This window comes from Ornithinibacillus californiensis (assembly GCF_001038485.1).
GTDB lineage: Bacteria > Bacillota > Bacilli > Bacillales > Amphibacillaceae > Ornithinibacillus > Ornithinibacillus californiensis.
Window position 1 is genome coordinate 57,672 of record NZ_LDUE01000046.1, and the last position, 50,088, is coordinate 107,759.

Genomic DNA, 50,088 nt, shown 5'->3' on the forward strand with positions numbered 1-50,088 from the left:
CCGCTTCAGATGAAAAGTACACCGTTGGTTGCCTTGTATTAAGTAATTTTGGCGACAGTCAAGATGCATTGTTTGCTGATTTTCCTAAAAAGAAAAACCCTAACTCAACCGATGGATCCATCATGATGATTGTCGCAACAGATGCCCCGCTCTATGACAGGCAACTAAAGCGATTAGCAAAACGGACTGCAGCTGGATTAGGACGAGTCGGTAGTCACATGGATAATGGTAGCGGCGATATTGCTATTGCATTTTCAACAGCTAATCCTTCACCACATACTAAAAGTGGTCATTTAGAAACGATAACCTATCTCCGTGATGATGATAAAGCGATGAACCAATTGTTCCAAGCTGTTGCTGAGGCAACAGAGGAAGCAATTATTAACTCGTTACGACATGCCGAAACTACAGAGGGCCAGCATAGTAGAGTAATTGAAAAGGCGCCACTTTAGAAGTGACGCCTTTTCATTTTGATTGGTGGAATCGGTTGATAGTTGCTTAATTTCGGTTGATATTCTGATGGAATGGTTGATATTACATTAATTTGGTTGATGTCATTGAGATTACGGTTGATGTTTCTTCCATTCCGGTTGATAGTAACCTAATTTTGGTTGATGTTCGTATCAGAACGGTCGATACACCTACCATTTCCACAACAAAACTACCTGGACTTAACCAAAAACTGCTTCGGCACATCTGATTGAAACAGCATTAACTGATCAGTCACCGGATGTTTAAACTTCAGTACTTTCGCATGAAGTCCTAATCGACCCAGTTCATTTGTTTTTGCCCCATACTTCTTATCGCCCACTACCGGATGTCCAATATCACTCATATGAACACGGATTTGGTTTTTTCGACCAGTTTCTAGATTCACTTCCACTAACGAGTAATTTTTATTGGAATTAGTTTTACGGAAATGGGTAATCGCTAACTGTCCACCTCTATCTTGAACGGAATACATTTGGTGTGTTTTACTTTCTTTGAGCCAAGACTTTATCGTACCCTCAGGTTGCTTTAGCTCCCCTTCCACCAAGGCTACATACGTCCGCTCCTGTACTAGCTCTTTCCAATTATCTTGAAGTATTCGTTTAACTTTTTCACTTTTAGCGAACATCATTACCCCAGACGTTTCCTTGTCTAGTCGATGAACAACGAAGACGCGATTTCTTGGGTCCTTCCGTCTCACATAATCCATTAGTTGATGTAGCGCTGTATTCTTTTTCTCTGTTTCCGTAGCTATAGAAAGGAGGCCCGCATCCTTTTGAATGACAATAATCGAATTATCTTCGAATAATATCTCCATTCCTATTAGTGTACTTTCCTTAACAGCTATTTTGTTTTTTAAGACACTGACAACTTGACCTGATCGTAGTGGATAATTATGTTTCGTTTCAATATGATCATCCACCTTTACTTGGCCACGAGTTAGGATTGATTTTACCGAGTTTCTACTTCTGCTTTCCATTTGTTGTAGCAAGAAGGGCAGTAATTCAGTTGATTCTTTTACCTTGTAATTTAACGTTCCCTCTCTTGGGGGATTTGAATTTCTATTTTTATAAGACATGTCTGTTCTCCTAATCTTCATCTTTTACATCAATATCCTCAGGAATTGGTGTATTTAAGTATTCTTGAATCATTAATTTATATTTTTCTACTTGTTCAAAGTGCGTTGTGAATTGTGTTTTGTTTATTAAATATTGCTCCCCATCATGGATAGCTCGAATTTTCCCTTGAAGTATTAATGACTCCACTTTAGCTTCATTCATTGCTAAGTATTCCGCTATTTCCGGTATAGTCACATACATCCAAAACACCATCCTTTCATGTAAGTAAGAGCTAACCAATCCTAACTTTACTAAATTATTCAATAGTAAAATTGTCCTATATATACTATAATTACCCCATAAATGATTTATAGAACTTTATAGGAGAATTATACACCTATGCTATTAAAATTAAAGAAAATTGATATTCATTACAAGTTATATAATTCCCCAAAAGATAATACAGATTATTTAATTCTCATTCATGGCTTAGGATTAGACTTGACGATGTGGGAACGACTTATTCCTTGTCTTCAAGAACATTTTAACATTCTTTCATTTGATATAAGAGGTCACGGTAGGACGAAAGCTGATACTTCTAATATTACTTGGGATACGCTTGTTGAAGATTTTCATTCCCTGATTTCAGCCTTAAATATTCCTAAGTTTCATATCGCCGGCTTAGGGTTTGGAGGCAACTTAGGAATAAAGTTTCTAGAGAAACACCCAGAAAAAGTAGATAAAATCATCTTAACCTCTGTTTATATGTATTTTCCAAAACAAATAACAGAAATGGAAATACAAAAGCGAAAACAGCTAATTACTGATGGAAAAATGTCAGAGTTGGCTAAGAACATGATCCATCAAATAAGTTATAACCTTACACCTGAAAAGGAATTACTCCTAACAAAAGCTTATGAAAAAGTGGATCAAACTACCTACTTTAATTTCTTTGAAATGCTCGCGAGAACAGTGTCATTGGAAGATTTAAGGACTATTAATAACGAGGTACTATTAATTCAAGGTGACAAAGATCCGCTATTCCCAATACAACAGACAAATCTTTACCAGACTAACCTAGAAAAATCTACCAGCTATGTGGTTCCAAGCTCATCCAATCTTGTTCCTTTAGACAGCCCTCATACGTTTTGTACTTTAGTTGGAAACTTCATTAAAGAAGGAATTTCATATAATTTTAATTCTGTTATCGAGCAGGAATTCGTAAATAAGATTGATGAACTACTTTCAAAGTCGTTTAACACATTAGAGATAAGCATCATCAACGGTTTTTCCGTAAAATATAAGGGGAAAAATATTTCAGATAAATGGAACCAACGAAAAGCTAAGAATTTATTAGCCTATCTAGCTTATCACAATACAACTACAAGAGATGCACTAATTAATGAGTTTTGGGGAGAAAGTGATCTAGTTAGTGCAAAAAATAATTTAAGGGTGGCTTTAAACCATCTTAAAAGCATCCTACAACATCATGAACTAGAGTGTTATCTGAAGATTGATCGGGAGAATATATGCCTCGTAGGTGATATTTTCTTTGATCTTACTAACTATATGCAGTTACTGTATGTATACCGTACCGAAACAGATCCAGCAACAAAGAAAGTTCTGTTCAACGAGTTAATACATGATTATCGAGACGGAATGTTTGTGGGCTTTTATGACGACTGGTTATTTACTATTCAAGAGGAAATCGATAGGCAATTTCTAACGATAACTAATAAGGAGTAAAGAAAGGAAGGCTTTCCCCAAAGCCTTCCTTCTACTTGTTCTATTCAGTTATTCAACGTATCTTGACGATGAATATATTCAAAGAATTCATTTTTAGGAACATCTAATACATTGCACAAAATTTCAACTGGATACTGCCCTTCCAGCGCTTGAATTGCTTTAAATTTATCCTCTTCCCCTTGTAGCAATATCTCTAAATAGGTTTTCAAAGCTTCTACTTCCACTTTTAGCTCTTCTAATTGCTGTTCAACCTGTGATTTTTCTATAGGTTTAATGGAGTTTTTTAAGCTACTATCAAAAGCAGCTGGACCGAGTTTTTTATATTTTTTTATCCACTCATACACATTATCTCGGTGTCTAATTCCTAATTCTGAGATCACTTGTTGAACAGGTTGTTCTTCCTCTATCACTCGTCTAATAGCTTCAAGCTTTATCTCTTTACTGTATCGGCTATATTGCTGTCTATTCTTTTTCAAACCCATCCCCCTTTGTTACAGAACACCTAATATCCCTCTGTTTTACTAATAATTACTAGCAACTTTTATGTTACAATATACAGCATTACACAATCATTACATGTTTATAAGGGAATTACTCTCCTTACTTTGCTGCGCCAAATGCCGCTCCAAGTGCTACCCCAATTGCAATTCCAATAGCAAGATTATCCATTGCTATACCAAATACTACACCTAGAGCAATACCAACTCCCATGCCACCAACTACGAAACCCTTCTTTCTCTTATCGGTCATTCCTATCGCCACCTGTCAACTTTTATACCTATTCATACGTTCAGCAACTGCGATTCGTTTCATTATTCGTAACCTAATTTCCGCCAATCAAATAAGCTTCCGGGGTCCATCTTTCTACCAGGTGCATAATCCTCATGACCAATCACATGTAGTCTATTATTAGGAATCGTAGGATATCGGCGATGTAGGTCTTCTAGTAAGTTTGTCAGTGCATCATATTGTTTTTCAGTAAACCCAATTAAGCTAGAATCAAGTGAATCATAGACTATAGCCGAAATAATAGGGACCATTTCTCCCTTCGCACCTATTCCCATTAACTCAATCCCTATAGAGAAGTCATTCATATTGTGGGGGAAAAAAGGCACGTATGGAAACCCGCTTTTACCTGCATGAAAAGCAATCCGTTGTTCCGGAACCAATTGAAATATATCACCATCCCGATCAATAACGTAATGGGTAGAAACACCATATTGCATTAATAATAAGTAGAGATCAATTATTCGATAAGGATGCTCTGGATTAATTGCCACGTTACTAAAGGAATGGATGACGATATGGGTGATTTCCTTGTTTCTTGGTGCTGAGAGTGAATATGGCAGGTGTAACCTTTTCACTTCCACCTCACTTTTCATTAGTATTTCTTGGGCCGATAAGAGGTGAATAGGGAATAACAATAGTATTAATAAACAAATGCTAACTCGCTTTAGTTTCATTGCACATCTCCTAAATTTAATCATTCCTTTTGTGATTCTTATTGAAAAAGCATACAATGGTTCCAAGAAAGGGGATTTCAACATGAACTACGCATTACCGGAAGAAATAGCTACTTTATTAACGGAAAACAGAAGCCGTTCAAATAAGTTTCCAAATCTTATAAGACAAGGTGGATATTTGCCACCGAATAACGATTTATTAATTGATGCCATTACTGCTTTAAGTATGGGTAAAAATATATTATTAAAAGGTCCTACTGGAGCTGGAAAAACAAAATTTGCTGAAACGCTATCTAATCTTTTTCATCAGCCTATGTTTAGTGTGAACTGCTCCGTCGATTTAGATGCAGAGAGCTTACTTGGATTTAAAACTCTATCCTATCAAGGGGAAAAACAAGTTATTGAGTTTATTCCAGGTCCAGTCGTAAATGCGATGACAAATGGAACATTTCTCTATATAGATGAAGTAAATATGGCAAAGCCTGAAACATTACCTCTTATTAATGGTGTGCTCGATTATCGCAGAACAATTACAAACCCGTTTACAAATGATGTTATTACAGCTGAGGAAGGGTTTGGAGTTATCGCGGCGATTAATGAAGGGTATATTGGAACAGTGCCATTAAACGAAGCCTTAAAGAATCGGTTCATCGTCTTAGAGATCCCTTATATAGAGGGAGCTCAACTAAAAAAACTGATTCAATCGAACACAAAGCTTAAGGAAGAAACTAACATTGATTTATTTGTTAAGTTATCCTTCGATTTAATTCAAGCTGTCACACAAGGAAAGCTTTCAGAAGATGCAGCATCTATCCGGGCATTACTTGATGCTTGTGATATGAGTGTTGTCATACCACCAAAACGGGCGATCCTTCGTTCAATCGTGGATAAATTAGATGAGGATAGAGAAAAAGAATTTGTGAAAAACCTAGCCGAAACATATTTTTAGATAGGAGAATGCTAGATGCACGTCTTTAATGATGCAAGAGTTGATACGAATCTTTTCTTACAGCTCCAGGATCTTGCTAGCGTCCTATCTGGTAATGCTGATTTGAAATTTGAATATAATTATGGCTCATTCATAGACCTTGTAGAGTTTAAACTTACTGCTAGCCGTTTTTGGGATAATACAAGTGTTGATATAAAATCGGCAGGACTTAAAACAGATGTTTATTTGCGTGCAATTGGGACGTTGAGGTATTCCACCATTCCGGAGATGAAGGGTTTCTTAGAGATAATTGCAGAATCCACTTTACCAAAATTCGCCTACCAATTATTTGCTTTACTAGAGGACCTTCGACTAGAGGAATTGATAAAGCTCGAGCGACCAGGAACAAAAGGCGCTTTTTCTATACGGCGAAAAGCTTATCAGCACTACTTTGGGACGCAATTAAATGTGAACGCTACTAGGGGATTTCCATTAGATGAACTATTTTGTTTACTGTATTTGCAGCTCGTATCCGATAGACCAAACCCATCTTTTCCAAAAGCAACAGCTCAACAACTTGATATGTTGGAAGAATTAAAACCGTTACTATTTCAAGTCTTTGAAGCAAGTAGCACAGTGGATACGGCGCGAATTACTGAACAGATTGTTTTTCGATTAAACGGATATAAGGATACGATAAACGAATACTTTGTTTTACCTGTTAACCATATCCATCAATATGAGAAAAATACGCTCTTTGATGAACTAACCAGAACAGACCCGTTAGCGAATGATGACTTTGAAGAGGTGGACCAAGAGGAAAGTGAATACTTTGATCAGGAGTTCTCTACATGGCACAGAGAAAACAAAAATGAGAACCGCAAACAAAATTTCCTTCAGTTTGAATTAGAACAAGGAACGAAAACTAGTATTTTGGGTGGCGGTGCTCGAGAAACTGAAGAAGGTGACCAAGCTCTTGTCTCCATCCAAGGGGCATCTAGTCAAAGCAAGCAAAATGATTATTCCGATACGGAAGCATTAGAGAAAGAAGAAACCGCTACACAAGGTGGAAAATCTGATGAATTTGGTGAGGAAAACAGAGATGCCGTTCAACTCGATAAAGAAGCCCACCCACCAACAGCAGAAGATATGGAGACATACCAAGTTTTCCTAAGGGAAATTGAGCCTTACAAACGTAAGCTAGCCAAAACAATAGAGAAAACAATTGAACACAAAAAGAACGAACCACGAAGTGATCTTGTTTTTGGCCGCTTATCGAAGAAGCTTTTACCGATAATCATTGATGAAAATCCTAGAGTCTTCTATAAGAAAAATGAAGATACCAATGAGTTTGATGCGGTATTTAGCCTGCTCGTTGATTGCTCCGCTTCCATGCATAACAAAATGGATGAAACAAAACGAGGAATTGTCTTATTCCATGAAGTGTTAAAGCACCTGAAGATAGCCCATTCGATTACAGGGTTTTGGGAAGATGCAAATGGGGTTAAAGACGATTACCAGCCAAACTATTTCCACCGCATTCATAAATTCACGGATTCCTTTTACGAACATAATGGACCAAAGATCATGCAGCTAGAGCCGGAAGAGGATAATCGAGATGGATTCAGTATACGAGTAATTACAAAAGAGCTTGAGGCGCGTCGTGAGAAAAATAAGTTTATACTTATGTTCTCAGATGGAGAGCCTGCAGCAGCAAACTATGATCAAAACGGAATAGTGGACACTAATCTTGCTGTTACAGAAGCTCGCAAAAAAGGAATTGAAGTAATCGGGATGTTTTTAGCTAATGGAGAAATTGGTGAACGGGAAGATGATACGATGCAAAACATTTATGGAAGAGAACGTGTTATGATTCCAAGTGTTTCCGAGCTATCAGAGCATTTCGCTCCTTTGTTAAAAAAATTGTTATTGAAGATGATTTAATGAGGCTGGAACAATTATGTCCAGAGCACCATACCCGCTCCGGAAATATACTCCGCTTTCCGCGGGCGGCTGGTGAGCCAGGCTACTACTTGAACTGACTTCTTTGCAGCCTTGCACCGAGGAAGCATGCTACGTAGCGTTACTTGCAGACGCAGGTGCATTCTCGGGGTCTCACCGATGCCTATTCTCCCACAGGAGTCTCCGTATATTTCCGGAGCTAATGTATAAATCATTCACATTTTCAACTTCAACTTCGCGTTGCTTCCCAAACTCTTTCAATCAACAACTTTAAAGTCCACTGTTGCTTGAATCTCGTATCGTTCGGTTTCGTAGGCAAAGTTAGTTGTTCCTGAGACAACATAATACCCTGGAGGGAATCCATCTATGCTTAGGAAATCTTCCATAAACTCAATATAGTCTGGTGGATCAACATCCATTGCAAATCCACCACTTTTAGCATATTCTTCGCGATAAGGCTCCCCTTTCTTAAGGGTTGTTGATAATCCAATTTCCTCTATCATGCTATGAATTTTATAGTTCCTAACTTGTTCCTTCATTGGAAAAAGAATTGCCTGAGAGGCATGATGAATCGTTACTTCATCTAGTTCACCTATATATTCGATTTCTCCATAAAGCTTTACTTCTTCACCTACATGATATTCCTTTTTCTCGCTTACTAGTCGAAATAAGAAATCACCTTGCACCACTTCTTCATCTATCGTTTTTACCGTGTATTTATCTAGTTCACTACTATCAAATGAATTATTAGGATCTGAAGAGTTTGTAGAATTGCAACCAGCTATTAATATGGTCATAGTTATGAGCATTGTAGTAAGAAGCTTTTTCACCCGCTTCACTCCTTTTTTATTACATTTCACCATCATATCACATCCTTTGTTTCCTTAAAGTGATGGTTGTAATATAAGCTTATCTTATAAAAATAGTCCTTCACCCAATCTGTTCAGTCGAATATGATATATCAAATTTGATTAGGAATGGAGTGAGTGAAGTGGGGTATTATCGACAGCACATTATTCAACCAGGTGAAAATTACTGGACACTTGCACAAAGATACAATACTACTGCTAACCGAATCATTGCTGCGAACCCTATGGTGAATCCATATTATTTACCTCTGGGGCAGACGATTAGAATACCAGTATCGAATTCAAATAACCACTGTATTACACAGGCAGAAGTAGACTACCGAAATGATATGAGAAGTCTATGGGAAGAACATGTTGCATGGACTAGAATGGCTATTATTAGCCTTACGTTCAACCTACCAGATATTGATGAAGTTCTAACACGCCTCCTCAAGAATGCTACTGACATGGGAAATATGATTCGCAGGTTATATGGAGATATGGTTGCAACTACTTACAGTAATTTAATACAGGAGCATCTATTAGTAGCTGCCGATCTGGTTAAGGCTGCAATTGTTGGGGACAACCAAGCCGCTACGGCAGCAGAGGAAAAATGGTATCGCAATGCAGATGAAATCGCTGCTTTTCTAAATCAGGTTAATCCATACTTATCAGAGTCTGCTGTACGAGATATGTTTTATACCCATCTCGAATTAACCAAGCAAGAGGCTGTGTTTATGATTAATAAAGAGTATGGGAAAGACATAGCTGTGTACGATGAAATTGAAAAACAAGCACGGGAAATGGCAGATGCAATATCTGACGCGATGGTAAAACATTACCCAAATATGTTTTAAGGGGGCTGGCAGGCACCGGTGAATTTAACATATGCATGCCGGTGCCCGAACACCTAAATACCCCAACTGGTTAGTAAAGTTCTAATTGCCTTCTCTAACTCTTCTTCAGGTACTCCAGCAAAACCTAAGACAATTCTTGGATGCGAACCGTACTGTTTATCCATTGCGTATGCAGATAGGGGATACACTTTAAGATGTGCTTCTTTCGCTTGTTGGACGAGCATATCTTCGGTCCAACCATTCTTTACCTCCACCACAACATGGAACCCCGATAAATCACTGACAATCTCTAGGATATCTGAGTAGGGTTTGAGAATCTCAAGTGTTTTCTCCAATTTACGTCTATATATCTTCCGCATACGATTCAGATGACGTTCAAAGTCGCCATCCTTCATAAAATTAGCTAGGATGTGTTGGTCAATTCGAGAGACCGTACATTGAAAGAAGGAAAGCTCCTCCTTGTAACGATTCATTAAAGGTTTTGGTAACACCATATAACTAATCCGAATAGATGGAATTAATGATTTTGAGAATGTACCTAAATAGATGACCTTTTCCCGTTTATCCATGCTTTGGAGCGAAGGTATTGACTTTCCACTATATCGAAATTCACTATCATAATCATCCTCAATGATGTAACGGTTAGCCAAGCCTCCTGCCCAATTTAATAATTTAATCCGTCTATTGGCAGAAAGAACGGTACCATATGGAAAATGGTGAGAAGGCGTTACATAAACGAGATCAACTGGAGAATTCCCTAATTCGTCCACCTTTACCCCTTCATTATCCACTTCTAAAGGGAATACTTTATTCGGGTAGTTTTGTAGAATTCTAGAGATAACATGGTATCCAGGGTCCTCCACTCCATATACACTGGAGTGACCTAACAACAAGATGAGCTGTTGAAGTAATATCTCTATCCCCGCTCCTACGATAATCTCATTTGGAGAGCAATGAACCCCTCTAGCTTGATATAGATAATTAGCTATTTCTTCCCGTAACACGTACTCGCCTTGTTGCTCTCCTGTTAATAATAAGGAATGGTTTTCTGGTCCAATTATATTTCTGGCATGCTTTCTCCAATTATTGAAAGGAAAATAACTCGTATCAATCCAACTTGGATGGAAATTATAATCTATTGTTTCTTTCTTTTTTGATGATTGTTTTTTAATTGGATTAACCCGCTGCACATACTCTAAATCTTCTGATGCTAGGACAAAGTATCCTTTTCTAGGAACTCCCTCTACAAAGCCCTCTGCAACTAATTGTTCATAGGCTGTCTCTACTGTATTTTGACTCACCTTCAGAAAGTCTGCTAGTTTTCGTTTCGATGGAAGCTTCGTCCCAAAGGATATTTGTCCACTCATAATTTCTGTCTTGATATAGGTATATAATTGTTCATACATTGGGGAGCTACTTTCTCGGTCCAATTGACACGATAACATCTCCATTAATCTTCCCCCTTCCAATCTGGCATCATTAGATTATATGAAACTGACACTTTCAACAATGCCAACTACTTTTTATAATAAACTAAAATTCATATTCATCAAACTTTATAGATTGGGAGTGTTTTTAAATGGAAAAATTACTAGGTACAGAGACAGTAAAACGTGGGATGGCTCAAATGCAAAAAGGTGGCGTGATCATGGACGTCGTTAACGCGGAACAAGCTAAGATTGCAGAAGCATCTGGAGCAGTTGCCGTTATGGCTTTGGAACGTGTTCCATCTGATATTCGTGCTGCTGGTGGCGTTGCTAGAATGGCAGATCCTCGTATTGTAGAAGAAGTAATGAATGCCGTAAGTATTCCAGTTATGGCAAAAGCACGTATTGGACATATTGTAGAAGCTAGAGTACTAGAAGCAATGGGTGTGGATTATATTGATGAGAGTGAAGTTCTAACTCCTGCTGATGAAGAATTTCATCTATTGAAAAGTGATTTTACGGTACCATTTGTTTGTGGCTGCCGTGACCTTGGAGAAGCTGCAAGAAGAATTGCTGAAGGAGCTTCCATGCTACGCACAAAGGGAGAACCTGGTACTGGAAACATTGTAGAAGCAGTACGCCATATGCGTAAAGTTCAAGCGCAAGTTCGTAAAGTTACTCACATGAGTAATGATGAGTTAATGACAGAAGCGAAGAACCTAGGTGCACCTTATGAAATCTTAAAAGAAATTAAAGAAACTGGTAAATTACCTGTCGTTAACTTTGCAGCAGGTGGTGTAGCTACACCAGCAGATGCTGCATTAATGATGGAGCTTGGTGCAGATGGCGTCTTTGTTGGATCAGGTATTTTCAAATCAGAGAATCCAGAGAAATTTGCTAGTGCGATTGTGCAAGCAACTACTTACTTTAACGACTATGACTTAATTGGCAAGCTATCTAAAGAACTAGGGGCTGCAATGAAAGGAATCGAAATTTCCAAGCTAAGCCTAGAAGAACGTATGCAAGAGCGTGGTTGGTAGAGTGCCTGTCACTCCCCGAATTTTGTCGAAGGGTTGTGTAGTATGAACAAGTTAGTCATTGGTGTTCTCGGTTTACAAGGAGCTGTAACCGAACATATTAAACAGATTGAATCCACAGGAAATATAGGTATTACAATTAAAAAGCCTGAACAACTAGCTGAAATTGATGGTCTAGTTCTTCCTGGTGGAGAAAGTACAACAATGCGTAAACTAATAGACCGATATGGGTTCTTAGATCCACTAAAGCAATTTAGTGCACAACAAAAGCCCATCTTCGGAACTTGTGCAGGAATGGTTCTTGTAGCTAATGAACTTTCTGATTCGTCCGATGCACATCTACAACTGATGGATGTTCGTGTAAAACGAAATGCCTTCGGTAGACAGAAAGATAGTTTTGAAGCAGAACTTGATGTAAAAGGTCTAGAAATTCCATATAAAGCGGTATTCATCCGTGCTCCATACATTGAATATGCAGGCGATAACGTAGAGATACTAGCAAGTTATGAGGATAGGATTGTCGCTGCAAGACAAGGACATATTCTCGCGAGCGCTTTCCATCCAGAGCTTACTAACGATGTCCGTTTCGTCCAGCTTTTTGTAAATATGGTATCGGAATCTAAAAAAGTAATACTTAAATAGAATGGTTAAGAGATTGAGTATGAAATCGTTTAGATTTTATTACTCGATCTTTTGGTGTTTATAAGGTTCATTACTCATTTTAAAAAATAGTGAATGTGATTAGGTAATTTATGTTAAAATTTACTGAAGTAAAAATAATATGCGTAAACCGTATATGAGGAGAATTACGAAGTGGAAATAGGGGAATTAACTTGAATATCATCTCAGCAGAACGTACAGACTTAGATAAGATTGTACAATTAGATAGTGAAGTTATAGGTAATACAAGTAGAAAAGACACAATTGAAACCGCTATCGTACAAGGTCGTTGCTTCATTGTAAAAGAAAGTGATGATGTAGTCGGTTTTTCCATTTACGATACTAACTTTTTCGAATGTACGTTTATTACATTGATTATTGTATCTCCTTCTAAGAGAAGAAAGGGATACGGGAGTTTATTATTGAATGAAATGGTTCGTACTTCGCCAACACAAAAGGTATTTTCATCAACAAACCGTTCTAACAAAGCGATGCATAGCGTGTTTGAATCTAATGGATTTGTTAAGAGTGGTATAGTGGAAAACTTAGATGATGGGGATCCTGAAATTATATACTTCAAATTAAAACCTTGATATAGAAAACTTGAAACTATTATACGATGAGTACGTATTACATAGTAAGTTCTTCGAGGGGGAGATATTATGGATACAATGGGACCTGGCTTTGGAAGTGGATTTGATACTGGATTTGATTTTTTTGACTTATTCCCTATATTTTTTGGTATTATCTTTGTTCTCGTTATCGGGGTATTTATTGTTACTGCCGTAAAAGGAATTGGTCAATGGAGTAAAAACGAGCAATCACCAGAACTATCCGTTCCAGCTATTGTAAAAGCAAAAAGGACTCAAGTACGCGGTTCACGCCATCACCATCATTCGGATCATCATCACCATCACAGCACAACACGGACAACCTATTATGCAACATTTGAATTTGATAGTGGGGATCGAAAGGAATTTCAACTTTCCGATCAAGATTATGGAATGATTGCTGAAGATGATATTGGCATACTTACATTCAAAGGTACTAGATTCCTTGGGTTTGAAAGAAGGAAAGATTCAACTCTTAATCAATCAAATCAATAAACATGTGAAGGCTAATCTATTAGTACATATAGGTTGATTCAACAAAAGAAGACCACTTTATCGAGTCGGTCTTTTTTCTTTTATCCACACACTAAATTTAATAATCACCTACAATATTCACCTCGTATATCAATTCTATCCATTGTATAATAAGAACTAAATATATCCATTAGAAGGAGAAAATTATGTCGCGACCTATAGACTACATTTTAACTAGTACGGCTGTTTTCACGGGAACCTCAAATCAACCTAAACCTGCAGCTATTCTCGTAAGTGGTAATCAGATAACAACTATCATTGCTATAGAAGATATAGATACATACACTTCAGAACATACAACAGTGCTAGATTTTGGCGATAAACTAATCATGCCTGGATTCCATGACTTCCATATCCACCTTTTATTAGGTAGCATGCTAGAAAATAGTGTACAACTATATGATGCTCGCTCTGCAAAAGAATCCGCAGCATTAGTCAAAGCTTATGCTGATACACATCCTGAACAATCACTTATCATCGGTAGTGGTTGGGATGACAATACATGGACGAACAGAGAAACAGTGGACAAAAAGTACTTAGACGAAGTAGTTCCAGATAAACCAGTTATTCTTTATCAAGCAGAGTTTCATAGTGCTTGGGTGAATAGCGCTATGCTAAAGCTTGCAGGTATTACAGCGGAAACACCAAATCCTGAATTTGGTGAAGTTGTTAAAGATGAAAATGGGGAGCCTACTGGTCTTTTATTAGAACACGCTGTTGGACTTGTTACAAAAGCAATGCCAATGGATTTAAAGCATAAGGAACAATTACTAGAGCAATTTTTACAAGAAGCTAAGCGATATGGCGTTACATCTGTACACGACTTACTGAGACTTCCTGAGATGAGTACGGAAGAGGCAGAAATCTATGCTGACTTTGAAGATAGGGATAAGCTTACTACTCGGGTCCATTTTGTTGCGCCTTTGAATGGGGATTTGGAGGAAGCAATTAGACTTCGGGAAACATATAATTCCAATATGGTACAGTTTACAGGCTTCAAACAATTTATTGACGGGGTTATCACAAGTTATACGGCATATCTACTAGAGCCTTATACGAATAAGGTAGACTCCATCGGCGGAACTGTATATCATGAAGAACTTATCAAAAAGTGGACAATCGTTGCAGACAAGAATAATTTCCGAGTTCGTTTTCACTGCGTTGGAGATAAGGCAGTAAACCTAGCATTAGATACATTCGAAGAAGCACAAAAGCAAAATGGGAAACGTGATTCCCGCCATGCGATTGAGCATATTGAAATGATACAAGAGGCTGACATACCTCGCTTTCAAGAATTAGGCGTACTTGCATCCATTCAGCCTGAACACATTAATGGGTCATCCTATGATGTGTTTGAGGACTTAATTGGTGAAGAAAGAATGAAGCTTTACATGTTACAGAAAACGCTCAAGGATAATGGGGCAACTCTAGTCTATGGCAGTGATTTTCCAGTAGTTGGTCTAAACCCGTTAACAGCAATATATCGTGCTGTTACCCGGGTAGACGACGATCAAGTTGTATGGAATAAGGATGAGAAAATCATGCTTGCAGATGCATTAAAAGCTTACACCTTTGCACCTGCCTATGGGGCTTTCCGTGAAGAAGAGCTAGGGACTCTAGAGGAAGATAAACTAGCAGATTTAATTGTTCTGGATTGTAACTTATTTAACGTATCTCCTGAAGAAATTAAAACAGCCAGCGTTATTTTTACAATGGTAGACGGAAAAGTAGTATATGAAAACAACTAGAGACTGGGACAAAAGTATTTTAGCATAAAGATAATCCGAACGATTATAATCAGAGCATCAGACCCGCTCCGGAAATATACTCCGCTTTCCGTGGGCGGCTGGTGAGCCTCCTCAGAGCTATCGCTCTTGCGGGGTCTCACCGATGCCTATCCTCCCACAGGAGTCTCCGTATAATTCCGGAGCTAATGTGTTAAATCATTCGTCTTTTCAACTTCAACTTTTAGTTATGTCCCAGCCTCTTTCCTTATAATATATTTTCTACAAATACCTGAACGATAAGGGCAAGTGTTACTACACGTAATATCGGTTTCATATAGGATGGTTTAATCTTTTCCGCTACACGAACCCCAATTTGTGCACCGATGACAGAACCACAAAGTAGTGATAATGTTAATCCCCAAAGAATTTTTCCTGATGCAATGTACATCGTAGCCGCTCCAATACAACTTGAAAAAGTAGCAAATCTCACGTAGCCAACAGCCTTAATATAATCTATTCTTAAGTAAGCAAAAAGATATAGCATTAATGTTCCTTGACCAGGGCCAAATAAACCATCATATATCCCGATACCATATAAACCTGGTATACTTACTTTGTTTGGTTTTAAAGTATTACCACCTGTGAAATTTCGTTTGCCGATCATAGAAGTAACAAGAGCAACTATCAGCAAAATAATAGCAATGATATAAAGATGCTTCGGGGAAAGTAAAGTAGCTATAAAACCTCCACTAAGACCCCCTGTTATACTAATCGGGATAATCCAGTAACACTCTTTCATTGAAATTTTCTTCGCTTTTAACAAATGAAAAAAACTAGAAAAAGAGCTAACAGTATTGGATACTTTATTTGCCCCAATTGCAGAGTGAATTGGCATTCCTAGTAATAACATCATCGGCAGGCTAATTAGACCTCCACCACCAGCAACGGTTCCTAACGTCGTAGCAACAATACCGGTTAGAAAGATAAATACAAATTCCATACTGAACACCCCCTGTATTCAGTATAGACCTTATTTTATATAAGAAAAAATACAAAATTACTATCACATGTGATAACAATTAGTTATATAAGAACCTGTAAAGAAACGGTTTGCAGAAATCAAACAAACCGTTTTTTAATCCTTACCTATTCCAATGTCGATGTTTTGCTACTGCTTCTACAAAATGTTTTGCAAATTCTGATGTAGTTCCATCTGTTACCACACCAGGTTTATTAATAAGGTTATTCACCTCTAACCATTTCTTCCCTCCGCCAACTGCTCCAATCGTTTTCTTATGACGATAGGCTTCATCTAAGAAGTAGGCAGCTTTTTGATTAAACATCTGATCATCACTACTACCGCGAACCATAAAGACGGCATCATATAAAACCGAATCTGCCGTGTACATATTTTGGGTTGCTTCTAATTCCACCCCATTTGTACCTCTTACAACTCCTAAATCTTCACTAATAATCTCTGGGACTAGCCCTTCTTTATCCCAAATATCTAAAACATTTTTCAAAAATGGTCCATTAAATCCATGAGAAACGATTACAGCGACCTTACGTGTTTTGGCAGTCATTCGAGTATTTAACTGACTCAATGCAGGTGAAGCTTTCGTTACAGGTGACCCCCCTTGTGTTGGCGGTTTAACTCCAATATTTCTAGCAATAATTTGAGCAAGCTCAAGGTCAACATTGGCAAATAAATCCACATTTTGCTGACGGACAGATTTACTTTTTACCTTACCAAGTTCAAAGCTGAACGCATCGATAATGTGCCTTTTTTCCGGTTCACTCATGCTATTCCAAAACAATTTGGCTTGGGAGAAATGGTCGGTAAAACTTTCGCTTCTCGCCCTCACTTTCTTCCCTTCTACTTTTTCCTCATAATGCTTATAACCACCTTCTTCCGGCGGGGCTGGTACAGGGGTATTATTTGCTAATGAATTACGATGATAGTTTACTTTTCCAACATTAATTGTTTGCCGGTGATAGCCATCTCGTTGGTTATTATGAAATGGACAAATGGGACGGTTAATTGGGATTTCGTGAAAATTCGGACCACCTAGGCGGATTAATTGGGTGTCTGTATAGGAGAAGAGTCTTGCTTGCAATAGTGGGTCGTTTGTGAAGTCAATTCCTGGTACAACATGACCTGGATGAAATGCAACTTGCTCGGTCTCTGCAAAGAAATTATCTACGTTTTTGGTTAGTGTCAATTTTCCTATGATTTTTACGGGGACTTCTTCCTCAGGAATAAGCTTTGTTGCATCTAATAGATCAAAATCAAACTTGAATTCATCTTCTTGTGGAACGATTTGTACGCCTAGCTCATATTCCGGGTAATCTCCTCTTTCAATTGCATTCCATAAATCATTACGATGATAGTCAGGGTCTATCCCCATTAACTTATGAGATTCCTCCCAGAGGAGCGAATGGGTACCAAGTGTTGGCTTCCAATGAAATTTCACGAAGAATGCCTCTTCTTGTGTATTTACAAAACGAAATGTATTAACGCCAAACCCTTCCATCATTCGGAAGCTTCTTGGGATGGCTCGGTCTGACATGATCCACATGACCATATGTGCATTCTCTGGGTTGTTAGCAACAAAGTCCCAAAAGTTATCATGGGCAGTCGATGCTTGTGGAATATCATTGTGGGGTTCTGGTTTGAATGAATGGACAACATCTGGAAATTTTATCCCATCTTGGATGAAGAAAACTGGTATATTATTTGCTACAAGGTCATAGTTTCCTTCTTCCGTATAAAACTTCGTAGCAAAACCACGCGCATCTCGTGCGGTGTCAGCAGAACCTCGAGCACCATTTACCGTAGAAAAGCGCACAAACGTAGGCACTTTTTTAGTCGTATCTGTAAAGATTTTTGCTTTCGTGTAACGTTCCATGCTCTCATATAACTCAAACTCTCCATGTGCCGCAAATCCTCTGGCATGTACCACTCTTTCTGGAATACGCTCGTGGTCAAAGTGAGTCATTTTTTCCCTGAAATGAAAATCCTCCATTAATGTGGGACCACGTACCCCAGCTGTTAACGATAGTTCATCCTCTGACATTTTCAGTCCTTGGTTTGTCGTTAAGTACTTCCCTTTGTCCCTAACGCGAAAAATTTCTAACTGCTCATCTTTCTCATTTTGATTTCGTTTATCTGACATAATCATACCTCCCCATTCATTGATATGTTCATACGCCTATAAATATCCATTGAATTGAATAGGATGGGTTAGTGAAATAATAATAGTAAAACTTTGATTAGGAGTTGTTATTAATGGGAGCAGTAGAGCGCAGCGGTTATCGGTTTGAACCTGAGTTTAGTGTCATTGAACAGAATGGTGCTATTCATGTGTATCGGGATGGTGAATTTGTAGAAGAGATCAAATTTACATTTTCCGGTAAGTATCCTTTGGTGGATAAAATTGAAGAGTTGGTAGACGAGTATTGTGAGAATCATGGATTAAACTAGTCTAGTCTTGATAGTGGATGTTATGTGGTGTCTAGTGGTTATTTTAGTAGAGTTAATGAATCAAAGTAGTCCACCACTAAATAACGTGGTGGACATTTCCTTAAGCTAACTGGTAATTCTTATGATTAATTACCGTTTTAATCGGTTCATCACGAACTTTATTATGTCCGACTTCCACGATTACAGAGTTTTCCCGAACAATAAGTACTTTACCTTTCTTTCCTTGATGGTCTCCAGACATAATTTCGATTGTATCTCCTTCATTTGCTTTTGCCATGTTTTAAGCTCCTTTAGTTACTTCATTGTAAGATAATATTAGTATTCCACATGGCATCATATCAGATTCATGATATTTAATTAAGTAATAAGACTTACAAAAACAAATCCAAAATAGTCTCTATCGTGTCATTTTCTAGTAAAACTTTCATACCAATACCAATAAATACTACTGGAATAATAATTCTTTCATACCGTTTTACAACCTTATATACATTCTTAGTAGAACCAAGTACATGACAGATGCCACTCCAAATGAAAATCATTACAAAAAAGGTCAAAACTGCAATCATTAATTCATTAGAATTTAAGGTTGTAAAATATGGAACAAAAATTGCTAATTCTTCTGATCCCCCAACTATTGCAACAATAGCAACCCTTGTGGTGAGATTACTAAAGATTGTTGTCTTACGTAGTATCGCATCACTTTCCTCGTCTTCATCACCATCAAATAACTCCATCAGGCCAATTACAATCGGAAGAATACCAAGTAATCCTGTCCATTTTCCGGTAAAAAATGAAACACCATATAATGCAATTAAAATAATGAAAAGAATAACTGTCATTCCAGCTTGTTGGCCAATGTACACTTGCCTCATCTGTTTCTTATTTTTAGCATGGGCAAATAGTAATATGAGTACAAGCATCTCATCAATACCTGCAGCGATAAATGTAATAACTATAGTGATAATGGTTGCCAAAGATAACTCCCCCTATTAGACAAGCTATGTACTACTATTATAAGCATGGGTATTTTCTAATAGACCAAGATATTATCTTATTATTTATAGAGATGCAGAAATATGGCTGTGCTAACTCGGCTGGAACGGTTGATGATTGTCGGATATTGGTTGATGATTGTAAATTTCAGTTGATAATCGGCATTTTTCGGTCGATATTATCTGCTATTGGTTGATGATTCGAATTTTTCGTTGATACCCAATCGCTTTCAGTTGATATTCGCTTGCTATCGGTTGATACGTTGCGATTTTCAGTTGATAGCCCTGCCAAATATGCAACCAAATTAAAAAGGCACTTGCCAAATGGCAAGCACCTACCTACCTATACTACTTAGTTTGTTAAACGAATAAACTCTTCTACATCCTCAGTCATTAATTGAACTCCAGCAGCCCAGAAGTCTTCTTTCGTAATATCAACATCTAGATGTTTCGCTGCAAGGTCTTCTACCTTCATCGAACCAGTGTCTCGAAGTAGCGCAATGTATTTCTCTTCAAAGCCTTCTGGATTCTTACGGTACTCAGCATAGATTCCTAAGCTAAATAGGAACCCAAAGGTGTAAGGGAAATTATAGAACGGTACACTGTCAATAAAGAAGTGTAGTTTACTGCACCAGAAATGCGGATGGTAGCTAGATAAACTATCTCCATATGCTTCTTTCTGTGCCTCCACCATTAACTCATTTAATCTTTTTTCTGAGACAATCCCTTTTGCACGTTCTTCATAAAATGCATTTTCGAATAGGAAACGGGCATGAATGTTCATAAACATTGCCGTTGCATTTTCTAGCTTAGCGTTTAGTAAGGATGCTTTTTCGCCATCTGTTTTCGCATTATTAACTGTTGCATTATTAATAATAGTCTCTGCAAATGTACTTGCTGTTTCTGCAACATTCATTGCGTAACGACGATTTAATGTTGGTAAATCCTTCATCACATGACTATGGAAAGCATGGCCTAACTCGTGTGCTAACGTACTTGTATCTGAAGATGAACCAGTAAACGTCATGAAGATACGAGATTCTCCAAACTCAGGAAGACTCGTACAATATCCTCCTGGTCGCTTATTTGGTCTGTCCTCTGCTTCTACCCAACGGTTCTCTAATGCATGTTTTGTAAAGTCAGCTAATTTCGGACCAAATGATTCAAAGTTTTCGATAATAAAGTCACAAGCTTCATCATATGTAAAACGAGTAGGTTTCACATCGCCTAATGCTACTGGTGCATCTACATCCTGCCAACCTAGCTTTTCCATGCCAAGAAGTTTTGCCTTTTGTTGTAGAAAATCAAGGAAAGGTTGCTTGTTGTTAGATACAGCAGACCACATAGCGTTAAGTGTATCTTTCGTCATACGGTTATATTCTAACGGTTCCTCTAAATGATCCTCATACTGGTGTTTCTTCTGCAATGTAATACGGTATCCATCTAAATGGTTTAATGTATCCGCGAATATTGGACCATACTTAGTCCATGCCGCTTCCCAGTTCTCAAATAACTGTTTTCTTACTTCTGGGTCTGGATCTGCATACATTCTGTTCATCGCTTGACCAACTGATAAATCGGTAGTCTTACCTTCTTTATCAGTAAATGGAATTGTCATAATGGATACAACCGTGTCGTAGAGGTTGCTCCAGGCAGATAGACCATCTTTGTTTAGTTCTGCAATTAGCTTTTCTTCGTCTTCCGATAAGAGGCGTTTGCCATCATCACGAATTTCACTTAGAGAGAAAGAGACTTCGCTTAATTCCTTATCCTCTAACAAACTATTCCAATCAGCGTCTGGAATATCAACCAGTTTCTTGGTAAACGTATTAGAAAGCTTTTGTACCTCACTATAAAGTTCCATAATTTGGCCTTTTACAACTGTTGCATGTTCATCATTCATGTATGCATCATGCCACATGGAAACGAAAGTCCCGGATTGACCTAACCCTTTTCCAATCAATTCTTGTTTTTTTAATATCGTTTTAAAAGCCTCGACTGGTTGCGATTTATAATCCCATTCATTTAATAGCGTTTGGTAATCAATAATTTGTGTTTCAAGATCCTTTAACTTTACTTGAAGTTCTTCAGATTTTGTACCTCCGTGAAAAATTGTTTCTAAATCCCACGTGTCTACGTATTTCATTAATTTCTCACTCTCCCTTTCATTCCATTGTAAAGGTTCCATACATAATTGAAAACTATAATAACTCACTAAATTTGATAAAATTAGATAATCCCGTGATTTGATTATTACTACACGCAAATAGTAAAATAACAAGAAACCTCCTAAGGAAGTAGGTATATAAATGAAGGTTGTTGAAAATATAACAAATTTAATAGGAGAAACACCTATTGTTAAATTAAATAGAGTAGTACCAGAAGATGCGGCAGATATTTATGTAAAGTTAGAGATGTTTAATCCAAGCAAAAGTGTAAAAGACCGTGCTGCATATAATATGATTCGAATTGCAGAAGAAAAGGGTCTTATTAAGCCTGGGGACACCATTATTGAACCAACTAGTGGAAATACTGGTATTGGGTTAGCTATGAACGCCGCAGCAAAAGGCTACAAAGCTATTCTCGTTATGCCTGATAATAGCACGTTAGAAAGACGGAGTATTCTACAGGCTTACGGTGCCAAGATTGTGTTAACACCTAGTGAAGAAAAAATGCCAGGCTGTATTCGTAAAGCTTTGGAATTACAAAAAGAAATACCTGGTAGCTTTATTCCACAGCAATTTGAGAATGAAGCTAATCCAGATATCCATCGTACAACCACTGCACTCGAAATCTTAGATCAAATGGACGGAAAGTTGGATGCCTTTGTTTGTACGGCGGGAACTGGTGGAACGGTTACTGGTACCGGGGAAACATTAAAGGAAAAACTACCAAATATTCATATTGCGGTCGTAGAGCCACAGGGATCTCCAGTTCTTTCTGGTGGAAAACCGGGAAAGCATAAACTTGTGGGAACAAGTCCAGGTTTTGTCCCAAGCATATTGAATACAAGTATTTATGATGAAATCATCCAAATTGAGGATGAAGATGCAATGACAATGCTTCGTAGGCTATCCAGTTTAGAGGGTATTTTTATTGGTCCTTCTGGTGCTGCCGCTGTTCATGCTGCAATACAGGTAGGGAAGAAGTTAGGCAAAGGAAAACGCATTGTTTGTATTGCACCTGATACTGGCGAACGCTATTTGAGTATGAATTTATTTGATGAGAAATAGACATTACATGAAAAAGACATTGCGAGTTGTCAGCAATGTCTTTTTTCATATGTTCTCTACTTCGATAATTCAAAAATTGCCTGGGCATAAATTGCCGTAGCTTTTAATAAATCCTCTACAAACGCATACTCATCCTTCTGATGCATGACATCTTCACGGCCTGGGAACATAGCACCAAAGGCTACTCCGTGATCTAGAGCCCGCGAATACGTTCCTCCGCCGATTGCTAGCAGATTGGCTGTTTCACCAGTCTGTTCCTCATAAACCTTTTGCAACGTCTTAATTAATGGATCATCCTTTTTCACATAAGTAGGTTTCGAATCCGTAAAGTTTTCTAATTGGAGACCTTTTTCTGCTAATACTTCTTCGATCTTTTGCTTACCTTCATCGATATTGAACGTTACCGGGTAGCGCATATTTAAACCAATACGACCACCTGAGTCTTTACTATAGTTCATTACACCAACATTAATCGTTAATTCACCGGAGTCTTCATCTTCATATTCAACTCCAAACACTTCGCCTCGAGATTGATCATGAAATTCTGAAACACGAGCTACATATTTTTTACCTGCTTCATCTAATTCAAGTTTTTGTAAATACTGTGCCATTAATGTTCCAGCATTTTTCCCAAAACGTGGCTCCGCACCATGAGCACTTTTCCCAACTAGAGTTAGTACTATTTTGCCGTCACTTGTATTAGCATCACCCTCTAATTTCGCTTCACTTAAATACGCCAGAAAATCTTGCACTATGTTTGATGCATCGTCTTGCACTTTTATATGTACTTCTGCAAAGTCAGGAACCATATTATATCGACGACCAGATTGGAATGATACTAGCTCAAATTCCACTGAAACTTGTTCTGCCTGAGCTGGCTGTACAATGTCATAATCAGCAATACCTTTTTCAGCAAAAATAATTGGAAAATCTGCATCTGGCACAAAACCAGTTGTTGGCATTTCTTCATGCTTGAAATAGTGTTCCACACAACGCCAGTCGCTTTCTTCATCTGTCCCAATGATAAGACGCACTCGTTTATTTATTGGTAGACCTAGCTCTTTAACAATTTTCATACCATAATATGCTGCAATAGTTGGTCCCTTATCATCAGCAGATCCACGTGCATAGATTTTTCCATCCTTCACTTCCCCACTATAAGGGTCGACACTCCACCCATCTCCTTCTGGAACAACATCGATATGCCCTAACACACCAATTAGTTCTTCACCTTCGCCCATTTCGAGATGACCTGCAAGATTGCCTACGTTCTTACTAGTAAATCCATCTTTTTCACCTAAATCTAGCATGTATTGCAAGGCGTCTTTTATTCCCTGTCCAAGTGGTGCTTCCTCAGTAGCATTATCTTCGTCTAGAACACTTTTTATTTGTAATAGTCCTTGTAAATCTTTAATAAAACCTTCTTTTCTTTTAGTGACTTCTTCCATCCAATTAACTTTACTCATATGTAATTCACTCCTCTTATCTATGAAAATTAAATCAAACGTTTGTATTAAATTTAACTACTTGATTATGCTCCTATTTTACCTCTTATTCAATTAGTTACACAATTCTATGCTTCAAAATATAGATGGAAAAGTAGATGCCATTTATTAAACATTACAATTGTAACTACCACCTTCTAAGTACTTGTTTTATAATTTGAATGAACAATTGTTTTCAGAAAATATATCATTTTCTAAACGAATAGCAACTAATTAAGGAATAAGGGGATATTTCAATGATTAATAAAAAAAGGTACAGCAAATGTTATGTACTCATCTTTGCTTTTATATTACTTACTATTACTGTTTTACCAGCAGAAGCTAGAGCTTATAGTAAACTGGATGATTACCTTGAAATTCCTCATAGTTCTATTCATTATTTATTAGAGGAAGATAGTAGTAATCCAAACTCAAACGATACTAATTCACAATGGACACCATTTACCCACCAAAAAAGTAGTAGGGATGGTCTTATATGGATTCGAATTTCTTTATCTCAAATGGAAGAATTGAAACAAACTCAAGAATCACTTAAAATAGCTAATCAGTTAGAAACTATCCAGTTATTCCTTTACCCTACCCCTTCTTACTATGAAGTCTATCAGGATAATCAACTAATTTATCAAGCTGGAAAACTAAACAATACTGACCCAAGACTAAATGTCCCACGTTGGGATATAATTCCTCTTACTAGTGCATCTGAAAATATATACATCCGCCTTCAAGGGAAGGTACCTTATCTTTATACGATTGGGCAGGAAGCAGATTTAATTGGATTTATCTATAAAGAAGATGCGATCAATCTAGTAAGTATAATCGGCTTTATGGTCACTGGTTTATTGGCATTCTTTCTTTATCTATACAATCGTAAGCTGCGACTATTGTTATACTATGCTTTATTTATCATAGTTCATTTTTCTCTTTGGCCATCCGTTACCTATTTAATTTCAAAACAGCTGTTTTTACCAATGGGACTAGTAAGCGAATTTTATTTTTCTGTCATAGGTCAAGTACTCGCGTTTTTGCTCCTCTTACTCCTTTTTCGGGAAATCATTCATCCAGCTTTTCAAAGATGGGTGCTATGGTGTACATATCTATTTTCCGGAGTAGGAATTATTGGTATCACAGCTACAGCTATTCATTCTAAAATTGTATTTCTACTGTTCCCTATGCTTAGTATATTAATAACGATAGCTATGCTGTTTATATTAGTAATATCTGTTTTATCTATTAAAAGACAAAAAAGTTCTGAGTTAGTCCTATTCACTTCTGGACTAGTACTCTTTATCGTTCTAGAAATCGCCTTAAATATTGCTTTAACTGCAAAATTGATAGATGTAGTAAATGGAATAAAAATTATTCGACCATTTACCATTGTCTTACCTGGTGCAATGATTATTATTAGAAGATATCAAGAAGCATCAAGACAAGTTATCGAGTATGCTGCAAGCTTACGAGAATTATCTAGTCGTCTCGAGGAGGATAACCTCCAATTAGAACAGAGGGTACTTGAAAGAACAAAAGAGCTTGAAGAAACACATCAGCAACTAGTAAACAGTATTCAAGAAGGCACTGCTGCAACAGTCGAAATTGCCGCTTTGGAAGAACGAAATCGTATTGCGCAAGAGATTCATGATATCGTTGGACATACTCTTACTACTACGATTGTTCAGATTGAGGCTGGCAAAAGATTAATTTACAAACAACCGGAACAGGCTGTGAAGAGAATGGAGACTTCTCAAAAGCTTATTCGAAAAGGATTAGATGAAATACGTACCTCTGTCCGTCTGTTAAAAGATGCGGAGTGGAATTACGACTTAAAAAATGCTTTAATACAGATTATAGACGAAACAAAAGAATATGCTGGTGTTCAAATTAATAGTGCAATCTCCGATCTACCTGAACTTACAATCATTCAGAAAAATGTCATATTCATGGCATTAAAGGAAGGTATGACAAATGGAATTAAGCATGGGGAATGCCAAACGTTCTATTTTAGTCTGACAGTACAAGATGATTGGATAATTTTCCAATTAAAAAACGATGGTAAAGCTGCTCTTAATACAGAGCTTGGCTTTGGACTAACCACGATGACAACGCGTGTAGAAAGCATTCAAGGGAAGCTCCAACAGCTTTCTGAAGAAGAATGGAATTATGTGTTAGACATTCGTTTTCCAGTATAATTCATCAAATAAAAGAGTCATTCTACGGATAAACCATTAGAATGACTCTTTTTAGATAGTAACACTACGTCTTTACTTTACAGGTACACTCACACGAATAATTTTATTTGTCCAAACTGGTGCTTTTGTTTGCGCTATCTTAAAGAACCCTGATTTCTCTTCTCCTTGCCTAGGTGCCAACATCATCCTCACCTCCTTTCAAAGAATTGATTATAGTAATTAACCAGTTGATCCTTATCCGTAGAATAAAGATTTCTTTTCTCGCCAACTACTTTAATAGACGTAAGCATGGTTGCAAATTTGGAGTAAAGATGATTGATATACGAATTATTGGTTTCTGCGAGAAACTGGACAACTTTTATGGATGGGTTAGTTATGAAAATATGGTCTAGAATCTGTTTCATCCCGTAAATAAATGTTAGTCTTCTTCGAGAATCAGGGTGCAAAAGAGCTTGCTCGATAAATAGTACATTTGAATCCTCATCCACATGATATACAAAACAGCCGATAACACTTTCCTGATTGTCTAATAAGAGCACTATTTTGGAATGGATAAAAGCATCACAAATGACGTTAATCGTAAATTGAATATCATAGGATGAATAGAGATCTTTTCGATACTTCATTAGAAATCTAGCAAACGTTTCAAAATGCTCATCTTCCTGACAAATTATTATTCGTAGTTCCATCTTTTGACACCCTCTTTCGATTCTTTTGCAGTTTATCAAAATATAATTGCACTTTCTGAATAGATGCTATATATCGAACCTCTACACCAAAATTAGATTTACTTTCGGTATCCATTTGGGCGAATTTAGAGGACAATTGTTGAAGCTTTCTATTTTCCTTAGGTACATAAAATTCAATATGTGTTACATCCTTGTTTGTACCCTTTAATAAATCGATTACCCACATAATTCCCTTGATAAAAAGATTGGTACATCGGTAATTTTCATCGATATAAACCATTTCAATTCTTGCACGGTGCGTATCTTGAAACTGATATTCCGGTGTGCCACTGATATACCCAACAGTTCCAACAACTTGCTCCTGACTACTTACCGCTATTGCTACTTCTCCATATAATAATTGAGTACCTATGGAGAAAAAGGTAGTTTTTGCATCATAATTCGCATTAATCTCTTGACGATGATTTAGGATGAAATCTACCATCATTCCTATTTCCTCATCATTCTTACACGGTATGAAATGCATGTATAGCTCCCCCTCTTTGAGATATAGCATAGCAATCATCCTGTCACATTCGTTAGTTACAATTGTCATGTGTTTCGTAAGGAAGTGTATAAAAAAAGATAGTAGTAATGCTCTTTAAAAGAGCATTCTACCATCCTCAGTAAACATCTATTCTATAAAAACACCTATGTATCTAGTTTCTTGGATTCGACAGCTTCCTTTAACAGAATCATAGCTTTACTACGCTCGCTTGTGCCGATCTTCGAATAAATAACACTAATATAATTACGAACTGTCCCTTCGCTCATGAATACGCGAGCAGCTATCTCCTTATTGGTAAAGCCTTTGACAATCAAAGCGGCTATATCCTTCTCTCGCTCAGTTAATCCATCCATTACATGTTCAGACATGCGACTCCGGGCAAAAGGGGTATCTACAATTGCTGATGACTCATAGAGACGTGAGGCAAGTTTAGTTGCAATTGGTGCTGGTAGCATGAACTGACCATCCGCAGCACTACGAATACTAGAAATTAGCGTATCTGCCTGGAGGTCTTTTAGCATGTAACCACTAGCACCATGGGCTAATCCTTCCACGATGTAATTGTCCTCTGCAAAGGTTGTTAAAATTAAGATCTTCGTATCCGGAAATTTATCTTTAATGTGGCGGGTACTTTCCACCCCATTCATTACAGGCATCTCTACATCCATTAAAACTACATCGGGTTGTAGCTTTTGAACAAGCTCTATCGCCTCTTGCCCGTTACCTGCAACTCCTATCACTTCCATATCATCCTCTAAATTAATAATTGTTTGTAGACCTTCTCGAAATAACGTTTGATCATCCGCAATCACTATTCTCAGCACCTAATTACCACTCCCCTCGACTCAAGAATTTTTTTCTATCTATTACTAATATTCTATCATATTATACCCCTGTAACATGCCAAGTCATTTGCAGATATATGAAAGTGACAATTACTATGACACATGTAACTTAACCTAGTGACCGATTCTTAGCTATGATAATGAAGAAACTTCGAATTAAGGAAAATTCTAGGAGGAAAAACAATATGAAATGGTTAGTATTAATTCATGTTTTATCTGCAATCATAGGAGTTGGCCCTACATTCTTCGGTCATGTCTTTTTTCGCAAGAAGCAAACTGTTGGGGATTTCAAACAATCTCTTAAGTTATCAAAGATGCTGGAATTCTTTCCAAAGATTGGTGGTAGTATAGCTGTACTGTCTGGTATCGCACTTGTCATCTGGTCTAGCTGGTCCTTTACTGAATTTTGGATTTTAGGATCCATCCTCTTGTATATTGGTATACAAGTAGTAGTTATTGGCTTTGTTGCACCAATTACAAAAGAGTTAGTACATTGGGTAAAAGAGGATAACACTTTATCAGATTATGAACCGCTTCCTTCAGAACAATCTGCTACATTAAGTAAGGCAAACCGCTATTATTATATCGCCTCTTGTATGGGTACTCTGTTATTTATTTTAATGATTTTAAAACCTATTTTATAATTCCATAGTAACTGGGAATGACCACTCCAAACGAGTGGTCTTCTTGTTATAATTTCATAATCGTAAATTAATTTTGCTTTTCATGTGATTGGTACTTTTCACACAAAGGACAATTAGTGAGAACAAACTTTATATATTCAACTGAAATGCCCGCCTTTAGAGCTAAACAAGCATTATCGTGACAGTCACATGACTTGTGTTACTACCGATAGTGACATCATAGTGTATATGATGAATACAAGATTAGAATAAATTATTGAGGAGGGAAAAATGCGTGGAAAATTTAAGGTAATGAACCCATATCTGCAAATTGTGGTGTCGACACTTCTATTCCAAGTCGCGACCATACTTTTTACAGGGATGTTTCTACTAAGACACTTCCCATTTATTCATATCATGAATGTTGGAATTTCTATATTCATTGTAATTCTTCTGATCACAGTGAAATGGAAATGGGTACCGATAATAAGTATCCTCTATGGACTGCTATTTAGTGTTCTTACGGTACCATCTTTCTTAATATCCATGTTTCAAAACATTGACCCAGAATATAACGCGATGCTAGAAGCAAGTAATCCTTTTATTGGAATCAGTCTATTAAGCTCCTTATATGTTGTTACCATACTGATAGCTTCCGTTGCTGGGCTCATTTTCAATATTAGAAATAACAGCAACCATTTAGAACCTAAACCTTGGCTCATCAAATTAAAGTATGCATTTTATGGAATAGTAGGCATGGGTATTCTTATCAGTTTCTATCTTCAGCTTCACTGGGTTACTGGTGTAAATGCGAATACTTTAGAGGTCCTCCCAACAATCGTAATGAATCCAGATTCCGTTGAACCAGCATCTCTAGAGCTTAGAGCTGGCCAACCAATTGCAATTCAAGTTCGTAACGAATCAGAGAACGAGTGCCATATACTTAGTTTTCCAGAACTAGAAGCTAGTGTGCACATGGAGCAAGGTAGAACTGGGCTGCTCTTTATCAACCCTAAGCCGGGTACCTATACGTACGAATGTAAATCACATCATGACTATTTCAACTCCAATATCAAAGGGATATTAACAGTTCACGAATAGAAAATTTATTCATTACAAAAAGCAGGAACCTTTAGGATCCTGCTTTCACTATTACTCGCTATATAAGTAAAGAGAGAGACATTTTGTTATAGGTTTACACCAATATATCAATATTCCCCTTTCTTACGTGCAGCCATTTCCTCTTTCATTTCTTTATCCATTGCTTCAATAGATTGTCTACGGCGCTCATTTTTCTGTTCAAGGAATGCTCGTTCTTCCGGGCTCGCAAATTCTAAACTCGCTTCAGCATCACTTAATTTTTCCTGTGTCTTTTCAATCATGTCATGGAGTCGTTCTACATTATTTCTTCGATTATCCGGATTTGATTGTTTTGATTTAGACATCGGGGAACCTCCAACTATTTTCATTTTTATTATAGTTTGGTTTCCTTTAACTTTTATATACTGTTGGATTCGTATATGTATCGAAAAAACGAGAATTACCTATCTTTTCCTTCTTTCGACTTACTTTTAATATATTCATTGATTAGTTCATCTAGTAACTGGCTGTTTAGTACCGTTTCTTGGTGCGTTAGTCCCAATTCTTTTCCAAGTAAAATGAGACGTTTCCTTTTATCTTCTATTTCAGAATGAAGGGTAGTATTTTGTTGAAATATTTCTCCATTTCCCATAACAGTAGTCTCCCCCTTTCAAAATAGTGATCCAAATGCCCATGTTTTCCTCGATGAATATATATGGTATTTTACCGTTTGCTTTAGGCTTAATTTCCTATTATTTCATCTCGCAACTTTCGATCTTAGTTAATAAGAATCAGAATAGAACCCATGCTTGTTTTCAATCTATATAATAGGTCCTATAATATAGGTAATTTATTTTGTTGTCTAATTCACTTCAAACAATATCTAACATATTTCGAACAATATATTAACTGTTTTAGGCATTAATTTCATAATTAGAAACAAAAAATATATAATTTTATAAAAATTAAAAAAACCCAGCAAAATAGTTGCCGAGTTAGTTTGATTTATACATTTTTAATAACTTAACCAAGTTGATTGAAATTCTAGCTTCCATATCGTAGTCCCTAAAATGGGCAATATATTTTTGGCCTCTTTGTTCAATAACCTCTAAATAATCTGTATTTAATATATAAGACTTATGACACCTTATAAAGTTATCGTTTAGTTGTTGATGCAAACAAGTTAAGGCTTCATACGTTTCAAATCGTTTGTTCTTTGTATGAATAAGTGATTTTCTCTCCACTCTTTCAATAAATATAATCTCCGAAACTGGGATAAAGATGATATTATTATTCTCTTTAATCGTCAAGTTCCTTCTCTCAGCATTATTCGCTTGCCTCGAAGTATGATTGATTAGGTCAGCAGCGGTTTGTAGAGCATTATATAATTTTTCTTCCGTTAAACTTGTTAAGAAAATGGGTTTTGAATTGTTCTTTATAGACATAGATTTTTGTAATTCGGTTTGCTCTGTTACATTAATACACGATCCTATCACTTCAACTACTTTACCGCCCTCTAAGATTGGCCTCAAAAAGGCAATATATTGAATCCCATTTATAATACTTTCATAGTGGATAATGTTCCCTGCCCAAGCATCTGAGTAATAGTTATATTTCATCTCGGCATATTCCCCAGGAAAGAGTTCCGTTAAAGTTTTACCTATAATATCACTCGGTGTATATCCTAGGTTATAAACTAACTGTCCTTCAATGTTAGTATGAACAAATTCATTACCTTTTTTTACAACCGTAAAAACCATTCCGGTATGATGTATATCCAATTGTTTTATATATCTAGGATCGCTCATTTTATTTTCCCCATTACATTTAATTTAACCTATTTTCTTCTCAATTTTCAGAATACTACATTATGTAATAATTGACAAGAACTAGTAATAGGAAGTCAGTTACCGAATTACATTTATTGGCTACTAGGCTTTATAGATTATTTATAGCAATCACACTGATCGGGGATATTATTTTTTCAGAATAAGTGACTAAAGTTATACACTGAAAGTAACGGCATATGGAAAAAAATTGATAGATCAAAAGTAACTTTTTATCATTTTGAAGGTACTAATATTAGCAACAGTGCGACATACACAAAAAGCGAGGAAGCACAGTCTTTTATTTTTGAAGGTTTAAGCGTGGAGATTAATAAGACTTTCAAAATTTGATTTAGTATTACTAGTAATAGCAATCCTCACTTTGATGACAAAGCACCAAAGTGAGGTTTTTTTAGTAGTGTGTTCAGGTGTAAAACCTGCCCAAATATCATTTTTATGCTTTATCTTTTTTAACTAGTAATGCCACACATTCCACATGCATCGTATGCGGGAAAAGATCCACCGGCTGAACCTCAACAAGTTCATATCCAAAAGGTTCAAGCTCCTTAATATCTACCGCAAACGTATCTGGATTACAAGATACATAGACCACACGTTCAGGCTGTGCACGTCCGATTCTGCGCATTACCTTACCGCCTGCACCAGAGCGAGGTGGATCAAGTAATAGTAACTCAGGAATACCAAAACTTTCTAGCACTTCATCAATTCCACGTCTTGCATCTTTTGCTAGGAAGTACGTATTCTCAATTCCATTATCTTTTGCATTACGCTTAGCAGATTCAATGGAAGTTTCCACAATTTCTATTCCTGCTAGCTTACCGACACGGCTTGCAAAAGGTAGAGAGAACGTACCGACACCACAGAATAAATCAATCATTTTCTCTGATTCTTTTGGTTTACCCATTTCTATTGCTAATTCAACTAACTTCTGCGCTTGTGTTGGATTCGTCTGGAAGAACGTATCAAACCAAATACGGTAACGATAGCCTAACATCTCATCATAAATGAAGTCACGACCAGCTAGCGTATTAATTTCCTCCGCTTGCGTACGGTCCGCCCAATCCGTGTTTTTAAACCACATTAGACTCTTCACTTGTGAGAATTTCTTAGTAATGCGTTCTTCTAAATCCTTCGCTGCATGTTCCAGTTCACCAGTAGGAGACTCTGTTGCGAAAAGACCTAACATGATTTCTCCCGTTGCAAATGACTGACGTACCATTAAGTGACGTAGTAGCCCTTCATGTGTGTCCTTATCATATCCTGAAAGTTCATGCTCTTTAGCCCAATCCGCAACTACCATGGTAGCCTCTACCATTTCTTTCCCAGCAATTAAGCATGTCTCTAAAGAAATAATCTGTCTCCAGTTACCAAGTTCATGCAGTCCTAAAGATCCGTCTTTGGCAAAAGTAAACTCCATTTTATTACGATAATGCCATGGGTTATCCATACCAATCGTGTCATGTACTAGATTCGAATCAAAACCTTGTTCCTCTAAGACTTTCTTTACATGGCTTGTCTTCTCATTTAGTTGGCCTGTGTACTTCCAATGCTGCCATACACAACCACCACAACGATCAAAATGTGGGCATGGAGCTTCCACTCTCTCTGGATGGGCCTCCACAATTTCGTCAGGCATTACTAACGTTCTTTTTCTATTGGGTTGTCCAACGGTAACACGTACTTTTTCTCCAGGTAGTGTTTGCGGAATAGTTAGCTTTAACTTCCGCGGATTCACTTCCCCTACATCACGCCAAACAACCGAACGGCCGGAACCCTTTTTATCTAAATCATTAATTTCAGCAATATATGTTTCACTTTTTACTGTCGTCAAGATTGCTCCTCCTCTCGCAAGTGTTATCTATATGAATCTATAGTATCAATCTTAACAGTTTTACTTCCTTGCATACTTTCCTATTATAGCGGAACAAAGTTCAATTGGGAATGACCATTCATACATAATCTTTCATTCTAGAAGGATATTAGATGTAACCAAATGATTAGAGGAGGTTTTCATTGTGAAACGGTTCCTGACATTAACAATTACCATTATTATTCTCTTTCCTTCCGTTGCTTTTGCTAATACTAATAACACAAAAGCAGCCTTTATTCGAGATGGCAATCTATATACACTTATTGGAGACCAAGAAAGACAAATTACGAACGAAAACCGAACCGTTTACAATCCGAAATGGTCCTATGATGGCAAATGGATTTTATATCAATTAGAGGCTACAAAAGAGAATCAAGATGATAATGAAATTTGGGTATATCATATTGAAACGAAAGAAAAGAAACGGATCGCTAGAAATGGACTAGCTCCAGAGTGGGCTCCAAACAAGAATGTTGTTGCCTATATTGATAGAGGAATACTAGACATTTCTGATTTAGAGAAGTTTTATAATATCTCTACGGGTGTAACTGATTATGTATGGTATCCAGAGGGGAACGGCTTCTTGATGTCCTCTTCCGGGGTTGCTAGACCTGATGGTTGGTCCAGTGCCATTTTATATACCAAAGAGGTAGATGAAAACTATGATGATGTCGTCTTATTTGGTGATGTTGATCATTTTTTTACATTGCCTAAGGAAATCGGGATTGGTAATGCGAAGGTCATTGCTGTGAATGCAGTAGAATTTGGATTTTCTCCTAGTAGTAAGTGGATCTCCTTTATTGTTTCACCAACGGCTTCTTGGGCGATGGATAGTAATATGCTTTGTGTGATTGATAGGGACGGAGAAAATTTTACAATATTAGATGAAGTTATTACTACTAGTGTAGGGGAACCAAAGTGGGCTCCAACAACAGATACTCTTGCATTTATTGCTGGTGGAGGTCGACTTGTTACTGGTTTTAAGAATAAGAGTTTAAAGCTACAAGAAATGCCTGCGTCCGTTCAGTACACACCAGAAAATTACATCGATATGGAATTTGATTGGATTACAAATAATTCAATCGTGACATCAAGAATGGAAGAACGAGAGTGGTCTAATGACTTTAGTAAGCATCCATTACCAACACTTTATTCCATAAGCTTAAATGATAATAAGCAGGTAGCAATCACAAACCCTCCCAAAGGGTATGGCGATTATTACCCACAGTATATTAAATCTCTGGATAAACTTGTTTGGCTGAGAGGAACTTCTATTACAGATGACGAGAGAACACTCTGGAAAGCAAATCCAGATGGTACAATGGCTGAAGCATGGATTGAAAATGTTGATGCTATTGATTTTTCTCCGGAATAATTCACGGTGTTCCCTTGATAAAATTTCCGCTCATCATTACTCAATAAAAACAGCTTGTAGAGATAACGAATCCTTTCTCTACAAGCTGACATATCAATTATTAGCATTCTAGCTTACTACCCGAGAAATAAGCTTTCACTTTTTCGTCGCTCATTTTCAATATTTCGCACCATCTTTCTTTGCTCTAAACGGTAATTTATAATTATTTCGTGAGCTCTTTCAGCGTTTTTTCCATGAACTGATATGACTACCCTATCCGACCCTTTTCTGAAATTCATCGTTGAACTCCAATCAACTGGTATCGAATATTTTGGTTGTAGTTGACTGTTTTTCAACAACCAAAATATCTGTTGAGAATCGGTAATATCGTCATCGTTTCCCTCGTATATTTCCACAAGATTGTTTCGCATTTGAGCAAAATATAATATGAAGAAAATTAGGAATAACATGGAGACTAATACCATTTTTATCACCAACCTTTATGGAACAGTTTTTCCGTTAGGTGGTGATATATTCCAAAAGCCAACAAATTTATTTAATCTGATCCAAACCAGTTAGAAATGCCTTTATTACTAAATTTAGACTTTCTTCCTTTCTTAATGGCATACCAAATCCTCCCTTTTGCTCCAGAGAGGAAAATCCATGAAGAATACTCCTTAACCCTCTTACAGCATGAATTGCATTCTCTTCTGAGAGTTGATAATTACGTAACGCTTCAGTGATTAATGCAATAATTTTATTCCCTTCTTTTTCTATCTCTTCATCTTTTGGGTGGGGTAACGCAATCGTAAACTCATATAAACCTGGATGGTCTCTCGTAAATTGAAGGTAGGCATTTGCAAGTGCAAAAATCGCTTCATCTCCTAATTTGCCATCTGATGCTGGTTGCATCGTATCATATAGCATCTTAACACCAATAAGTGAGAGCTCTCTCTTAATTTGGGAGAGCCCTTGAACATGATTAAATAGAGATGGTGGCTTAACGGATAAATCCCTAGCTATAGCTGCTAGCGTTATCGCTTCTACTCCCTGTTCATCTACTATTTTGGCAGCGGCCTGGATAATTTTGCTTAAATCAAGTCCTACTCTAGGCATACATTAAGCTCCTTTCTGTTCAACTCCTAATTTCTCTTCTGCCTCTTTAATTGCCGTTTCCATTTGCTGACTTGGGTTTTCAATCATATTCCCATGACCTACAGCTAACAACGATGGCCGCAACCTCCATATCTTCTTCGCACTCTCTAATGAAATCTCTTTATTCCATGTACCGAAAGCAGGGAATGGAAAACTCCGTACTATTTGCCCACAAACCGCTACTCGACCTCTTGTTTGAAAAGCATCCCCTGCAATGATGGCGTTGTTTTTTGTATCCAATAAAGAGATAGAACCTGGTGTATGCCCCTGTGTCAGGAACACCTCCAAAGAACCAACTCGGTTCCCTTCTCTAAGTAGTTGATTTGCTTCTGTTTGTATCCCTTTAGGTACCCCTCCTTTAATAGGAGTTTGTGCTTCATTTGCCCTTAGAGAAGTATCTCCTTTTAACAAACTATTATCACGTTCAGATATGGAAACTACTACATTAGGAAATGCCTGCTTCAATTTATCTAACGCTCCAACATGATCACCATGTCCATGCGTTAAAACAATATTCGTTAATGGTTTGTTAATTTCTTGGACCGTTTGCACTATGCCTTTATAACTACTAGGCATACCTGCATCAATTAAGGTCAATTGATCCTCTTCCTCATAAATATAACAATTCACTGGAAAAACCCTTGGAAAAATCGTTAATTGATAAAGATTATGATATCGTGTTACTTTCATCACTTTTCCCCCCATTAGAATTAAATTCACTTCCGTTACCAGAAAACTAATACCATTAGTTTCACTATAACTAATGGTATTAGTTTATGCAAGTGCTTCTTTACTAAAAAATTAACAAACATGAAAAAACCCGATCCCCATTTGGAGACCAGGCTCTAGTAATCTATTATTGTTCTTCTTTTAATAGTCTGATTGATTCATCAAACTCTGCTTCAATTTCTGGATTTGGTTTATAAGTTATTAAACTAATTACTACTGTAACAATTAAACTTAATACAAATCCAGGAACGATTTCGTATAAGATACCGGATAGTGTTTCTGAGCTTCCCCAGATTACAACAGTAACTGCTCCGACTACCATACCGGCAAGTGCTCCAAGTCCAGTAATTTTTCTCCAGTATAATGATAATAGAATTATCGGACCAAATGAAGCACCAAATCCTGCCCATGCAAATCCTACAAGGTCAAGGATGGTTTCGTTCTTAGACCAAGCAAAGTATAGAGCCGCTGCTGCTGCTACTAGAATTGCAAGTCTTCCTAATAACACGTATCTTCCTTCTGAGGCGTCTGACTTCACAACCGCTTTATAAATATCCTCAATTAGTGCGGATGAAGTTACAATCAATTGGGAAGAAATCGTACTCATAATCGCTGCAAGTACTGCTGCTAGCATAATACCTGCGATAAATGGATGAAATACTACTTGCCCAATCGCGATAAAGATAGCTTCAGGGTCAACTAGTGTAGCACTAGGATTCTGTTGGAAATATGCTACACCAATTAGTGCAACTAGAATTGCACCCATTAATGAAAGAATCATCCAACCAATACCGATTCTTCTTGCTTGCTTTGTCTCTCGAACACTCTTAATCGCCATAAAACGTACGATAATGTGAGGTTGGCCAAAATAACCTAATCCCCAAGCGATTGAAGAGATTACTCCAGCAGTAGTCGCTCCAGCGAATAAGCTTAATAAACCTGGGTCAACTGCTTTAATAGAATCAACCGTTTCCCCTACTCCACCTGTAACAAATACTGCAATAACTGGAACAAGGATAAGTGCTAAGAACATGATTAGTCCTTGAATAAAGTCTGTGTAACTAACGGCAAGGAATCCACCAAATAATGTGTAGGCGATAACTACCGCAGATACAACAAGTAAACCACTATGATAACTTAAGCCAAATGAACTTTCGAAAAATACTCCACCGGCTACCATTCCAGATGATACGTAGAATGTGAAGAATAATAGGATAATGATTCCTGATGCAATACGTAGAATTTTAGAATTATCTTTTAATCTATTATCCAAGAAACTCGGTATTGTAATAGAGTCATTGGATACTTGTGTGTAAGTACGAAGTCGTGGTGCAACAAACAACCAGTTCAGGTACGCTCCAATTGTAAGACCAATTGCTATCCAAGCCTGATCAAGACCAGAGACATAAATAGCTCCTGGAAGCCCCATCAGTAACCAACCAGACATATCGGATGCCCCTGCACTAAGTGCCGTTACCGCTGGACCTAGAGAACGTCCCCCTAACATGTAATCATTCAGATTTGATATACGTCGGTATGCATACCAACCGATGACGAGCATTCCTACCATATAAATAATGATAGCTATGAGTTGATAAATTTCATCACTCGACATAATTTCTCCTCCTCCTTTTTATTAGGCCTTTCATCCTATCTAGAGACAATAGGCCACCGTTTATTTATAATCAATGACAATGGTGTCATTAGATCCACACAGAAAACGCTTTCACTTCTTTTTGGTGAAATACGCCGATTTGTAAAAATATTTCACATATTGTATATAATATATTACTATTCACATATTTGTCAAATATTTGTAGAATTTTGTGAAATAATATATAAATCTTTTGACATATTTCAAGATATACTCCCTTATAGTTAAATAGGACTACCTAGAAGTAGTCCTAACTTTGTATATTTATACGTGTTGTTTTAGAAATTATTCCAAGTTCTACCTGGATAAGTGCTTCTTCTCTGATCAATTTAATTGACTAATAATTTGTATTCTAATTTAATGGGTTCAAAGAAACTATATCTTATTCACCAACAACAGTAAATCGCTCATTTATATGCTTCGCATTTTCCACTTCATCCACTACTGCAATAGCAAAGTCTGCATAGCTAATATAACTTTGACCTTCTGAATTCACGAGAAGGACATCTTTTCCCTCTTGATAAGAGCCTGTTCGTTTTCCTTCTGCATCAAAAATAGCTGATGGACTAATAAATGTCCAAGTTAAGTCAGTTGCTTGAGATAATTCTTCTAGATTTCGTCCTTGACCTTTTCCAGTTGGTTTCACGAAATCTGGAAATTCAGGTGTATCAATTAACTTCATCGTTTTGCTTTCATCTATATAAAGACTTCCAGCTCCCCCAACTACTAATAACCTTGTATCAGTTCCTTTAAGAGCCTCAATTAAAGCATGTCCAGCATCCACGTGCGCTTGTTCTTCACTAAGTGGAGCTCCAAATGCATTAATGACTACATCAAATGGTTTAAGGTCATTGGTATCTAAATCAAAGATGCTTTTCTCCAAGACGGGGATGTTTTGATCTTTAATTTTCGCTGCATTCCTAACGATAGCTGTTACTTGATGACCTCGGTTTACCGCTTCTGTCAAAATTAAACTACCTGCTTTACCACTTGCCCCAATTACTGCAACTTTCATACCAATATTCCTCCTCGTCACTCGTAACTATATTAAAAAGATAACTCAATACGATTTCCAGACGGGTCATACGTAATACGTCTTCCATCTTCTTCTGTTACGGTTACACCTATTTTTTGCAGGTTATTTGTCGTTTCATTGATTGCTTCTTCATTAGGTAAAATGAGCGTAAAAGATTCCATACCAACACTATTTTCAGCCGGCTTAGGAGCCCCTATACCATTCCAAGTGTTCACTCCAATATGATGATGGTATTTCCCAGTAGACAGGAATAAAGCTCCTGCCCCGTACCGGTTGACCACATCAAATCCAAGACCATTCACATAGAACTCTTCTGTTTTTGTCAATTCGGCAACATGTAAATGGATATGTCCCATAACCGTTTCTCGAGGCAATCCTTTCCAGGTTTTTCCTGGTTCAGCATTTTTTAATAGCTCTTCAAAATCTAATGGATCTACAGCCATGGCAACTTCTTCACCATTCCAAACCCACTGAGAGGGTTCACGGTCAATATAAATTTCAATCTGATTTCCATCTGGATCATTAAGATACAATGCTTCACTAACAAGATGATCAGAAGAACCGAAACGAATACCCTTTTCTGTTAAGTGAACAACGATATTCGCTAAATCAGATTTTTGTGGTAATAGAAGTGCAAAGTGATATAATCCTGTTGTTTTTCCATGTTTAGGTATCACGTTTTCCGGTTGTTCTAGTGATAGGATGCTTGTCTTTCCATCCGCTGTGAGTTTTGCTGTATGAGATGTTTGTTCTAAAATATCGAACCCAATAATTTCTTGATAAAACTGTAAAGATCTTGCTAAGTTCTCTATCTTTATATTGACATGACTAACAAATGTTGTTGGTGTACTGTGAAATCCCATACTATCCCTCCTAATACACCATTAGTTAAATAGTTTATGTTCTAATGAAAAGACCGATTTTTCAGCAAATATGAAGTAAACAGACATTGCAAATAATGCCAATTCAAGTTCGTATCCTGCCATCTGTCCGTCACCTAGGAAACCAAGTGAAAGTTTCGCTGTAAAAATAGCTCCTAACATAATTACTCCAAATAATAATCCAATGATTCTCGTTCCAATACCTAATACAAGAGCAATACCACCGATTAACTCAATTCCTGCAACTGCATAGGCAAGAAAACCAGGAATCCCAAGACTATCAAAATAACCTACTGTATTTGAAATTCCACCTTGGAATTTAGATAATCCATGAATGAAGAATGTAATACCTAATACTACCCTTAAAATAACTTTCCCTATTTCTTTATTTTTCATTTCTTTACGCTCCTTTTTCTAAGTTGGTTACTTAACGTAACTTACTATAATATAATTATAATGTAATGTCAAATAAGTAACTTATTAATTACTAATTATTGGTGAACACATATTAATAAACAGGTTACTTAATACAACAACTTGTGTTGCTTTCCTTAATTATTCATAAACAAAAGGCCCTGCTAAACAAAAATAATATTTGTTAATCAGGGCCTATCTAATATGGTTCTTTTTTCAATTGGAATTCTGCTCAAAGTCATCAAGCAATGCGCGTGCTTCATCAGTTGACCCAGTGCTCATCAACTGATTTCTTAGCTCACTTGCTCCTCGAAATCCCTTGACGTATATCTTAAAGAAACGACGAAGAGGACCATATGGCCGCGGTTCTAACTTGGAGTATTTGTCAAAGAGGTCCAGATGTAATCTTAACAGATCTAACAATTCCTTACTGCCATGCTCTTTCTGCTCTACTTCAAAGGCAAATGGGTTTTTAAAAATACCACGCCCAATCATCACCCCATCCACACCGTACTGTTGAACAAGTTTCAGGCCAGTCTGACGATCAGGAATATCTCCATTGATTGTCAACAGTGTATTTGGAGCCACTTCATCGCGAAGCTTTTTGATATCTGGAATTAGCTCCCAATGAGCATCTACTTTACTCATTTCCTCTCTAGTACGCAGATGGATGGAAAGATTCACAATGTCTTGCTTCAAGATGTGTGTTAACCAGTCGCGCCATTCGTCTACTTCAGTATAGCCGAGCCTTGTTTTCACACTTACTGGCAATCCACCAGCTTTTGCTGCTTGTATTAGCTCTGCTGCAACTTCCGGACGGCGGATGAGGCCGCATCCTTTTCCGTTCTCTGCGACATTATCTACAGGACAGCCCATATTAATATCGATCCCACTAAAACCTTGCTCAGCCATGCCAATACTCATTTGCCGGAAGAATTCAGGCTTATCTCCCCATATATGAGCTACAATTGGTTGTTCATCCTCTGTAAAAGTCAAACGCCCACGTACACTCTGCTGTCCTTCTGGATGACAATAACTCTCCGTGTTTGTAAACTCTGTAAAAAACACATCAGGTCTGGCTGCTTCACTTACAACATGTCGAAAAACAACATCTGTCACATCTTCCATAGGTGCTAATATAAAAAACGGTCGTGGTAATTCACGCCAAAAGTTATCCTTCATAATTAAAGTTACAATCCTTTCATTCAAGAGGTGCTAAAGCACTGTGGTGATACCTAGCACTTAAGCTATATTATGCTCGATTATTATAACAGAATTACCATGGTTTACAAGCGTTAGATATAGATCAACAAATGCTTGTCCCCACTTCATTTTGCTAGGGTACATAAAAACAATCTACGAGAACAAACTAACGTTAAAATATATTAAAGGAGGATTACACTTGCAAAATCAACAAATGGGCCAACAAAACCAACAACCGATTATGCAGCAACCGCCCCATGTTATTACAACAAAGGATTTTTCTTATATTAATGACATGCTAGCATGGAATTTACTAGCAATGAAAAAAGCACATCATGCAGCATCACAATGTCAAGACCAACAAATCAAAAACAAACTAGATGCTTGCGGGCAAATGCATCAAAGACATTATAGTAAGCTTCTAGCACACCTGGAAGAAAAGCAATCCAGTAACACGATTACACAATAAAGAAAGGAGCAAAGACGTGACAAATTCAAATATGCAAAACCAAAATCAAAATCAAACAACCATACAAAACCCTATTACTCAAGTTCCAAAATCTCCACAGATGAATGAACGTGATTTTGTTAATGACATACTAGCGATGGAAAAATATATGACGAATTCCTATTCAACTGCCTTAAATGAAGCAAGCCATCAACATCTTTATGAAGATTTGCTTCAGATTTTCACTGAAACACAAAATATGCAGCATGATTTGTATAATCTTATGTTTCAAAAAGGATGGTACAAGCTTGAAGCAGAAGATTCACAAAAAATCCAGCAATCTTTACAACAGCATCAAGGCTATATGAATCAATTCCCATATCAAGGGACGATTCAATAGATTTAAGAGAAATAAAAATCCTACTTAATTGCTTAAAGTAGGATTTTTTGAAGAAGGATTTAACTTTATGGAATATTTACTGTAATTCACGTTAGCAACACCCCTTCTTTTCCTATTGACTTAGAATCCGTACTGTTCTTCCTTCGCTTTCCGAATGTTAGTATAAGTTTCGCTTAAAACAACAGTATCTTCTACTAATCGTTGAATCCGGAAAATGATATCATCATTAACGATTTCTTTTCGATAAAAGTCCTTTTCTTCCATAAATACATATGTCTGAACGACTTGTGCCTTCATATAAGACAATATTGGTTTTAGTTGTTGTTCCGCGATTAAATAATGCTTAGGTGAACCTGCTGTAACCAGCATACTGACAACCTTGTCACGAAATGCTTTTTCAGGAAGCAAATCAAATATATTCTTTAATGTTGCAGGTATGGACGCTTGAAAGATAGGTGTTCCAATAATAATCGCATCAGCATCCATTATCATTTCTGCTACATATTTTGTATCGCCTTCATATTCCCTGTAGTCACGACCATCACTAAATTGCACATCATATTCTGCTAAATCAATTAATGTCACTTCAATATCAGGATACTGCTCTATAAGTGCTTTTATAGTATAGTCCATAGCTGTCCTTGTTTTTGAGCCCACTTTAGAACCGGATAAACCGACTACTTTCATTTTTAGTCCTCCTTGCCTTTAGCTGTATATTTCTTAACTGCAGGTAAAATTTCATTCCCAATCAGTTCAATGTTTTTCATTAATTTATCAAATGGTACACCACCGAAATCCATTTGAGCGATGTATCGTTGATGGTCAAACGTTTCATGCTGATAGAGAATCTTTTCAATAATTTGCTGCGGGCTGCCAATATTCATGACACTCCTTGTATCTTGAGCTTGAGCAAATTGTTGTTTCGGATAGCTCTGTCCATTGATTAATCGTAATCCAATATCAATATGTGGATATGCTTCTTGCATTGCTTGTTGGGTCGTTTCCGCTGCGTAGAACCAACCTGCTGTAGCTATTGGGAAATCTTTAGGATTATGTCCAGCACGTCTTAACGCTTCACGATATGCATCAACCGACATTTTGAATGAGGATGCTGGTCCACCCAAATTGGCTAAATACATCGGTACACCTTGAAAACCTGCTTTGATTGCACTTGCTGGAGGTCCACCAACTGCACGCCAGATTGGAAGCGAGCCTTCTACTGGTCGGGGAATAACTTCTGCATTCCGTAATGGAGCACGATATTTCCCTTCCCAATTAACCACTTCTTCTTCATTAATCTTTAATAACAACTCAAACTTTTCCTCATATAACTCTTCGTAATCTCGGACATCATAGCCTAACAGCTCAAACAACCCTATCCGAGAAGCACGGCCTGCAATAATTTCTGTACGGCCATTTGAAATCAAGTCAATGGTAGAAAAATCTTCATAAACTCTGACTGGGTCTGATGTACTGATAATCGTTGCTGAGCTTCCGAGTTTAATTTTTTCTGTTGCTTGTGCAATTGCAGATAAGACTACCGAGTGTGCCTGTGTTGTAAAATATTCCTGATGACTTTCACCGACACTAAAGAAATCAATTCCTGCTTGTTCTGCCAACTTCGCCATTTCTATAATTTCTTTAATTCGTTGCTGTGCCGAAATACGTTTTCCCGTCGCTGGATTTTGTATATGATCTCCTAATGTATATATTCCAAACTCTAATCCTTTACTTTCATCAATTCGGTATTTTTCCATTCCCATTATGATTAACCTTCTTTCGTTATTTTGAATTACTGTCTCGTTGCTTTTCGTATTGCAGGTACCACTTCGGTTGCAAACATCTCAATCATTTCGACCACTTTTTTATAAGGTATATTTCCATGGTCCATTTGGACAATAAACCGTTGGTGTCCAAACAGTTCATGTTGGTATAAAATTTTTTCTACAATTTGTTGTGGACTGCCTACCATGATTGAATTTTTTATGTTAGTCGCTTGTCTATATTGCTCTTTCGGAAAATCTACACCTCTTAATTGGCTAAATGTATTATTTAGATAGGCGTAATAATCTTTAAATGCTGTTTGTGAATCTTTATCGATATACATCATAGTTGCAACTCCAATCGGAAGTTTTTTAGGGTCGTGTCCTGATTCTTGAGCTGCATTTCTATATGCGGTGACTCTTTTTTCAAATACACTTGATGCTCCATAAAGTGCCGCTAAGTTCATGGGAACACCCATTTTGCCTGCCTGAATAGCACTTGCAAAATGTTGTCCAACAGCACGCCAGATAGGCAGTTTTCCATTTAGCGGTTTAGGATAAATTTGAACACTATTTAAAGCTGGACGGAATTTTCCATTCCATGTAATGGGTTGTTCATCATTTAATTGTAGTAAAAGCTCAAACTTTTCCTCGAATAATTCATCAAAGTCATTTAAATCATATCCAAATAGTTGATAAGCACCATAACGTGAACCCCTGCCAGCTACAATTTCAGCTCGTCCATCAGATAGTAAATCCAACGTGGAAAAGTCTTCATACACCCTTACTGGATCAAGTGTACTTAATACCGTAGAAGCACTAATTAACTTAATTTTATTCGTAACCCCAGCAATATGAGCCAGTATGGTTTGTGGAGTAGAAGCAACAAAACGTTCTTGGTGACTTTCACCTACTCCAAATACATCTAATCCTACATCCTCAGCAATTTTAGCCATGTTAACCATATCTTTAATTCGCTGATATTCAGTCATCGTTTTTTCATTTCCTCTTGGTAATAGATAATCTCCCAATGTATATATACCTAGTTCCATACCGGTACTATTATTGTTTTTAATCTCCCCCATTGAAATCCCCCTTTCAAATCTCTGTCTATAATGCTATTATAATTAGTAAAGGTAAAATAAAGAAGTACGCACTTAAAAGTGGTATAGTATACAAAAGGATACTATTGGAGGTGTAAACATGAATATAGATCCGGATTTATGTCGAGTAGATGATGCTTTAGATATTATTGTGGGAAAATGGAAGCCTGTTATTTTATTACATTTATTGAAAAATGGGACGATGAGGTTCAGTGAATTGAAACGTAGTATCCCAGAAATTACACAGAAGATGTTAACGAAGCATTTACGAGAGTTGGAAGAAGAAGATATTATTAATCGAGTTGTATATCCACAAGTTCCGCCAAAAGTCGAGTACTCGATCACTGAATATGGAAAGGAATTAGAACCAATTTTGGTTTCTATGCATGAGTGGGGTACAAGACATGCACTTCGTAAACAAAGAAAACAGATTACTAAAAGCAGTTAAAATAATTGGTACAAATAGAGATAGAATTACAAATCCCGTTAAACCATGAATTAAACAGTTTAATATAGAGTTCTACTATAGTGTTGCGTAATGGAAAGAAGAGAAAACCGAGTAAAGACAAGGAATGGGCATGAAAAAGATCCAGAATTCGGAAATGTTTATTTTCACGAAAACCGGATCTGTATTGGTAATGTTTATTTTGATTAGGAGATGTTTAATTTAGGTAGACACTCTCTTCTCCAACCAAGCCACACTCTCAATATGCATACTTTGCGGAAACATATCAACTGGTTGCACTTCTTTTGTTTCATATCCACCATCTTCTAAGATACGTAAATCACGAGCAAGGGTGGATGGATTACAGGAAACATACACAATTCGTTTTGGTCCCATCTCTAGCATGGCGTTTAAGAGTCCTTCATCACAGCCTTTACGAGGTGGATCGACAACGATAACATCTGGCTTCAAGCCATCTTCTTTCCACTTCGGCATGACTTCCTCCGCCGTTCCAACTTCAAACTCTACATTTGTCATACCATTTAATTTTGCATTGACACGCGCATCTTCTATCGCCTCGGGAACAACTTCTACGCCGTATACTTTTTTCGCTTTTTGAGCTAAGAATAAGGAAATAGTTCCGATTCCACAATAGGCATCAATCACCGTATCTTCTTCATCAATTGCAGCATATTCCAAAGCTTTTTCATAAAGCTTCTTCGTTTGCGTTGGATTCACTTGATAGAAGGACTTCGCTGAAATCGCAAAACGAATAGAACCGATGGAATCATAAATATATTCCTGTCCCCAAAGTACCTTCGACTTCTCACCAAGAATAACATTCGTTTTCGCTGGATTGATATTATGAATAATAGATTTCACATTCGGATAAGTTTCCGTTAACTCCCGGATAAATTCTTTTGCATGTGGCAATTCCTTCGTTCTTGTGATTAAGACAATCATTGTTTCTTTTGTTTCTTGACCTGTTCGGACCATGATATGTCTTAGCACACCGGAATGGCTTTTCTCATCATAAGCTTCAATTCCAACTTGATTGGCAATGCGTCTTACCGCTTCCACCATTCGATCATTTAAATCCTCTTGTACAATACACGTATCCATATCCTCAATAATGTTATGGCTACGCATTTGGTAAAAGCCTGTAATTAACTCCCCATCTTTTTCACCGACGGGAATTGCTACTTTATTTCGGTAACGCCAAGGATCGTCCATTCCAATTGTCGGATGAATAGGAACATGGTCTAGATGCGCTACCTTTCGCATCACATTTTTCACTTGTTGTTGCTTCATGGAGAGCTGAAGGTTATAGCTCATATGTTGGATCTGGCAACCTCCACATTTATAAAACACATCACACGGGGGTTCTACTCGTTCTGGGCTTGGATTTTTCACTTCTAGCAGTTTTCCAAAGCCAAAGTTTTTATTTACTTTCACTACTTTGACAGTAGCTTCTTCTCCTGGCAGACCGTATGGAACAAAGAGAGGATATCCATCTATCTTACCGACACCATTCCCTTCATGTGTTAAATCTTCAAAACGAATGGTTATTGTTTCATTCTTTTTTACTGGTGTGAATTTAGCCATATATGTATCTTCCTTTACGAACGATTTGTTGACTTCTATCTTATCATGAACAAAGGAGACTACCTATTATTCAGTAGTCTCCTCTTTATTTAAATAGGATTCTGGAACATAAAACTCGATATGTTGCTGTAAGTTACGGAAGTCACCTGGTAGAAGTCCACCATATTCTCCATCAATATTTAGCTGCATTTTATCCAATGGTGTCACTTTTATATGCTTTGCTTTTGCATAAATGACATGTTTATCTTCTAAATGCGCCCCTCTTAATGCCAGTCCCGCAATGCGTATAAACTCAGCAAGGTTTGTCTTCCTGAGAATTAATAGATCAAAGTAGCCATCATCCAGACAAGCATCTGGAGCTAATTTCTCGAATCCACCTACCGAGTTGGTATTCGATATTAGAAATAGCATGATGTCCTCTTCTATAATATTTCCATCATATTCAATTTTTACTTGTGCTGGCTTTAAGGAAGGTAACATTTCAATCCCTTTGGCATAATAAGCTAATTGCCCCAGCATAGTTTTAAGCTTACTTGGGACATCATAGGTTAACTCGGTAAGCTTTCCGCCACCCGCTATATTAATAAAATATTGATCATTTACTTTTCCAATATCTAAGAGTTTAGAATGCCCCTCTACAATTACATCGACAGCCTTTTGGATACTGTCACGCGGAATGGTCAAAGCCCTTGCAAAATCATTCGTTGTACCTACTGGAATAACTCCTAATTTTGGTCGATATTCTTGTTCTGCAAGACCATTAATAACTTCATTTATAGTACCATCTCCACCAGCAGCAACTACCAAATCATACCCGCGTTCCACTGCTATACGTGCAGCATTAATAGCATCACCTTCACCAGTAGTTGCGTGTGCTGATGTCTCATATCCTGCTATTTCGAATTTTTCTAATACTGCTGGGAGCTCTTTCTTAAATGCCTCTCGGCCAGATGTTGGATTATATATGATACGGGCTCTTTTCATCTAACATGTCCCCTCTCCAATGTTACATTATGCGTAAAATCTATTTAATAGTATAGCTTTTATTAGTTGGATAAATTTTCATGCATTCCTATCATAGCCATATTTTACGCCTTTGAAAAGTTTTTCGCAAAAAAGTAGTCTTTAGGGGGACAGTCCCAATGTCATCAAGCTAAGATGACAAAATATGTAAATGAATTAAAAAAGACAAAAAATAACCAAAATATGCCAAAAAGCACTTGACTTTTTAAAATCACCACAATAATCGATTTGAATACCGATTTTTTAGGTATATCAACGATGAAGTGGTGATTTTTTATGGGGAAAAGTATGTTTTTAGAGGCTATTGAGGTAACTCGGAACGTCATTCATGACTATATTTTTAAGTGTGAATCACGATCCAAACCAACCTATTTTACCCGTGAAGGGCAAAACAAGTTGAGTTTTACAAGCACATTGTTATTTATGCTTAATTTTGTAAAGAAGAGCATTCAGATTGAACTGGATGACTTCTTTAAAATTCTTAATAAAAAGGAGGTAACAGTAAGTAAACAGGCCTTTTGTGAGGCGAGGAAGAAGGTTAAACCAGAGGCTTTTATATTTTTATTAGATACTATTGTGGACTGGTACTACAAAAGAAATTCCTACAATACCTTCATGGGGTTTCGG

The 50,088-nt window shown here is 37.2% G+C and carries 52 protein-coding genes and 1 pseudogene (1 of these 53 cut by a window edge); 20 read left to right on the plus strand and 33 right to left on the minus strand.

The window, feature by feature from the left end:
- A protein-coding gene (locus TE34_RS10410) for a P1 family peptidase (protein ID WP_047984755.1) crosses the window boundary here: on the plus strand, nucleotides 1-452 show its 3' portion. The gene continues 538 nt to the left of window position 1, outside the view; the window shows 452 of its 990 coding nt (coding positions 539-990); its start codon lies off the left edge, out of view; it ends in the stop codon at nucleotides 450-452.
- Between the two features lie 209 nt (nucleotides 453-661).
- On the opposite strand, the gene TE34_RS10415 is transcribed toward TE34_RS10410, so the two are convergent.
- Entirely contained in the window at nucleotides 662-1,567 is a 906-nt protein-coding gene (locus tag TE34_RS10415) for an RluA family pseudouridine synthase (protein ID WP_047984756.1), read from the minus strand.
- Nucleotides 1,568-1,577: 10 nt separating this feature from the next.
- Nucleotides 1,578-1,808, minus strand: coding sequence for an excisionase family DNA-binding protein (locus TE34_RS10420; RefSeq protein ID WP_047984757.1), 231 nt, complete (start codon nucleotides 1,806-1,808; stop codon nucleotides 1,578-1,580).
- 138 nt (nucleotides 1,809-1,946) lie between these two features.
- Here TE34_RS10420 and TE34_RS10425 point away from each other — a divergent pair, with 138 nt between their 5' ends.
- Nucleotides 1,947-3,293 carry an alpha/beta hydrolase gene (locus tag TE34_RS10425; protein ID WP_047984758.1) on the plus strand — a complete coding sequence of 449 codons (1,347 nt, stop codon included), beginning with the start codon at nucleotides 1,947-1,949 and terminating at the stop codon, nucleotides 3,291-3,293.
- Between the two features lie 44 nt (nucleotides 3,294-3,337).
- Here the strand turns inward: TE34_RS10425 and TE34_RS10430 are convergent, their stop codons facing one another.
- The 3 genes from TE34_RS10430 to TE34_RS10435 all read right to left on the minus strand — a co-directional run bounded on the left by TE34_RS10430 (nucleotide 3,338) and on the right by TE34_RS10435 (nucleotide 4,756).
- Nucleotides 3,338-3,769 (minus strand): transposase, encoded by a 432-nt coding sequence (locus TE34_RS10430; RefSeq protein ID WP_047984759.1) that lies wholly within the window; start codon nucleotides 3,767-3,769, stop codon nucleotides 3,338-3,340.
- Between the two features lie 124 nt (nucleotides 3,770-3,893).
- Complete coding sequence (locus tag TE34_RS21240) at nucleotides 3,894-4,043, minus strand: hypothetical protein (RefSeq protein WP_169749099.1); 150 nt, start codon at nucleotides 4,041-4,043, stop codon at nucleotides 3,894-3,896.
- 62 nt (nucleotides 4,044-4,105) lie between these two features.
- Nucleotides 4,106-4,756: an N-acetylmuramoyl-L-alanine amidase gene (locus TE34_RS10435; protein WP_047984760.1), complete on the minus strand. Its 651-nt coding sequence runs from the start codon at nucleotides 4,754-4,756 to the stop codon at nucleotides 4,106-4,108.
- 82 nt (nucleotides 4,757-4,838) lie between these two features.
- Between TE34_RS10435 and TE34_RS10440 the strand changes: the two genes are divergently transcribed.
- Nucleotides 4,839-5,705 carry an AAA family ATPase gene (locus tag TE34_RS10440; protein ID WP_047984802.1) on the plus strand — a complete coding sequence of 289 codons (867 nt, stop codon included), beginning with the start codon at nucleotides 4,839-4,841 and terminating at the stop codon, nucleotides 5,703-5,705.
- Nucleotides 5,706-5,720: 15 nt separating this feature from the next.
- A complete protein-coding gene (locus tag TE34_RS10445; protein ID WP_047984761.1) occupies nucleotides 5,721-7,628 on the plus strand; it encodes a vWA domain-containing protein in 1,908 nt (635 codons plus the stop codon).
- A gap of 275 nt (nucleotides 7,629-7,903) precedes the next feature.
- Here TE34_RS10445 and TE34_RS10450 read toward each other — a convergent pair whose 3' ends face one another.
- Entirely contained in the window at nucleotides 7,904-8,509 is a 606-nt protein-coding gene (locus TE34_RS10450) for a hypothetical protein (RefSeq protein WP_236687148.1), read from the minus strand.
- Nucleotides 8,510-8,637: 128 nt separating this feature from the next.
- Between TE34_RS10450 and TE34_RS10455 the strand changes: the two genes are divergently transcribed.
- A complete protein-coding gene (locus tag TE34_RS10455) occupies nucleotides 8,638-9,351 on the plus strand; it encodes a LysM peptidoglycan-binding domain-containing protein (RefSeq protein WP_084710683.1) in 714 nt (237 codons plus the stop codon).
- Nucleotides 9,352-9,404: 53 nt separating this feature from the next.
- Here the strand turns inward: TE34_RS10455 and pdxR are convergent, their stop codons facing one another.
- Entirely contained in the window at nucleotides 9,405-10,802 is a 1,398-nt protein-coding gene (gene pdxR, locus TE34_RS10460; protein WP_047984762.1) for a MocR-like pyridoxine biosynthesis transcription factor PdxR, read from the minus strand.
- Nucleotides 10,803-10,930: 128 nt separating this feature from the next.
- Between pdxR and pdxS the strand changes: the two genes are divergently transcribed.
- From pdxS to TE34_RS10485, 5 genes are all read left to right on the plus strand, one after another.
- Nucleotides 10,931-11,818, plus strand: a complete 888-nt coding sequence (gene pdxS / locus TE34_RS10465) for a pyridoxal 5'-phosphate synthase lyase subunit PdxS (RefSeq protein WP_047984763.1) — start codon at nucleotides 10,931-10,933, stop codon at nucleotides 11,816-11,818.
- 42 nt (nucleotides 11,819-11,860) lie between these two features.
- Nucleotides 11,861-12,457, plus strand: coding sequence for a pyridoxal 5'-phosphate synthase glutaminase subunit PdxT (gene pdxT / locus TE34_RS10470; RefSeq protein WP_047984764.1), 597 nt, complete (start codon nucleotides 11,861-11,863; stop codon nucleotides 12,455-12,457).
- 191 nt (nucleotides 12,458-12,648) lie between these two features.
- A complete protein-coding gene (locus TE34_RS10475; protein ID WP_047984765.1) occupies nucleotides 12,649-13,068 on the plus strand; it encodes a GNAT family N-acetyltransferase in 420 nt (139 codons plus the stop codon).
- Between the two features lie 69 nt (nucleotides 13,069-13,137).
- Nucleotides 13,138-13,581 carry a DUF2500 domain-containing protein gene (locus TE34_RS10480; RefSeq protein ID WP_407944363.1) on the plus strand — a complete coding sequence of 148 codons (444 nt, stop codon included), beginning with the start codon at nucleotides 13,138-13,140 and terminating at the stop codon, nucleotides 13,579-13,581.
- A 185-nt stretch (nucleotides 13,582-13,766) separates the two neighbouring features.
- Nucleotides 13,767-15,368: an amidohydrolase gene (locus TE34_RS10485; protein WP_053075057.1), complete on the plus strand. Its 1,602-nt coding sequence runs from the start codon at nucleotides 13,767-13,769 to the stop codon at nucleotides 15,366-15,368.
- A 244-nt stretch (nucleotides 15,369-15,612) separates the two neighbouring features.
- Here TE34_RS10485 and TE34_RS10490 read toward each other — a convergent pair whose 3' ends face one another.
- Both TE34_RS10490 and TE34_RS10495 read right to left on the minus strand, forming a co-directional pair.
- Nucleotides 15,613-16,347 (minus strand): sulfite exporter TauE/SafE family protein, encoded by a 735-nt coding sequence (locus TE34_RS10490; protein WP_047984767.1) that lies wholly within the window; start codon nucleotides 16,345-16,347, stop codon nucleotides 15,613-15,615.
- A 142-nt stretch (nucleotides 16,348-16,489) separates the two neighbouring features.
- Nucleotides 16,490-18,523 (minus strand): catalase, encoded by a 2,034-nt coding sequence (locus TE34_RS10495; protein WP_047984768.1) that lies wholly within the window; start codon nucleotides 18,521-18,523, stop codon nucleotides 16,490-16,492.
- A 113-nt stretch (nucleotides 18,524-18,636) separates the two neighbouring features.
- Here TE34_RS10495 and TE34_RS10500 point away from each other — a divergent pair, with 113 nt between their 5' ends.
- Entirely contained in the window at nucleotides 18,637-18,831 is a 195-nt protein-coding gene (locus tag TE34_RS10500) for a YbxH family protein (RefSeq protein ID WP_047984769.1), read from the plus strand.
- Nucleotides 18,832-18,931: 100 nt separating this feature from the next.
- Here TE34_RS10500 and TE34_RS20425 read toward each other — a convergent pair whose 3' ends face one another.
- The 4 genes from TE34_RS20425 to TE34_RS10510 all read right to left on the minus strand — a co-directional run bounded on the left by TE34_RS20425 (nucleotide 18,932) and on the right by TE34_RS10510 (nucleotide 21,972).
- Nucleotides 18,932-19,108: a DUF2187 family protein gene (locus TE34_RS20425; RefSeq protein ID WP_064971731.1), complete on the minus strand. Its 177-nt coding sequence runs from the start codon at nucleotides 19,106-19,108 to the stop codon at nucleotides 18,932-18,934.
- 94 nt (nucleotides 19,109-19,202) lie between these two features.
- On the minus strand, nucleotides 19,203-19,808 hold the full coding sequence (locus TE34_RS10505; protein WP_047984770.1) for a cadmium resistance transporter: 606 nt from the start codon (nucleotides 19,806-19,808) through the stop codon (nucleotides 19,203-19,205).
- Nucleotides 19,809-20,012: 204 nt separating this feature from the next.
- Nucleotides 20,013-20,150 (minus strand): hypothetical protein, encoded by a 138-nt coding sequence (locus tag TE34_RS21045; protein ID WP_157037623.1) that lies wholly within the window; start codon nucleotides 20,148-20,150, stop codon nucleotides 20,013-20,015.
- 28 nt (nucleotides 20,151-20,178) lie between these two features.
- Nucleotides 20,179-21,972: a M3 family oligoendopeptidase gene (locus TE34_RS10510; RefSeq protein WP_047984806.1), complete on the minus strand. Its 1,794-nt coding sequence runs from the start codon at nucleotides 21,970-21,972 to the stop codon at nucleotides 20,179-20,181.
- A gap of 163 nt (nucleotides 21,973-22,135) precedes the next feature.
- Here TE34_RS10510 and cysK point away from each other — a divergent pair, with 163 nt between their 5' ends.
- The gene (cysK, locus tag TE34_RS10515; RefSeq protein WP_047984771.1) at nucleotides 22,136-23,059 is read left to right on the plus strand and encodes a cysteine synthase A; all 924 of its coding nucleotides are present in this window, start codon (nucleotides 22,136-22,138) and stop codon (nucleotides 23,057-23,059) included.
- 56 nt (nucleotides 23,060-23,115) lie between these two features.
- Here the strand turns inward: cysK and pepV are convergent, their stop codons facing one another.
- Complete coding sequence (pepV, locus tag TE34_RS10520; RefSeq protein WP_047984772.1) at nucleotides 23,116-24,525, minus strand: dipeptidase PepV; 1,410 nt, start codon at nucleotides 24,523-24,525, stop codon at nucleotides 23,116-23,118.
- A gap of 275 nt (nucleotides 24,526-24,800) precedes the next feature.
- Here pepV and TE34_RS20280 point away from each other — a divergent pair, with 275 nt between their 5' ends.
- Complete coding sequence (locus tag TE34_RS20280; RefSeq protein WP_053075058.1) at nucleotides 24,801-26,747, plus strand: sensor histidine kinase; 1,947 nt, start codon at nucleotides 24,801-24,803, stop codon at nucleotides 26,745-26,747.
- 188 nt (nucleotides 26,748-26,935) lie between these two features.
- Here TE34_RS20280 and TE34_RS10530 read toward each other — a convergent pair whose 3' ends face one another.
- The 3 genes from TE34_RS10530 to TE34_RS10540 all read right to left on the minus strand — a co-directional run bounded on the left by TE34_RS10530 (nucleotide 26,936) and on the right by TE34_RS10540 (nucleotide 28,807).
- Nucleotides 26,936-27,436, minus strand: a complete 501-nt coding sequence (locus TE34_RS10530; RefSeq protein ID WP_047984773.1) for a hypothetical protein — start codon at nucleotides 27,434-27,436, stop codon at nucleotides 26,936-26,938.
- Nucleotides 27,402-27,962 carry a hypothetical protein gene (locus TE34_RS10535; protein ID WP_047984774.1) on the minus strand — a complete coding sequence of 187 codons (561 nt, stop codon included), beginning with the start codon at nucleotides 27,960-27,962 and terminating at the stop codon, nucleotides 27,402-27,404. The genes TE34_RS10530 and TE34_RS10535 overlap by 35 nt, the downstream gene beginning before the upstream one ends.
- Nucleotides 27,963-28,126: 164 nt before the next feature.
- A complete protein-coding gene (locus TE34_RS10540; RefSeq protein ID WP_047984775.1) occupies nucleotides 28,127-28,807 on the minus strand; it encodes a response regulator transcription factor in 681 nt (226 codons plus the stop codon).
- A 206-nt stretch (nucleotides 28,808-29,013) separates the two neighbouring features.
- Here TE34_RS10540 and TE34_RS10545 point away from each other — a divergent pair, with 206 nt between their 5' ends.
- Nucleotides 29,014-29,472, plus strand: coding sequence for a DUF2269 family protein (locus TE34_RS10545; protein WP_047984776.1), 459 nt, complete (start codon nucleotides 29,014-29,016; stop codon nucleotides 29,470-29,472).
- Between the two features lie 270 nt (nucleotides 29,473-29,742).
- Nucleotides 29,743-30,552 (plus strand): cupredoxin domain-containing protein, encoded by an 810-nt coding sequence (locus TE34_RS10550; protein ID WP_047984777.1) that lies wholly within the window; start codon nucleotides 29,743-29,745, stop codon nucleotides 30,550-30,552.
- A 107-nt stretch (nucleotides 30,553-30,659) separates the two neighbouring features.
- Here the strand turns inward: TE34_RS10550 and TE34_RS10555 are convergent, their stop codons facing one another.
- The 4 genes from TE34_RS10555 to rlmD (TE34_RS10570) all read right to left on the minus strand — a co-directional run bounded on the left by TE34_RS10555 (nucleotide 30,660) and on the right by rlmD (TE34_RS10570) (nucleotide 34,209).
- A complete protein-coding gene (locus TE34_RS10555; RefSeq protein WP_047984778.1) occupies nucleotides 30,660-30,896 on the minus strand; it encodes a small acid-soluble spore protein Tlp in 237 nt (78 codons plus the stop codon).
- A gap of 95 nt (nucleotides 30,897-30,991) precedes the next feature.
- Complete coding sequence (locus tag TE34_RS10560) at nucleotides 30,992-31,183, minus strand: aspartyl-phosphate phosphatase Spo0E family protein (protein ID WP_047984779.1); 192 nt, start codon at nucleotides 31,181-31,183, stop codon at nucleotides 30,992-30,994.
- Between the two features lie 343 nt (nucleotides 31,184-31,526).
- A complete protein-coding gene (locus TE34_RS20285) occupies nucleotides 31,527-32,339 on the minus strand; it encodes a LytTR family transcriptional regulator DNA-binding domain-containing protein (RefSeq protein WP_053075059.1) in 813 nt (270 codons plus the stop codon).
- A 472-nt stretch (nucleotides 32,340-32,811) separates the two neighbouring features.
- On the minus strand, nucleotides 32,812-34,209 hold the full coding sequence (rlmD, locus tag TE34_RS10570) for a 23S rRNA (uracil(1939)-C(5))-methyltransferase RlmD (RefSeq protein ID WP_047984780.1): 1,398 nt from the start codon (nucleotides 34,207-34,209) through the stop codon (nucleotides 32,812-32,814).
- Nucleotides 34,210-34,393: 184 nt separating this feature from the next.
- Here rlmD (TE34_RS10570) and TE34_RS10575 point away from each other — a divergent pair, with 184 nt between their 5' ends.
- On the plus strand, nucleotides 34,394-35,623 hold the full coding sequence (locus TE34_RS10575; protein ID WP_053075060.1) for a TolB family protein: 1,230 nt from the start codon (nucleotides 34,394-34,396) through the stop codon (nucleotides 35,621-35,623).
- Between the two features lie 531 nt (nucleotides 35,624-36,154).
- Here the strand turns inward: TE34_RS10575 and TE34_RS10585 are convergent.
- From TE34_RS10585 to TE34_RS10615, 7 genes are all read right to left on the minus strand, one after another.
- Complete coding sequence (locus tag TE34_RS10585; RefSeq protein ID WP_047984783.1) at nucleotides 36,155-36,718, minus strand: TetR/AcrR family transcriptional regulator; 564 nt, start codon at nucleotides 36,716-36,718, stop codon at nucleotides 36,155-36,157.
- 3 nt (nucleotides 36,719-36,721) lie between these two features.
- The gene (locus tag TE34_RS10590; protein WP_047984784.1) at nucleotides 36,722-37,447 is read right to left on the minus strand and encodes an MBL fold metallo-hydrolase; all 726 of its coding nucleotides are present in this window, start codon (nucleotides 37,445-37,447) and stop codon (nucleotides 36,722-36,724) included.
- Between the two features lie 166 nt (nucleotides 37,448-37,613).
- Nucleotides 37,614-39,101, minus strand: a complete 1,488-nt coding sequence (gene putP, locus TE34_RS10595) for a sodium/proline symporter PutP (RefSeq protein ID WP_047984785.1) — start codon at nucleotides 39,099-39,101, stop codon at nucleotides 37,614-37,616.
- 421 nt (nucleotides 39,102-39,522) lie between these two features.
- The gene (locus tag TE34_RS10600; protein ID WP_047984786.1) at nucleotides 39,523-40,155 is read right to left on the minus strand and encodes an NAD(P)-dependent oxidoreductase; all 633 of its coding nucleotides are present in this window, start codon (nucleotides 40,153-40,155) and stop codon (nucleotides 39,523-39,525) included.
- Between the two features lie 32 nt (nucleotides 40,156-40,187).
- Nucleotides 40,188-41,039 (minus strand): VOC family protein, encoded by an 852-nt coding sequence (locus TE34_RS10605; protein ID WP_047984787.1) that lies wholly within the window; start codon nucleotides 41,037-41,039, stop codon nucleotides 40,188-40,190.
- A gap of 21 nt (nucleotides 41,040-41,060) precedes the next feature.
- Complete coding sequence (locus TE34_RS10610; RefSeq protein WP_047984788.1) at nucleotides 41,061-41,453, minus strand: DoxX family protein; 393 nt, start codon at nucleotides 41,451-41,453, stop codon at nucleotides 41,061-41,063.
- 234 nt (nucleotides 41,454-41,687) lie between these two features.
- Nucleotides 41,688-42,653 carry a tRNA dihydrouridine synthase gene (locus TE34_RS10615; RefSeq protein ID WP_047984789.1) on the minus strand — a complete coding sequence of 322 codons (966 nt, stop codon included), beginning with the start codon at nucleotides 42,651-42,653 and terminating at the stop codon, nucleotides 41,688-41,690.
- A gap of 220 nt (nucleotides 42,654-42,873) precedes the next feature.
- Here TE34_RS10615 and TE34_RS10620 point away from each other — a divergent pair, with 220 nt between their 5' ends.
- Together TE34_RS10620 and TE34_RS10625 are read left to right on the plus strand one after the other, a co-directional pair.
- Complete coding sequence (locus TE34_RS10620; RefSeq protein ID WP_047984790.1) at nucleotides 42,874-43,143, plus strand: hypothetical protein; 270 nt, start codon at nucleotides 42,874-42,876, stop codon at nucleotides 43,141-43,143.
- 31 nt (nucleotides 43,144-43,174) lie between these two features.
- Nucleotides 43,175-43,522, plus strand: coding sequence for a spore coat protein (locus TE34_RS10625; RefSeq protein ID WP_047984809.1), 348 nt, complete (start codon nucleotides 43,175-43,177; stop codon nucleotides 43,520-43,522).
- A gap of 120 nt (nucleotides 43,523-43,642) precedes the next feature.
- Here the strand turns inward: TE34_RS10625 and TE34_RS10630 are convergent, their stop codons facing one another.
- Genes TE34_RS10630 through TE34_RS10640 form a run of 3 tightly spaced genes read right to left on the minus strand, consistent with a single transcriptional unit; the run spans nucleotide 43,643 to nucleotide 46,370 of the window.
- Entirely contained in the window at nucleotides 43,643-44,209 is a 567-nt protein-coding gene (locus TE34_RS10630) for an NADPH-dependent FMN reductase (protein ID WP_047984791.1), read from the minus strand.
- Nucleotides 44,210-44,211: 2 nt separating this feature from the next.
- Entirely contained in the window at nucleotides 44,212-45,279 is a 1,068-nt protein-coding gene (locus TE34_RS10635; protein WP_047984810.1) for an LLM class flavin-dependent oxidoreductase, read from the minus strand.
- 35 nt (nucleotides 45,280-45,314) lie between these two features.
- The gene (locus TE34_RS10640; RefSeq protein ID WP_047984792.1) at nucleotides 45,315-46,370 is read right to left on the minus strand and encodes an LLM class flavin-dependent oxidoreductase; all 1,056 of its coding nucleotides are present in this window, start codon (nucleotides 46,368-46,370) and stop codon (nucleotides 45,315-45,317) included.
- Nucleotides 46,371-46,488: 118 nt separating this feature from the next.
- Between TE34_RS10640 and TE34_RS10645 the strand changes: the two genes are divergently transcribed.
- A complete protein-coding gene (locus tag TE34_RS10645; RefSeq protein WP_047984793.1) occupies nucleotides 46,489-46,836 on the plus strand; it encodes a winged helix-turn-helix transcriptional regulator in 348 nt (115 codons plus the stop codon).
- Nucleotides 46,837-47,055: 219 nt separating this feature from the next.
- Here the strand turns inward: TE34_RS10645 and rlmD (TE34_RS10650) are convergent, their stop codons facing one another.
- Both rlmD (TE34_RS10650) and TE34_RS10655 read right to left on the minus strand, forming a co-directional pair.
- A complete protein-coding gene (gene rlmD / locus TE34_RS10650) occupies nucleotides 47,056-48,438 on the minus strand; it encodes a 23S rRNA (uracil(1939)-C(5))-methyltransferase RlmD (protein WP_047984794.1) in 1,383 nt (460 codons plus the stop codon).
- Nucleotides 48,439-48,504: 66 nt separating this feature from the next.
- Nucleotides 48,505-49,422 (minus strand): diacylglycerol kinase, encoded by a 918-nt coding sequence (locus TE34_RS10655; protein WP_047984795.1) that lies wholly within the window; start codon nucleotides 49,420-49,422, stop codon nucleotides 48,505-48,507.
- Between the two features lie 315 nt (nucleotides 49,423-49,737).
- Between TE34_RS10655 and TE34_RS10660 the strand changes: the two are divergent.
- Nucleotides 49,738-50,088: pseudogene (locus TE34_RS10660) on the plus strand (IS4 family transposase); the annotation flags it as partial.

Coding starts and splice junctions, on each gene's coding strand:
- TE34_RS10600 (WP_047984786.1), bottom strand. CDS start 40,155: ATGAAAGTTGCAGTAATTGGGGCAAGTGGTAAAGCAGGTAGTTTAATT.
- pdxS (WP_047984763.1), top strand. CDS start 10,931: ATGGAAAAATTACTAGGTACAGAGACAGTAAAACGTGGGATGGCTCAA.
- TE34_RS10495 (WP_047984768.1), bottom strand. CDS start 18,523: ATGTCAGATAAACGAAATCAAAATGAGAAAGATGAGCAGTTAGAAATT.
- TE34_RS10555 (WP_047984778.1), bottom strand. CDS start 30,896: ATGTCTAAATCAAAACAATCAAATCCGGATAATCGAAGAAATAATGTA.
- TE34_RS20280 (WP_053075058.1), top strand. CDS start 24,801: ATGATTAATAAAAAAAGGTACAGCAAATGTTATGTACTCATCTTTGCT.
- TE34_RS10550 (WP_047984777.1), top strand. CDS start 29,743: ATGCGTGGAAAATTTAAGGTAATGAACCCATATCTGCAAATTGTGGTG.
- TE34_RS10500 (WP_047984769.1), top strand. CDS start 18,637: ATGGGAGCAGTAGAGCGCAGCGGTTATCGGTTTGAACCTGAGTTTAGT.
- TE34_RS10445 (WP_047984761.1), top strand. CDS start 5,721: ATGCACGTCTTTAATGATGCAAGAGTTGATACGAATCTTTTCTTACAG.
- TE34_RS21240 (WP_169749099.1), bottom strand. CDS start 4,043: ATGACCGATAAGAGAAAGAAGGGTTTCGTAGTTGGTGGCATGGGAGTT.
- TE34_RS20425 (WP_064971731.1), bottom strand. CDS start 19,108: ATGGCAAAAGCAAATGAAGGAGATACAATCGAAATTATGTCTGGAGAC.
- TE34_RS10640 (WP_047984792.1), bottom strand. CDS start 46,370: ATGGGGGAGATTAAAAACAATAATAGTACCGGTATGGAACTAGGTATA.
- TE34_RS10585 (WP_047984783.1), bottom strand. CDS start 36,718: ATGCCTAGAGTAGGACTTGATTTAAGCAAAATTATCCAGGCCGCTGCC.
- TE34_RS10425 (WP_047984758.1), top strand. CDS start 1,947: ATGCTATTAAAATTAAAGAAAATTGATATTCATTACAAGTTATATAAT.
- pdxR (WP_047984762.1), bottom strand. CDS start 10,802: ATGGAGATGTTATCGTGTCAATTGGACCGAGAAAGTAGCTCCCCAATG.
- cysK (WP_047984771.1), top strand. CDS start 22,136: ATGAAGGTTGTTGAAAATATAACAAATTTAATAGGAGAAACACCTATT.
- TE34_RS10510 (WP_047984806.1), bottom strand. CDS start 21,972: ATGAAATACGTAGACACGTGGGATTTAGAAACAATTTTTCACGGAGGT.
- TE34_RS10590 (WP_047984784.1), bottom strand. CDS start 37,447: ATGAAAGTAACACGATATCATAATCTTTATCAATTAACGATTTTTCCA.
- TE34_RS20285 (WP_053075059.1), bottom strand. CDS start 32,339: ATGAGCGATCCTAGATATATAAAACAATTGGATATACATCATACCGGA.
- TE34_RS10490 (WP_047984767.1), bottom strand. CDS start 16,347: ATGGAATTTGTATTTATCTTTCTAACCGGTATTGTTGCTACGACGTTA.
- TE34_RS10605 (WP_047984787.1), bottom strand. CDS start 41,039: ATGGGATTTCACAGTACACCAACAACATTTGTTAGTCATGTCAATATA.
- putP (WP_047984785.1), bottom strand. CDS start 39,101: ATGTCGAGTGATGAAATTTATCAACTCATAGCTATCATTATTTATATG.
- TE34_RS10480 (WP_407944363.1), top strand. CDS start 13,138: ATGGATACAATGGGACCTGGCTTTGGAAGTGGATTTGATACTGGATTT.
- TE34_RS10420 (WP_047984757.1), bottom strand. CDS start 1,808: ATGTATGTGACTATACCGGAAATAGCGGAATACTTAGCAATGAATGAA.
- pepV (WP_047984772.1), bottom strand. CDS start 24,525: ATGAGTAAAGTTAATTGGATGGAAGAAGTCACTAAAAGAAAAGAAGGT.
- TE34_RS10440 (WP_047984802.1), top strand. CDS start 4,839: ATGAACTACGCATTACCGGAAGAAATAGCTACTTTATTAACGGAAAAC.
- TE34_RS10530 (WP_047984773.1), bottom strand. CDS start 27,436: ATGGAACTACGAATAATAATTTGTCAGGAAGATGAGCATTTTGAAACG.
- TE34_RS10485 (WP_053075057.1), top strand. CDS start 13,767: ATGTCGCGACCTATAGACTACATTTTAACTAGTACGGCTGTTTTCACG.
- TE34_RS10560 (WP_047984779.1), bottom strand. CDS start 31,183: ATGGGAAATGGAGAAATATTTCAACAAAATACTACCCTTCATTCTGAA.
- TE34_RS10635 (WP_047984810.1), bottom strand. CDS start 45,279: ATGGAAAAATACCGAATTGATGAAAGTAAAGGATTAGAGTTTGGAATA.
- TE34_RS10615 (WP_047984789.1), bottom strand. CDS start 42,653: ATGAAGGATAACTTTTGGCGTGAATTACCACGACCGTTTTTTATATTA.
- TE34_RS10610 (WP_047984788.1), bottom strand. CDS start 41,453: ATGAAAAATAAAGAAATAGGGAAAGTTATTTTAAGGGTAGTATTAGGT.
- rlmD (WP_047984794.1), bottom strand. CDS start 48,438: ATGGCTAAATTCACACCAGTAAAAAAGAATGAAACAATAACCATTCGT.
- TE34_RS10435 (WP_047984760.1), bottom strand. CDS start 4,756: ATGAAACTAAAGCGAGTTAGCATTTGTTTATTAATACTATTGTTATTC.
- TE34_RS10545 (WP_047984776.1), top strand. CDS start 29,014: ATGAAATGGTTAGTATTAATTCATGTTTTATCTGCAATCATAGGAGTT.
- TE34_RS10535 (WP_047984774.1), bottom strand. CDS start 27,962: ATGCATTTCATACCGTGTAAGAATGATGAGGAAATAGGAATGATGGTA.
- pdxT (WP_047984764.1), top strand. CDS start 11,861: ATGAACAAGTTAGTCATTGGTGTTCTCGGTTTACAAGGAGCTGTAACC.
- TE34_RS10415 (WP_047984756.1), bottom strand. CDS start 1,567: ATGTCTTATAAAAATAGAAATTCAAATCCCCCAAGAGAGGGAACGTTA.
- TE34_RS10655 (WP_047984795.1), bottom strand. CDS start 49,422: ATGAAAAGAGCCCGTATCATATATAATCCAACATCTGGCCGAGAGGCA.
- TE34_RS10630 (WP_047984791.1), bottom strand. CDS start 44,209: ATGAAAGTAGTCGGTTTATCCGGTTCTAAAGTGGGCTCAAAAACAAGG.
- TE34_RS10450 (WP_236687148.1), bottom strand. CDS start 8,509: ATGGTGAAATGTAATAAAAAAGGAGTGAAGCGGGTGAAAAAGCTTCTT.
- TE34_RS10645 (WP_047984793.1), top strand. CDS start 46,489: ATGAATATAGATCCGGATTTATGTCGAGTAGATGATGCTTTAGATATT.
- TE34_RS10625 (WP_047984809.1), top strand. CDS start 43,175: ATGCAAAACCAAAATCAAAATCAAACAACCATACAAAACCCTATTACT.